This is a genomic window from Arthrobacter sp. CC3 (assembly GCF_039907775.1).
Taxonomy (GTDB): domain Bacteria; phylum Actinomycetota; class Actinomycetes; order Actinomycetales; family Micrococcaceae; genus Arthrobacter.
Map to the genome: position 1 here is coordinate 112,159 of NZ_JARCCY010000006.1, position 57,671 is coordinate 169,829.

Annotated in this window: 51 protein-coding genes (1 of these 51 running past the window's edge); 30 read left to right on the forward strand and 21 right to left on the reverse strand. The window is 65.7% G+C overall.

All coding sequences use genetic code 11. The annotated features are described in order from the left end of the window. Positions 1–87: 87 nt before the first annotated feature. From PV761_RS04985 to PV761_RS05025, 9 genes are all read right to left on the reverse strand, one after another. A complete protein-coding gene (locus PV761_RS04985; RefSeq protein ID WP_347894855.1) occupies positions 88–966 on the reverse strand; it encodes a type II secretion system F family protein in 879 nt (292 codons plus the stop codon). Between the two features lie 10 nt (positions 967–976). Beyond that, entirely contained in the window at positions 977–1,921 is a 945-nt protein-coding gene (locus PV761_RS04990) for a type II secretion system F family protein (protein WP_347894857.1), read from the reverse strand. A gap of 3 nt (positions 1,922–1,924) precedes the next feature. Continuing rightward, a complete protein-coding gene (locus tag PV761_RS04995; RefSeq protein WP_347894859.1) occupies positions 1,925–3,394 on the reverse strand; it encodes a CpaF family protein in 1,470 nt (489 codons plus the stop codon). After that, positions 3,391–4,590: an AAA family ATPase gene (locus PV761_RS05000; protein ID WP_347894861.1), complete on the reverse strand. Its 1,200-nt coding sequence runs from the start codon at positions 4,588–4,590 to the stop codon at positions 3,391–3,393. The genes PV761_RS04995 and PV761_RS05000 overlap by 4 nt, the downstream gene beginning before the upstream one ends. Continuing rightward, positions 4,590–5,363, reverse strand: a complete 774-nt coding sequence (locus PV761_RS05005) for an RcpC/CpaB family pilus assembly protein (RefSeq protein ID WP_347894863.1) — start codon at positions 5,361–5,363, stop codon at positions 4,590–4,592. The genes PV761_RS05000 and PV761_RS05005 overlap by 1 nt, the downstream gene beginning before the upstream one ends. A gap of 71 nt (positions 5,364–5,434) precedes the next feature. Further along, positions 5,435–6,499, reverse strand: a complete 1,065-nt coding sequence (locus tag PV761_RS05010) for a Tad domain-containing protein (protein ID WP_347894865.1) — start codon at positions 6,497–6,499, stop codon at positions 5,435–5,437. Further along, a complete protein-coding gene (locus PV761_RS05015) occupies positions 6,487–6,924 on the reverse strand; it encodes a TadE/TadG family type IV pilus assembly protein (RefSeq protein WP_347894867.1) in 438 nt (145 codons plus the stop codon). The genes PV761_RS05010 and PV761_RS05015 overlap by 13 nt, the downstream gene beginning before the upstream one ends. 80 nt (positions 6,925–7,004) lie before the next feature. After that, complete coding sequence (locus tag PV761_RS05020; protein ID WP_347894869.1) at positions 7,005–7,199, reverse strand: Flp family type IVb pilin; 195 nt, start codon at positions 7,197–7,199, stop codon at positions 7,005–7,007. Positions 7,200–7,422: 223 nt separating this feature from the next. Then, positions 7,423–8,106 carry an A24 family peptidase gene (locus PV761_RS05025; protein WP_347894988.1) on the reverse strand — a complete coding sequence of 228 codons (684 nt, stop codon included), beginning with the start codon at positions 8,104–8,106 and terminating at the stop codon, positions 7,423–7,425. A 334-nt stretch (positions 8,107–8,440) separates the two neighbouring features. On the opposite strand from PV761_RS05025, the gene rplM reads away from it, so the two are divergent. From rplM to glmM, 3 genes are all read left to right on the forward strand, one after another. Continuing rightward, the gene (gene rplM, locus PV761_RS05030; RefSeq protein WP_011692756.1) at positions 8,441–8,884 is read left to right on the forward strand and encodes a 50S ribosomal protein L13; all 444 of its coding nucleotides are present in this window, start codon (positions 8,441–8,443) and stop codon (positions 8,882–8,884) included. Positions 8,885–8,921: 37 nt separating this feature from the next. Continuing rightward, entirely contained in the window at positions 8,922–9,431 is a 510-nt protein-coding gene (gene rpsI / locus PV761_RS05035) for a 30S ribosomal protein S9 (RefSeq protein ID WP_051628702.1), read from the forward strand. Positions 9,432–9,594: 163 nt separating this feature from the next. Continuing rightward, the gene (glmM, locus tag PV761_RS05040; protein ID WP_347894871.1) at positions 9,595–10,953 is read left to right on the forward strand and encodes a phosphoglucosamine mutase; all 1,359 of its coding nucleotides are present in this window, start codon (positions 9,595–9,597) and stop codon (positions 10,951–10,953) included. A gap of 447 nt (positions 10,954–11,400) precedes the next feature. Here glmM and mscL read toward each other — a convergent pair whose 3' ends face one another. The 3 genes from mscL to coaA all read right to left on the reverse strand — a co-directional run bounded on the left by mscL (position 11,401) and on the right by coaA (position 13,790). Continuing rightward, the gene (mscL, locus tag PV761_RS05045) at positions 11,401–11,793 is read right to left on the reverse strand and encodes a large conductance mechanosensitive channel protein MscL (RefSeq protein WP_028269537.1); all 393 of its coding nucleotides are present in this window, start codon (positions 11,791–11,793) and stop codon (positions 11,401–11,403) included. A gap of 105 nt (positions 11,794–11,898) precedes the next feature. Continuing rightward, positions 11,899–12,777, reverse strand: coding sequence for a D-alanyl-D-alanine carboxypeptidase family protein (locus PV761_RS05050; RefSeq protein ID WP_347894873.1), 879 nt, complete (start codon positions 12,775–12,777; stop codon positions 11,899–11,901). A 47-nt stretch (positions 12,778–12,824) separates the two neighbouring features. After that, positions 12,825–13,790: a type I pantothenate kinase gene (gene coaA / locus PV761_RS05055; RefSeq protein WP_028269534.1), complete on the reverse strand. Its 966-nt coding sequence runs from the start codon at positions 13,788–13,790 to the stop codon at positions 12,825–12,827. Between the two features lie 134 nt (positions 13,791–13,924). Here coaA and glmS point away from each other — a divergent pair, with 134 nt between their 5' ends. The 8 genes from glmS to PV761_RS05095 all read left to right on the forward strand — a co-directional run bounded on the left by glmS (position 13,925) and on the right by PV761_RS05095 (position 26,671). Then, positions 13,925–15,817, forward strand: coding sequence for a glutamine--fructose-6-phosphate transaminase (isomerizing) (gene glmS, locus PV761_RS05060; protein WP_347894876.1), 1,893 nt, complete (start codon positions 13,925–13,927; stop codon positions 15,815–15,817). Positions 15,818–15,822: 5 nt separating this feature from the next. After that, positions 15,823–16,170 (forward strand): holo-ACP synthase, encoded by a 348-nt coding sequence (locus tag PV761_RS05065; protein WP_011692749.1) that lies wholly within the window; start codon positions 15,823–15,825, stop codon positions 16,168–16,170. Between the two features lie 54 nt (positions 16,171–16,224). Beyond that, the gene (locus tag PV761_RS05070) at positions 16,225–17,739 is read left to right on the forward strand and encodes an NAD(P)H-hydrate dehydratase (protein ID WP_347894878.1); all 1,515 of its coding nucleotides are present in this window, start codon (positions 16,225–16,227) and stop codon (positions 17,737–17,739) included. 90 nt (positions 17,740–17,829) lie between these two features. Next, positions 17,830–20,085: a glycogen debranching protein GlgX gene (glgX, locus tag PV761_RS05075; RefSeq protein WP_028269531.1), complete on the forward strand. Its 2,256-nt coding sequence runs from the start codon at positions 17,830–17,832 to the stop codon at positions 20,083–20,085. Further along, positions 20,082–22,454 (forward strand): malto-oligosyltrehalose synthase, encoded by a 2,373-nt coding sequence (treY, locus tag PV761_RS05080; RefSeq protein WP_347894881.1) that lies wholly within the window; start codon positions 20,082–20,084, stop codon positions 22,452–22,454. Before glgX ends, treY begins: the two co-directional genes overlap by 4 nt. Then, a complete protein-coding gene (treZ, locus tag PV761_RS05085; protein ID WP_347894883.1) occupies positions 22,454–24,208 on the forward strand; it encodes a malto-oligosyltrehalose trehalohydrolase in 1,755 nt (584 codons plus the stop codon). The genes treY and treZ overlap by 1 nt, the downstream gene beginning before the upstream one ends. A gap of 129 nt (positions 24,209–24,337) precedes the next feature. Then, complete coding sequence (mgrA, locus tag PV761_RS05090) at positions 24,338–25,381, forward strand: L-glyceraldehyde 3-phosphate reductase (protein ID WP_028269528.1); 1,044 nt, start codon at positions 24,338–24,340, stop codon at positions 25,379–25,381. Positions 25,382–25,585: 204 nt separating this feature from the next. Continuing rightward, positions 25,586–26,671, forward strand: a complete 1,086-nt coding sequence (locus PV761_RS05095; RefSeq protein ID WP_028269527.1) for an inositol-3-phosphate synthase — start codon at positions 25,586–25,588, stop codon at positions 26,669–26,671. Positions 26,672–26,764: 93 nt separating this feature from the next. On the opposite strand, the gene PV761_RS05100 is transcribed toward PV761_RS05095, so the two are convergent. Further along, positions 26,765–27,388: a MerR family transcriptional regulator gene (locus PV761_RS05100; RefSeq protein WP_347894886.1), complete on the reverse strand. Its 624-nt coding sequence runs from the start codon at positions 27,386–27,388 to the stop codon at positions 26,765–26,767. A 100-nt stretch (positions 27,389–27,488) separates the two neighbouring features. Here PV761_RS05100 and PV761_RS05105 point away from each other — a divergent pair, with 100 nt between their 5' ends. Beyond that, positions 27,489–27,998 carry a DUF2306 domain-containing protein gene (locus PV761_RS05105; RefSeq protein WP_347894888.1) on the forward strand — a complete coding sequence of 170 codons (510 nt, stop codon included), beginning with the start codon at positions 27,489–27,491 and terminating at the stop codon, positions 27,996–27,998. 47 nt (positions 27,999–28,045) lie between these two features. Here PV761_RS05105 and PV761_RS05110 read toward each other — a convergent pair whose 3' ends face one another. The 3 genes from PV761_RS05110 to mshA all read right to left on the reverse strand — a co-directional run bounded on the left by PV761_RS05110 (position 28,046) and on the right by mshA (position 31,837). Further along, positions 28,046–28,732 carry a hypothetical protein gene (locus PV761_RS05110; protein ID WP_347894890.1) on the reverse strand — a complete coding sequence of 229 codons (687 nt, stop codon included), beginning with the start codon at positions 28,730–28,732 and terminating at the stop codon, positions 28,046–28,048. Positions 28,733–28,811: 79 nt separating this feature from the next. Then, on the reverse strand, positions 28,812–30,509 hold the full coding sequence (locus PV761_RS05115; protein WP_347894892.1) for a formate--tetrahydrofolate ligase: 1,698 nt from the start codon (positions 30,507–30,509) through the stop codon (positions 28,812–28,814). Positions 30,510–30,571: 62 nt separating this feature from the next. Next, positions 30,572–31,837 carry a D-inositol-3-phosphate glycosyltransferase gene (mshA, locus tag PV761_RS05120; protein ID WP_347894894.1) on the reverse strand — a complete coding sequence of 422 codons (1,266 nt, stop codon included), beginning with the start codon at positions 31,835–31,837 and terminating at the stop codon, positions 30,572–30,574. Positions 31,838–31,969: 132 nt separating this feature from the next. Between mshA and PV761_RS05125 the strand changes: the two genes are divergently transcribed. Beyond that, the gene (locus tag PV761_RS05125) at positions 31,970–32,506 is read left to right on the forward strand and encodes a GNAT family N-acetyltransferase (RefSeq protein ID WP_347894896.1); all 537 of its coding nucleotides are present in this window, start codon (positions 31,970–31,972) and stop codon (positions 32,504–32,506) included. 12 nt (positions 32,507–32,518) lie between these two features. Here the strand turns inward: PV761_RS05125 and PV761_RS05130 are convergent, their stop codons facing one another. Then, positions 32,519–33,952 carry a 6-phospho-beta-glucosidase gene (locus PV761_RS05130; RefSeq protein ID WP_347894898.1) on the reverse strand — a complete coding sequence of 478 codons (1,434 nt, stop codon included), beginning with the start codon at positions 33,950–33,952 and terminating at the stop codon, positions 32,519–32,521. 107 nt (positions 33,953–34,059) lie between these two features. On the opposite strand from PV761_RS05130, the gene PV761_RS05135 reads away from it, so the two are divergent. Then, complete coding sequence (locus tag PV761_RS05135; protein ID WP_347894900.1) at positions 34,060–35,151, forward strand: PfkB family carbohydrate kinase; 1,092 nt, start codon at positions 34,060–34,062, stop codon at positions 35,149–35,151. A 130-nt stretch (positions 35,152–35,281) separates the two neighbouring features. On the opposite strand, the gene PV761_RS05140 is transcribed toward PV761_RS05135, so the two are convergent. Continuing rightward, positions 35,282–36,019 (reverse strand): VOC family protein, encoded by a 738-nt coding sequence (locus tag PV761_RS05140; protein WP_347894902.1) that lies wholly within the window; start codon positions 36,017–36,019, stop codon positions 35,282–35,284. Between the two features lie 94 nt (positions 36,020–36,113). On the opposite strand from PV761_RS05140, the gene alr reads away from it, so the two are divergent. From alr to tsaD, 5 genes are read left to right on the forward strand one after another with little or no spacing between them, the layout of a single operon-like run. Then, positions 36,114–37,352 (forward strand): alanine racemase, encoded by a 1,239-nt coding sequence (alr, locus tag PV761_RS05145; protein WP_043437553.1) that lies wholly within the window; start codon positions 36,114–36,116, stop codon positions 37,350–37,352. Next, a complete protein-coding gene (gene tsaE / locus PV761_RS05150; protein WP_028269518.1) occupies positions 37,349–37,912 on the forward strand; it encodes a tRNA (adenosine(37)-N6)-threonylcarbamoyltransferase complex ATPase subunit type 1 TsaE in 564 nt (187 codons plus the stop codon). The genes alr and tsaE overlap by 4 nt, the downstream gene beginning before the upstream one ends. After that, entirely contained in the window at positions 37,912–38,583 is a 672-nt protein-coding gene (gene tsaB / locus PV761_RS05155) for a tRNA (adenosine(37)-N6)-threonylcarbamoyltransferase complex dimerization subunit type 1 TsaB (protein ID WP_028269517.1), read from the forward strand. Before tsaE ends, tsaB begins: the two co-directional genes overlap by 1 nt. Before the next feature lie 53 nt (positions 38,584–38,636). Next, positions 38,637–39,152 carry a ribosomal protein S18-alanine N-acetyltransferase gene (gene rimI / locus PV761_RS05160; protein ID WP_347894905.1) on the forward strand — a complete coding sequence of 172 codons (516 nt, stop codon included), beginning with the start codon at positions 38,637–38,639 and terminating at the stop codon, positions 39,150–39,152. Continuing rightward, positions 39,149–40,240, forward strand: coding sequence for a tRNA (adenosine(37)-N6)-threonylcarbamoyltransferase complex transferase subunit TsaD (gene tsaD, locus PV761_RS05165; protein ID WP_347894907.1), 1,092 nt, complete (start codon positions 39,149–39,151; stop codon positions 40,238–40,240). The genes rimI and tsaD overlap by 4 nt, the downstream gene beginning before the upstream one ends. Positions 40,241–40,266: 26 nt before the next feature. On the opposite strand, the gene PV761_RS05170 is transcribed toward tsaD, so the two are convergent. After that, positions 40,267–41,418: a glutamate--cysteine ligase gene (locus tag PV761_RS05170; protein ID WP_347894909.1), complete on the reverse strand. Its 1,152-nt coding sequence runs from the start codon at positions 41,416–41,418 to the stop codon at positions 40,267–40,269. Positions 41,419–41,595: 177 nt separating this feature from the next. Here PV761_RS05170 and PV761_RS05175 point away from each other — a divergent pair, with 177 nt between their 5' ends. Next, on the forward strand, positions 41,596–43,260 hold the full coding sequence (locus PV761_RS05175; RefSeq protein WP_347894911.1) for a glycoside hydrolase family 3 N-terminal domain-containing protein: 1,665 nt from the start codon (positions 41,596–41,598) through the stop codon (positions 43,258–43,260). Positions 43,261–43,317: 57 nt separating this feature from the next. Continuing rightward, positions 43,318–44,148 carry a shikimate 5-dehydrogenase gene (locus tag PV761_RS05180; protein WP_347894913.1) on the forward strand — a complete coding sequence of 277 codons (831 nt, stop codon included), beginning with the start codon at positions 43,318–43,320 and terminating at the stop codon, positions 44,146–44,148. 26 nt (positions 44,149–44,174) lie between these two features. Here PV761_RS05180 and PV761_RS05185 read toward each other — a convergent pair whose 3' ends face one another. Continuing rightward, positions 44,175–45,410 (reverse strand): class I SAM-dependent methyltransferase, encoded by a 1,236-nt coding sequence (locus PV761_RS05185; protein WP_347894914.1) that lies wholly within the window; start codon positions 45,408–45,410, stop codon positions 44,175–44,177. A gap of 55 nt (positions 45,411–45,465) precedes the next feature. Between PV761_RS05185 and PV761_RS05190 the strand changes: the two genes are divergently transcribed. The 6 genes from PV761_RS05190 to PV761_RS05215 all read left to right on the forward strand — a co-directional run bounded on the left by PV761_RS05190 (position 45,466) and on the right by PV761_RS05215 (position 51,493). Further along, positions 45,466–45,864: a hypothetical protein gene (locus PV761_RS05190; protein WP_028269510.1), complete on the forward strand. Its 399-nt coding sequence runs from the start codon at positions 45,466–45,468 to the stop codon at positions 45,862–45,864. A 206-nt stretch (positions 45,865–46,070) separates the two neighbouring features. Next, complete coding sequence (gene groES / locus PV761_RS05195; RefSeq protein WP_003805290.1) at positions 46,071–46,364, forward strand: co-chaperone GroES; 294 nt, start codon at positions 46,071–46,073, stop codon at positions 46,362–46,364. Positions 46,365–46,448: 84 nt separating this feature from the next. Then, positions 46,449–48,059 carry a chaperonin GroEL gene (gene groL, locus PV761_RS05200; RefSeq protein WP_028269509.1) on the forward strand — a complete coding sequence of 537 codons (1,611 nt, stop codon included), beginning with the start codon at positions 46,449–46,451 and terminating at the stop codon, positions 48,057–48,059. Between the two features lie 221 nt (positions 48,060–48,280). Next, on the forward strand, positions 48,281–49,921 hold the full coding sequence (locus tag PV761_RS05205; protein WP_347894916.1) for a response regulator transcription factor: 1,641 nt from the start codon (positions 48,281–48,283) through the stop codon (positions 49,919–49,921). A gap of 94 nt (positions 49,922–50,015) precedes the next feature. Next, the gene (locus PV761_RS05210) at positions 50,016–50,381 is read left to right on the forward strand and encodes a hypothetical protein (protein ID WP_347894918.1); all 366 of its coding nucleotides are present in this window, start codon (positions 50,016–50,018) and stop codon (positions 50,379–50,381) included. Beyond that, on the forward strand, positions 50,378–51,493 hold the full coding sequence (locus PV761_RS05215) for an NAD(P)-binding domain-containing protein (protein ID WP_347894920.1): 1,116 nt from the start codon (positions 50,378–50,380) through the stop codon (positions 51,491–51,493). Before PV761_RS05210 ends, PV761_RS05215 begins: the two co-directional genes overlap by 4 nt. A gap of 37 nt (positions 51,494–51,530) precedes the next feature. Here PV761_RS05215 and PV761_RS05220 read toward each other — a convergent pair whose 3' ends face one another. Then, complete coding sequence (locus PV761_RS05220) at positions 51,531–52,499, reverse strand: DUF389 domain-containing protein (protein ID WP_347894922.1); 969 nt, start codon at positions 52,497–52,499, stop codon at positions 51,531–51,533. Between the two features lie 211 nt (positions 52,500–52,710). On the opposite strand from PV761_RS05220, the gene PV761_RS05225 reads away from it, so the two are divergent. The 3 genes from PV761_RS05225 to guaB form a co-directional block, all read left to right on the forward strand. Then, positions 52,711–54,765: an acyltransferase family protein gene (locus PV761_RS05225; protein WP_347894924.1), complete on the forward strand. Its 2,055-nt coding sequence runs from the start codon at positions 52,711–52,713 to the stop codon at positions 54,763–54,765. Further along, positions 54,762–56,846 carry an acyltransferase family protein gene (locus tag PV761_RS05230; RefSeq protein WP_347894926.1) on the forward strand — a complete coding sequence of 695 codons (2,085 nt, stop codon included), beginning with the start codon at positions 54,762–54,764 and terminating at the stop codon, positions 56,844–56,846. Before PV761_RS05225 ends, PV761_RS05230 begins: the two co-directional genes overlap by 4 nt. 210 nt (positions 56,847–57,056) lie before the next feature. After that, positions 57,057–57,671: the beginning of an IMP dehydrogenase gene (guaB, locus tag PV761_RS05235; protein WP_028269502.1), read on the forward strand. 897 nt of this gene lie beyond the right edge of the window; only the first 615 of its 1,512 coding nucleotides appear in the window; the start codon lies at positions 57,057–57,059; its stop codon lies off the right edge, out of view.

Below are 57,671 nucleotides of genomic sequence, written 5' to 3' on the forward strand. Positions count from 1 at the left end.
CTCCTCGCTGCCGGGTGGCAACGGACTCCTCGGTTCTGGGTGCCAAGGAGTCCGGGTCTTTGTCCGGACAATCCGGCAGGCGTTGGTCTAGGTCAAGGCTTCGACGATGCTGATGGCTGCTGGTCCGAGGAGGACGATAAAGAGCACGGGAAAGATGCACAGCAACAGCGGGAAGAGGACCTTTACGGGCAGCTTCATGGCCTTCTCTTCGGCCCGTTGCCGGCGCTTGACCCTGGCCTGTTTCGCCTGTGCACGTAGCACCTTAGCGATGCCGATGCCGTACTTATCGGCCTGGACCACTGCCCGAACGAAGCTCCGGAGATCCTGGACGGAAGAACGGGCTGCCAGGGCTGCGTAGGCTTCCTGACGGGGGCGTCCCACCTGGATGTCCTGAAGCGTCCGCATAAGCTCCTGGGCCAACGGCCCGCCGCCATATTCTCCCGCCCTGGCCATGGCGGATTCGAAGCCAAGTCCTGCTTCAACCGAAATCAACATCTGGTCGAGAGTGTTCGGAAGCTCGAGTTCAATGGCCTCTTGACGCTTGATGCCCTTGTTATAGACCAAGAGGTCAGGGACAAAGTAGAACAGCACCATGACGAACAGGGCCAAGCCGAAGATCGGCGGTGTCGGAGATTTGCTGATCAGAAGTAAACCGAAAAGCGCGCCACCAAGGGCAAGAATCGGTTTGGAGATGATGAGCTTCTCCAGCGGCATGGATTCCGGGCGTCCAGCTAAGGCAAGCCAACGGTCAAGTTTCGCTTCATAGCTGCCTGGTGTGAGGCGCTTGGAAATCCCCAGGAAGATCGGTGTCCTTTGGATCGCCGAATTGGAGCTTTGGGTAAAGCCGTGTCCAAGATTCGTTTGAACGGCAAGTGCGCCACGCCGGTCCAGCGTGACGAGAACCCAGGTGAAGTAGGCCAAGGGCAGCACGACTGCTGCAATGATTAGCCAAGCTATCGGAGTCATGGCATTCTCCCTAGAACTTAATCTTGACGGTGCGGCTCATCCAGAAGCCGCCAATGACGAACATCACGATGCTGACAATGAGCATGATGATGCCAACGGGATGGGTGAAAAACACGTTCATGTAACTGGGGTTCATGACGGTGATTAGCACTGCGACACCGACCGGCAAGCCCATCAGGATCAATGCAGACATTTTGCCTTCCGCACTAAGCGCGCGAACTTGGCCCTTGATCTCGCTGCGCTCACGTATCGTGCCGGCCACCTCCTCGAGGACCTCGGCAAGATCGCCGCCAACTTCCCGGTTGATCTGGATCGCTTGGCCAATCCAGCGAAAGTCCTCGCTGTCCATGCGCTCCGCCACTTCGTCCAAAGCCTGCCGGGAGTCTTTGCCGACCCGCGTTTCGGTGACCACTCGTGAGAGCTCTTCCGATGTCGGAGCGTCGGCCTCCTGGGCGGCTGCCTCGATCGACCTCATGACGCTGTGACCTACCCGAAGGCCGCCGATCAGCATCTGGATGGTGTCCGTTAGCTGGGCTTCGAACCGACCCCGGCGCTTGTCCCTCAGCACGGACAAAACAAGCCGTGCTAGGAATGGTGTAGCGATAGCGAACAGGATTCCAAGGAGTATGTTCGTTAGCAATGAGACGACGGTGCCGGCCAGGAAAGCAGCCACCAGGACCATCACAGTGAAATCCGCAGGCGCCATTTTCACACCGGCGTTGTACAGCACAGCCCGGTTGTAAGGCCCCCCCGATTCGCCGATAACGCCACCCATGGCGGTTACGGCGGTGTTCGAGACCCGGCTGATAGCTGACTGGCCCTCATAGGCGGCATCGGGACGCCTTCGGTTGGCCGGAATCGAACCGTAACGTGGCTTCAGAACAACCAGGAACAAGACGAGCAACGCCCCGAAGCAAAGAGCGAGGGCCGCGATGAAGAGTGCTGGCGAGTCCATGGCTTACCTCCTTCCCGCTGCTACCGGTGTTGCACCGAAGATGGCCGGCGACACGGAGATACCGAGGTCGGCAAAGCGGTCGAGGAATCGTGGCCGTATTCCTGTGGAGACGGGTCGTCCGAGGAAGCGGCCTTGTGCGTCCATGCCCGCGGTATAGTCGAAAAGGAACGCATCCTGGAGGGTCACAATGTCCCCCTCCATACCTTGGACTTCTGTCACGTGGGTGACTCGGCGGCTTCCATCGCGGAGCCTTGTGACTTGGACAATCAGGTCCACAGCGGATGAGACCTGTTCCCGGATGGCCCGGAGCGGAAGATCCATGCCGGCCATCAGGACGAGGGTCTCCAAACGGGCTACGGCGTCACGCGGCGAATTAGCGTGCACGGTAGACAGCGAGCCATCGTGGCCGGTGTTCATGGCCTGGAGCATGTCCAAGGACTCACCCCCGCGCACTTCGCCGACGATGATCCGGTCCGGACGCATGCGGAGGGAATTGCGAACCAGTTCGCGGATGCTCACTGCACCTTTGCCCTCGATGTTCGGTGGCCGGCTTTCCAGCCTGACCACATGGTCCTGCTGAAGCTGGAGTTCAACTGCGTCCTCGATCGTCACAATGCGGTCATCCTCCGGGATGAACGAAGAGAGAACATTGAGCAGGGTCGTTTTGCCCGTACCGGTTCCGCCGGAGACAATGATGTTTAGGCGTGCCCGGACGCAGGCGCTGAGCAGCTCCGCCATTTCGGGAGTCACCGAGCCCCACTCAATCAGGTTCTGGACCGTCAAAGGCACGTGACTGAATTTTCGGATGGTCAGCGAGGGCCCGTTCACCGCCAGCGGCGGAATGATTGCGTTCACGCGGGAGCCGTCTTCCAGGCGGGCGTCGACCAGAGGCGAAGATTCATCGATGCGCCTGCCCACCCGTGACACAATCCGTTCGATGACCTTCCGTAAGTGGTCATCGGAACTGAACTGATAGCCCGTCAGAGTCAGATGTCCGTGCCTTTCGATGTAGATCTGGTCAAAACGGTTGACCATTATTTCAGTGACAGACGGATCTTCCAGGAGCCGTTGGAGCGGGCCATATCCCATAACCTCGTCGGCAATCTCACGGATAAGCCGACGCCGCTCCTCCGGGGACAGCGGGACCTGCTCCTGATCGATCACTGCGGAGAGTTCCTCGACGGCTGCAGAACGAAGGTCTTCTTCAGTTGACGATGCGTCGGCGGAGCGATTGCCCATGCGTTCAAACAGGGCGAGCGCGGCCCGTTGCTTCAAACCCGCTAGCGCATCGACTGCTTGGACAACCGGGGCGCCGCCGAGATTCAAAGCCGAGGCAAGCGGCCGGCTGGCCGGAGCAGACGACTGCTGTTCGGCTGATGCTGGTGCTGCGCCGGTCGTGTCCCGCGCGACCGTGGTGGATTCGTTGGGGGTCACGTCAGCCTGTGACCTGGTCAGGCGATCTGAGAGTTTCATGACACTACCACCCTTCGGTGCAGTTTGTTGTGGGTGGAGGACACCCATTGAGGATCGAAGCGGTCAACCAGCTTCTTGAGGCCTTTCGATGCCGCGTCCCTTGTGGAGCTCTGCAGCACGGGAATTCCACGGTTAGTGGTGAATGGAAGGGTACGTGACCGTGGAATCACGGTGTCGATGGGGACTCCGATGGTCGCTTCGACATCCTGAACCGAGAGGCCGCTTTTACGGTCGGCGAAGTTGAGAACGGTGTGCCGTCCCTGCGGAAGTAGCTGCAGATCTTTCAGCACGCTGAAGCACTTGCGCAGGCCCCGGACGCTGGGAACGTCCATCCCGCAAACCCAGACACCGTCTGTTGCCAGCTCCAGCGTCGCCAGCACGTGCTCACCGAGCCCGGGCGCGGTGTCGACGACTACATACTTGAATTCGCTTGCCAACTGGTTGATCAGCCGGCTGACGTGGTCTGCAGTGATGTAGTCGGATTCCGCGGGTGTCCGGGGCGCACACAGGGCGTAGATACCGGCAGGATGCACTGTGAGAAACGCTTTGAGGACCATGGAGTCCTGGGACGCAGCACCGTGAACAGCTTCTGTGATGGAGTGTTCCGGTTCAAGTAGCAAACCTGACGCGACATCGCCAAACTGCAAATCGAGGTCGACGATCACTACATCCATGGGTGCTACTTTGCCTAGACCGATAGCCAGGTTGGTGGCTACCGTTGTCTTGCCCACGCCGCCTTTAGGTGACATGACTGCTATCACCCGTCCGCGCTGCTGGCCCGATTCCGCAGCCGGCGCCATACCTCTACGGCGGCTGGCAGAGGCGAGGCAAGCCCGTTCCAACAGCACCCGGAGATCGTTGACCACGATTTCCGGGGTGACGACGTCCCGGATGCCGGAATGCATGGCGCGAAGCACCAGGTCCGGAGTGGGTTCGGCGACCAAGAGCAGGCTGACCTCCGGGTATTGCAGATCAAAGACTGTCGCCAGCTTCAGTGCATCATCCGGTGCCACGCCGGGGCCGAGGATAAGAACCTCGGGCGGGGCACCGTTTAGCTGCTGGAACACGTCGTCAGGGCCGCCAGACAGAACATCGGGCGAAAGCGTTTGAAGTTCCCCGTGCAGGGCTCCTGCGATGGCCTGCCGGATGCGCCCTTCGAAGTCCCGGACCGCAGTGATGGCCACGAACCGGCTCATTAGTACAGCCCTCCGAATGTGGTCACCGGCGGATCGCTCTTGGTGGAGGTGTCGGTCTGTTTGGCGAGCCAGATGGTACCGAACTCAGCTCCGTAGACCAGCTTGGCAGCATCGGCATCGCTCCTGGCCACGGTGATAAAGGCAGACCCGTTGGGCATTTCAATGCCCTTATCCGACTCCGTAGCACCGGAGTTCTTTTCCGTCGCTGGCGCAGCCTTTTGGACAGCGGTCACCAGGACATCTTGGAAGAGCAATCCGGTGGACTGTTTCCACCCTTTGACCTCGGCCGGAACATTTGCGCCGGCCGGCATCTCTTCCTCCGACTTGAAGGAGGTGTAGACGGTCACCTTGTCGCCAGCTTCGAGCCGGCCGCCAAGGATCCGTTCGGGAGCGAGAAGGAAGGTAACTTCTTCGAGGCCGTCGGGGACGGGGACGGTGCCGGGAAGGAGATCACGGGGGTCCACGAGCCGGGCCGTGAGAAGCTGCTCGCCAGGCTCCAGGCCTACGGAGGTGATCTTTCCCTTGTAATCGCTCAGGCTTTCGATGGCGCCGTCCGGCACGGCGGCCTGCGGTATTGCTTCGAGCTGGACTTTGCTGTTGAGGTCTTCAGCTTTGGTACCGGCGGGAATTGATTCTTTGACAACCAGGACATTTACGGGCTCGAGACCTTGCGCTGCCCTGTTGTCGGCTCCCTGAACGTATACAACCAGTAGTACAGTTCCGGTGATTGCCAACAATAGTGCTGCGATGCCTCCCAGTAGGCGTGATTTCACTTGACTTGCTCCTTATCGATTTCTTAGTGCGAATATTTAGTGCGACGGTTTCGCATGTAGGTGCTGAGCGGCTATTTCGAAAGCCAGACTGACGAGGCTCCGTAGTTGGGGGTTCCACCGCCGCCCGACACGCCTTCGTCAAGAGAAACAAAGCGGGTGAAGTAGCCCTGGATACCGCGGCAGTTGCCGCCGTTACAGGCAGGCGCCAACGGGTCGAGATTCGTGAGGGTGGGTCCGCCGCCAAACTTGAAACCGGTGACCTGAAAAGCCAGGAACCCTACCAACGAATACTTAGTCTTTTGCCCGTTTTTTACAGCCGTGCTGAAGATGGGGATAAGCACAGGGTCTTTCATGATGGTTGACGGCAAATCGTGGCAGACGTTCGGCAAGTCATTTCCGGGATTGCTACCGACCTCGCTGTTGGCAATGTCGATGTCGGCCGTGCAGCCGCTGTCCGTGTCCAACCATCCGAACCCTCCCGGTGCATAACCGTTCTGCGCGGCGCAGCCAGGGAAGGTTGGTACGTTCTGGTCGTACCTTAGGAGGATCCTCGTGGGAATTGGATCGCCGGTAAAATTGCCGGTTGTGTTGAGTTCATGGAGTTGGCTAGCTGTGAGGAATTTTTCAAAGACGCACTTGCTGACAGTCCACGGCAGTGTGGTCGCTGCGCCGGGAGCTCCCCAAGTGGCTTCTGCCACGGCCCGGATATCCGTAGTTTCAAAGCCCATAATCCTTGCGAAGAAGAGCGAGAAGCTGTTCGCCCCGGAGCCGGCATCACGGGTGTTGGTTTCAACGCGAACCGTCGTGGCACTCGGGAAGGTGATGGAGGAGACGCCACTCGAGCTGTCATTGCTGTTGGCATTGGCCAGGAGGGCCCCCGTTGCGTTGACATCCCCGCACGAGCCGTTGGCGCAATCGCCCGCAATGGCAAGCGCAGACGAGTCTGCGCCGTTTTGGAGCTGCGCCTTCTCCGCATACATTGCCCCGACATCGACGGCAATAGCCGCGAAGCCCATGAGGACGACGAGCAACAGCGCCACAAAGACGGTTACTGCTCCACGCTCGTCAGGGCCACTTGTGCGAGTGCCGTCAATGTGCCGGCCCTTGCCACTGCGAAGTGCTGTCAGCCGCCGCATCTCATCACCCCTACTCCGGTCATATTCAGCGGGAAGATGACGGACCCTCCGAAGAAGCCAGCATCAAGAAAGCCGGACAATGAAGGCAGTGTCAGGCTCGTTGTGACTGTGACGTCGGACCCCGATGAGCAGCTGGCGGCATCGCTTGCGACCGTCATGCCCAGGCCTGCCAATGAGGGCGCGGCGGCGGCTGCAGTCCCGGCGACATCGAGTGTGCCGTCGTCGTAGTGGATGGCCGCATGGCGTGCGCCTTCGCGCGCTGCCTGGGTCAGGGAAACCTGGACGTTCAGGGCTCGCCCGAATTCCATAATCCCGATTACCAGCAACAACAGCAAGGGAAGGACGATTGCCATTTCCACTGCCACTGCGCCGCGTTCTTTCTTTTTTGATTTCACGACGGTCTCCCCAGACACTTCGTTTTTCATTGGAGGATTGCCCGAAAATGCAACTGTTCCGGTGGCGGCGACTGCCGCCACCGGAACAGAGGCAATACAGGGGCTGTGAATTACAGGTTGCCGGCGATGTTCCTGAAGAGACCGTCGATAGCCGGGCCGAGGACGAGGAGGGAGCCGATGACGACGACGGCGATGAGAGCGACCATCAGGCCATACTCAACCATCGTGGCGCCCTTCTCTTCCCGGGTGAGGCGGGTCTTGACGCCGGCGATGAAAGCAACCATGGAGACCAGTGCAGAGTTCATTTTCGTGTTCCTTTGTGAGTGCTGAAATTGGCTTCGAATTTCCCGCTCCCCCCAAAAGGTGTTGCTGGAACTTCGATACACAAAGGAATACAGGAGTTACAAATAGCCCCACAATGAGTGGCTGTACTTGTCTTTTAGACACCCGAATCAGCCGTCTACTTGGTGTTACATCGCTTTATCCCCGGTACCCAAGTACGCAACTACTTGGTGTACTCGGAAACGGCTATCGAGGGAACACGGCGGGCAGCAATACCCGCCCGATTTCTGTGCCCCACAGCACGGCCAGGAGGCAGCCGGCGAACATGGACGGACCGAACGGCACAGCGGTCTTTCGCCCCGCCAATCCGCCTGTAACAAGGAGCACACTGGTCACGGCGCCCACAATAAAACCAAGGGCTATACCCAGTAGCAGGTGGCCTATTGAGAGGTAGCCCAAGTACAAACCAAGTGGTGCTGAGAGCTTTACGTCGCCCATGCCCATTCCGCGCGGGGAAATGAGGGCCAAAATCAGGTAAATCACGAAACTTACTGCGCATCCGACGGCTGCTACCAGCAGATTTCCCCATCGCTGGTTCATGCCGGCGTCCAAAAGCAGCAGCGCAAGTCCTATTCCGAGCGTGGGAACAACGATCCTGTTGGGCAATAACTTGTGCTGAAGGTCGATCCGGGAGAGCACAAGGCCAGCTGTGCAGAGGAAGAGGAAGGACGGTAGCGCCCAGGACCAGCCGAATCGCCAGGCCATCGCTCCAAACAGCACCCCGGTACCAATTGCGCCGGCCACAGCGTGCCAGCGAACGTGTCCTAGCTCGATATCGGGCAGTAACCGGCGCGTGACGAGAAGGACAGCGGGTGCCACGGCGAGGCCCAGGAGGGCGCAGGCGATTACCAACAGGGCGGCCGGGGGCATTTCGGTCAACGGGGCACCTAAGCTCGTAGTTAATCGTGGTCCACGGCACCGGCCCCGAGCGTCAGGACCGGCGCAGGCTGGCTAGCTAGAGCCTATTTTGACCAGTGGCCTCTATACCCGCTATTCTTGATAGTCGTTGTGCGTGTCCTTTCTCGATGATGCGTGCCCGCTGAGAATCCGGTTGCAGGATAACTACTCCTCGGGCACATTCGAGACTTCTGGACCACTGGATTCTTGGAGCCCTCACCTCTGTTCCGGTAGCGCATAGATAGTAGGTGCACACGCTTACGTGACACCTAAACAAGAACGCCAGAACAAGAACGAGGCAAACACCGTGCGTACGTACACCCCGAAGCCCGGCGATATCAACCGCCAGTGGCACGTCATTGACGCCACCGACGTTGTCCTTGGTCGTCTCGCCAGCCAGACCGCAATCCTGCTGCGCGGCAAGCACAAGGCCACCTTTGCTCCCCACATGGACATGGGCGACTTCGTCATCATCATCAACGCCGAGAAGGTTGCCCTCACCGGCGCCAAGCTCGAGCAGAAGCGCGCCTACCGCCACTCCGGTTACCCGGGTGGTCTGACCTCCGTCAACTACGCGGAACTGCTTGAATCCAACCCGGTTCGCGCCGTGGAGAAGGCCATCAAGGGCATGCTCCCGAAGAACTCCCTCGCTGCACAGCAGCTGGGCAAGCTGAAGGTTTACCGTGGTGCAGAGCACCCGCACGCCGCCCAGCAGCCCAAGACTTTCGAAATTTCCCAGGTCGCCCAGTAGTCCTGGCCACCAACAACTTATCTATACAAGGAGAATCGTGGCTCAGAACGAAGAACTGACCACCGAGGCCGTTCCGGCTGAGGAAAACCTGACCAGCTACACCTCGGAAAGCGGTCCTGCAGAAGCAGAAGCGCCGAAGAAGGAACGCCCGGCACTGACCGTTGCCGGCGCAGCTGTTGGCCGCCGCAAGGAAGCCGTCGCCCGCGTCCGCATCGTCCCCGGCTCCGGCAAGTGGACCATCAACGGCCGCGAGCTGGCGAACTACTTCCCGAACAAGCTGCACCAGCAGGACGTCAACGAGCCCTTCAAGATCCTCGATCTTGACGGCGCCTACGACGTCATCGCCCGCATCCACGGTGGCGGCATCTCCGGCCAGGCCGGTGCACTGCGCCTCGGCATCGCCCGTTCACTGAACGAGATCGATGCCGAGAACAACCGCGCCACCCTGAAGAAGGCCGGTTACCTGCGTCGTGACGCCCGCGTCATCGAGCGCAAGAAGGCTGGTCTCAAGAAGGCCCGTAAGGCTCAGCAGTACTCCAAGCGCTAATCACGCTTCCCGGAAGCCCGTCCCGCCACTCGGCGGGGCGGGCTTCCGCTGTTTAACGCCGTTGCGGCTCGGTGCCGGGACGGTTTGTTCCACGGCGAGGCAGCCCTCGCCGTGGAACAAGTCAAAGACAGCCCCGCCCGGTCCATCGTCTAAACTTGACCCGATGTCTAGATTATTTGGAACAGATGGTGTCCGGGGCCTGGCTAACGGCCTGCTCACAGCAGAGCTGGCGATGCAGCTGGCGCAAGCGGCCGCCGTCGTACTCGGCCACGAACGCACCACTAACGGCACCCGTCCGCGCGCCGTGGTGGCGCGCGATCCGCGTGCCAGCGGCGAGTTCATCTCGGCAGCGGTCGCGGCGGGACTCTCCAGTTCCGGCATCGATGTCTACGACGCCGGCGTCCTCCCCACACCTGCCGCCGCCTACCTGGTGGCCGACCTCAACGCCGACTTCGGCGTCATGATCTCCGCCTCCCACAACCCGGCGCCGGACAACGGCATCAAATTCTTCGCGCGGGGCGGCCAGAAGCTGCCTGACGAGGTGGAAGATGCCATCGAGGCGCAGATGGGCAAAGACCCTGTCCGGCCCACAGGCAGCGACGTAGGCCGTATCCAGACGTTCTCCGACGCCGAGGACCGCTACATCGTCCACCTCCTCGGAACCCTGCCGCACCGCCTCGACGGGCTGAAAGTGGTACTCGACTGCGCCCACGGCGCAGCCAGCGGCTGTTCACCGCAGCTCTTCAACGACGCCGGCGCCGAGATCGTGGTCATTGGCGCCGAGCCCGACGGCCTGAACATCAACGACGGCGTGGGCTCAACCCACCTCGGCGCCCTCCAGCGCGCAGTGGTGGAACACGGTGCCGACCTCGGCATCGCCCACGACGGTGACGCCGACCGGTGCCTTGCCATCGACCATGAAGGCAACGAGGTGGACGGTGACCAGATCATGGCCATCCTCGCCCTAGCGCTGAAGGAATCCGGCAAGCTCAAGGACAACGTCCTGGTGGCCACCGTCATGAGCAACCTCGGCTTGAAGATCGCCCTCCGCAACGCGGGCATCACCATCCGCGAAACTGCGGTGGGGGACCGCTACGTTCTCGAGGAAATGCGCGACGGCGGCTACAACCTTGGCGGCGAGCAGTCCGGTCACGTGATCTTCGCCGATCACGCCACTACGGGCGACGGCCTCCTGACCGGCCTGCAGCTGGCCGCCCAGGTGGCTCTCACGGGCAAGCCCTTGAAGGAACTCGCCACGGTGATGACCAAACTTCCGCAGCTGATGATCAACGTCAAAAACGTGGACAAGGCCAGGGCCGGGACCGACGAAGGGGTCCTGGCTGCTGTGGCCGAAGCTTCCGCGGAACTCGGCGAGACCGGCCGTGTGCTCCTCCGGCCGTCCGGAACCGAGGCCCTGGTGCGAGTGATGGTGGAGGCAGCCGACATGCCCACCGCCGAACGCATCTGCAAGCACCTCGCCGCCGTGGTGGAGGAACGACTGGCTGTAGCGCCCGCAGCCTAAGCCGCCGGAACCTCGTGTGTCGCAGAATGGCGCACTCACGAGGTCCGTAGCTGCCATTTCTTGGCTTTGCCGGCGGCTCTTTTGGATGTCAGGTGCCATCCTTTGCACGCAGGGCAAGGATAAACGCTGGCGGGTAGCTTGCAGCCGGAAGCGGAGCGCTTGCTGAGGATTGTCTGGAGTGCCCGATTGGCCTGCCAAACGGTGGGATGAGTGATCTTGCTACAGGTTGCCATTCGCGAACCCCTAAAAGGAAGAGTGCTCGCGTGGCTCATATCCACACTTGGACGCCGGCCTAATACCGGACGCCCCAGGATCCACAAGAAGTGGTTGTACAGTGCACACGTTAGCGCAGCCGCTAACTGCTGCGCAATGGTCAAATTTCCGATCCAGCAAACAAAAAAGTGGTCCGCCTCTCCGGAGGCGGACCACTTTTGTATGGCCAGAATGCTAGGCCCGGGGCCTGGCCTGGAGTGAATCGCGGATTTCCGTGAGGAGTGCGATCTGGGGGTCTTCGGCGGCCTCTTCCTTAACTTCGGTATCAATACCGAGCCGGCGGTTGCGGCGTTCGATCATGTGGTTCATCGGCATGATGACCACGAAGTAGATGGCTGCGGCCACCAGCAGGAACGAAATGATGGAGGAGATGACGGATCCGTACATGAACCCCTCCCACTGCATTTCCTCAATGCCCTTGGCATTGAACAGACGGCCGATCAGTGGAGTCAGCAAGCCTTCAACGATTGAGGTCACGACGGCGCCGAAGGCGGCACCCATGACCACTGCGACGGCAAGGTCTACGACGTTGCCCTTCATAATAAAATTCTTGAATCCGGTCAACATGTTGCCCACGCTAGCGCACCAATGTGACCTACAACATGACGAGTCTGTAAACTCTCCACGGCGTGTTGGCAACTAAGCCCGCTTAGTTGTCGCGTATTTCCGGCCCTACAAGTACCCCGGCGCCGCTTCCAGTCCGAAGTATTCCTCCATTGTGGTTATGCCGTGATTAGCCATGTCCGTCGCAGCTTCCACGCCGATGTACCGCAGGTGCCAGGACTCGTAGTAGTAGCCCGTGATCTGGTGGAACATCCACGGGTACCGCACCACGAAGCCGAAGCGGTGGGCGTTGGCTTTGGCCCACACCGCGGCCGGTTGCTCGGCGAAACACGGCTGGAACCCGCACGCCCCGCCGCCGTCGCCAATGTCGAAGGCCCAACCGGTCTGGTGCTCCGAGAACCCGGGCCTGGCCGAAGCTGTGTCCGCCTCGGCCTGACCCCTGGACGCCACATAGCTGTTATACGTTGCCACCTGCGTGCCGTAGGACCGGTAGCCGCTGGCCAGGGTCATGGTGACGCCGTCTCCCGCCGCCGCGGCGAACATCTGCTCCGCGGCAGCCGCCGTGGTGCTGTTCAGCTGCGCCGACTCGCCCGAAACAGCCAGAGCGATGTTCGGCTGGACGAGGTCCGCCGGGACGTAGTCGGCGGGGGAGAGCGGCCGGTGCTTGTTGACCACCAGCCACGGGCTGGCGGGATCCGTCAACGAATGCTGCTGGGCCAGTCCGGCCGCGGGCGAAGTAGGCGTCGGCGCGGCAGTGGGTTCCGGCGCGGCCACCGTTCCGGGTTCGGTGGCGGCAGCGCTCGTCTCCGGGCCGGCGGACGACGGCAGTGCCGCCTGCGAAGCGGAGGCGGAAGTTACGGACGGGGAGGCCGACGACGGCGGCCGGGTTCCGCCGTCGGGCGTGCAGGCTGCCAATGCAGTCAGTCCCGCGCCGGCGGCCAGGAGCCTTGCGATGGCCCGCCGGGTCGGTGCTGTGGGAGCAGGCACGGATTCAGCAGCCCCAGGAACCGCAGAACAGTTGTGGCACACCTGTGCTAGACCTTCCGCAGGAGCATGCGGCGGATGGAGTGATCCGCTTCCTTGGTGAGCACCAGCTGCGCCCTGCCCCGCGTGGGGAGGACGTTTTCCTCGAGGTTGGGCTCGTTGATGCGTTTCCAGATGTCGCGGGCGGTGCTTTCTGCTTCCTCGTCGGACAGCGTCGCATAGCGGTGGAAGTAGGATTCCGGCTGGGCGAAGGCGGTGGTGCGCAGCTTGCGGAACCGGTCCACGTACCATTCCTCGATATAGGAGGTCTTCGCGTCCACGTAGATGGAGAAGTCGAAGAAGTCGCTCAGCGCCAGCCCCTGCTTGCCGTCGTGGCGGGGACGGGCGGGGGCCAGAACGTTAAGGCCCTCGACGATGAGCACGTCCGGGCGGCGGACCACCACTTCCTTGCCGGGCACGATGTCGTACGTGACGTGGGAGTACCAGGGAGCCCGGACCTCTTCCGCGCCGCCCTTGATCTCGCTTACAAAGCGGAGGAGTGCGCGGCGGTCGTACGACTCCGGAAAACCCTTCCGCTCCAGGAGGTGCCGGCGCTTGAGCTCGGCCAGGGGATACAGGAAACCGTCGGTGGTAATGAGCTCCACGTTTGGCGTCCCGGGCCAGCGGCGGAGCATCTCGCGGAGCACGCGGGCGATGGTGGACTTGCCCACGGCCACGGAACCGGCCACGCCGATCACAAAGGGCGTGCGCTGTGTCTGTTCGCCAAGGAAGGTGGTGGTGGCGGCGTGCAGCTGGCCCGCGGCCTCCACGTAGAGATGAAGCAGCCGGGACAGCGGCAAATAGACTTCGCGGACTTCCTTCATGTCCAGCGGATCACCGAGCCCTCTGAGACGGACCACGTCCTCTTCGTTCAGAGGCTGTTCCATCTGGGCTGCGAGCCGGGACCAGGTCTGCCTGTCCAGCTCCACGAACGGGGAGACGCCCTCTCCATTCGCTTCATTGCGTTGCAAAGTCACCTTAGAGATTCTGCCCTCCGCGACGCTGAGAGCGAAATGGAGCGCGTCGCATCCGCTGTAACGGGGCACGGGAGCCGCGTTGCGGGGGCCAAGCCAGACGTCACCGGACCTCTTCGCCATATAAGCTTGGCTCTATGTGTGGAATCGTAGGATACGTAGGCCATTCGTCAGGCCGGGTAAATGTTGGCCACGGCGCGTTGGACGTTGTCCTTGAGGGACTCCGCCGTCTGGAGTACCGCGGGTATGACTCGGCGGGCGTTGCTGTGGTGGCGGACGGAACCATTTCGTCCCGCAAGAAGTCCGGAAAGCTGAGCAACCTGCTCGCTGAACTGGAAGAGAAGCCGCTGCCGGATTCCGTCACCGGAATCGGGCACACCCGCTGGGCCACGCACGGCGGGCCCACGGACCAGAATGCGCACCCGCACCTGTCAGACGGCGGCAAGCTGGCCCTGATCCACAACGGCATCATCGAAAACTTCGCCGAGCTCAAGCTGGAACTGCTTGAAAAGGGCACCGTGTTCGAGTCCGAGACGGACACCGAGGTGGCCGCCGCGCTGCTGGGCGACATCTTCCGGAACCAGCTGAACGGCGACGCCTCCAACGGCGGCCTGACCAAGGCCATGCAGCTTGCCTGCCAGCGCCTGGAAGGCGCCTTCACGCTGCTGGCAGTGCACGCGGACCAGCCCGACGTCGTCGTGGCCGCCCGCCGCAACTCACCGCTCGTGGTGGGCCTGGGCGAGGGGGAGAACTTCCTCGGTTCGGACGTCTCCGGCTTCATCGACTACACCCGCCGGGCCGTGGAGCTGGGCCAGGACCAAATCGTGACCATCACCGCGGACACCGTGGAGATCACCGACTTTTTCGGCGCCCCGGCCCAGGGCAAGGAATACCACGTTGACTGGGATCCGGCCTCGGCCGAGAAGGGCGGCTACCCGTCCTTCATGGAGAAGGAAATCCACGACCAGCCCGACGCCGTGGCGAACACCCTGCTGGGCCGTTCGGACCTTGACGGCAAGCTGACCCTCGATGAAATGCGCATCGACCCGGAGCACCTGAAGAAGATCAACAAGATCATCGTGCTCGCCTGCGGCACCTCCGCGTACTCCGGCCAGGTGGCCAAGTACGCGATCGAGCACTGGTGCCGCATCGCCACCGAGGTGGAACTCTCCCACGAGTTCCGCTACCGCGACCCGATCGTGGACGAGAACACCCTGATCGTATCCATCTCGCAGTCCGGCGAGACCATGGACACCCTGATGGCCGTCCGCTACGCCAAGGAACAGGGCGCCAAGACCCTCTCCATCTGCAACACCAACGGCTCCACCATCCCGCGCGAATCCGACGCCGTGCTTTACACGCACGCCGGGCCGGAGATCGCCGTGGCGTCCACCAAGGCCTTCCTGGCGCAGATCACCGCCGCCTACCTGCTGGGCCTGTATTTGGCACAGCTGCGCGGCAACAAGTTCCAGGGCGAGATCAAGGACATCCTGGCCGACCTCGGCAAGGTCCCGGCGAAGATCCAGCAGGTCCTGGACCACGCGGACGAGATCAAGGAACTGGCCCGGTCCATGGCGAACGCCAAGTCCGTGCTGTTCCTGGGCCGCCACGTCGGGTTCCCGGTGGCCATGGAGGGCGCGCTCAAGCTCAAGGAACTGGCCTACATCCACGCCGAGGGCTTTGCCGCCGGCGAGCTGAAGCACGGCCCGATCGCGCTGATCGAGGAAGGCCAGCCGGTCTTCGTGGTGGTTCCCTCCCCGCGCGGCCGCAACTCGCTGCACGCCAAGGTGGTCTCCAACATCCAGGAGGTCCGGGCCCGCGGCGCGAAGACCATCGTGATCGCCGAGGAAGGCGACGAAGCGGTCAAGGCTTACGCCGAGCACGTCTTCTACATCCCGGAGACACCCACCCTCCTGGCGCCGCTGCTGGCCGCCGTTCCGCTGCAGATCTTCGCCCTCGAACTTGCCACGGCCAAGGGATACGACGTGGACCAGCCACGCAACCTGGCCAAGAGCGTGACCGTAGAATAAGCCGCATGATTGTTGGCATTGGCGTAGACGTCGTAGACATTGAACGGTTCGGCCGGCAGCTGGAACGGACCCCCGGGCTCCGGGACAGGCTGTTCGTTCCGGCTGAGCGAGAGCTGAACACCCGCTCCCTGGCCGCGCGCTTTGCGGCCAAGGAAGCTGTGGCCAAGGTATTGGGCGCACCGGCGGGCATGAACTGGCAGGACTGCTGGATCGGCCTTGACCAGAACGGGCCCACCATCCAGGTCAAGGGCACGGTGCTGGCCGTCGCCGAGTCCAAGGGCGTCAAGCGCTGGCATCTCTCGATGAGCCACGACGGCGGTATCGCCACGGCGACCGTCCTCGCGGAAGGCTGACGCGGACTTTCCCCTGACAGCCCTGCCGCGGACCCAGCACCGATTGGACTGAATATGATCAGCGCCTACACCGGAACCCAAATACGGGAGGCCGAAAAGCCTTTCCTGGACTCCGGTGCGGGCGCTGTTCTTATGCAGCGGGCCGCTTACGGGCTGGCCAACGCGGTGGTTCGTGAGCTCGTTTCGCGCGGGATCCGCCCCTACGGTGCGAGCGTTGCCGTCCTTGTCGGCAAGGGCAACAACGGGGGAGACGGGCTCTTCGCCGCCGCTTTCCTGGCTGCCCGGGGAATGCGTACGACGGCGGTGCTCACCGCCGGTGACGCCCACCCTGACGGCCTGGCCGCCTTTGAACGGGCCGGCGGCCGTACCCGGACCCTCACCGACCACAACGCGGGCGAGCTGGCAGCGGCAGCCGCCCGTGCCGACGTCGTCATTGATGCCGTGCTGGGGACCGGCGCACAGGGAGGCCTCCGCGGCGCCACGGCGTCCCTGATCGAAAATCTGAACGGCGGGGCACACGGGTTTGTGGTGGCCTGCGACATTCCCAGCGGAGTGAACGCGGACACCGGCGAGTCCTATGACCCGGTCCTTCCTGCCGATATCACCGTGACTTTCGGCGGCGCGAAGGCCGGCCTGCTCGCGGATCCCGGCGCCGACCACGCCGGGCGCGTGCTGGTCCTTCCCATCGGCATCGAAACCGAACTGCCCCTGCCGGTGCTGCGGCGCCTGGAATCCGCCGACCTTGCCCGCCTGCTGCCCCCGCCGGCCCGCCGCTCCCACAAGTACACCCGCGGTGTCCTGGGGGTCGTTGCCGGCTCACAGCAGTACCCGGGTGCCGCCGTGCTCGCCTGCCGGGGAGCCCTCTCGGCGGGTGCCGGCATGGTCCGGTACCTCGGCCCGCCCGAGGCAACCCGGCTGGTCCGGCAGGCCTGCCCGGAGGTAGTGTGCGGGCCGGATGCGGTGGCCGACGCCCACGTCCAGGCCTGGCTGGTTGGCCCGGGCATCGCCGACGGTGACGACGACCAGCTCCGCCGCGCGCGCGACGCCGTGGAGACCGGACTGCCCGTGGCTGCCGACGCCGGCGCGCTGCTGGCCCTCCCGGACGTCCTGCCGCCGCATGTGGTGCTCACGCCCCACGGCGGTGAGCTGGCCCGCCTCCTGCAGCGCTACGGGATCGACCTGGGGCGGCAGGGTGTTGACGGCGCCACGCTCGATGCCGTTCGCCAGGCGTCCGAACGCACCGGAGCCACTGTTCTGCTGAAGGGCGCCACCACACTGGTGGCGCCGCCGTCGGGCCCGGTCTTCAGCCAGTCGGAAGCCACCCCGTGGATGGCCACCGCCGGAAGCGGAGATGTGCTGGCCGGGATCCTCGGCTCCCTGCTGGCCCAGCATTCGGACGACGAGGACAAGTTTGACGCGTGCGGGATTTCCGCGGAGCAGCGCTGGGCGGCCATCGGCGCAATGGCGGCGAGCCTGCACGGCCGAGCCGGAACCCTTGCCTCCGCCGGCGGACCCGTCACCGCCGGTGCCATCGCCAGCCACCTGCCCGAGGTGATGCGGACTTTGTAATCATTTGGCGCAAGACGCAGGAAACATAATAGTAATCCTACTTACTAGTAGTCTGTCTAGAGATTTATTCGTCACGCACGAGGAGTACACATGGAAGTCTGGCCCGGATCGGCATACCCACTGGGAGCCACTTTTAACGGCACTGGCACGAACTTTGCGCTGTTCAGCGAAAGGGCCGACAAGGTGGAACTGTGCCTCTTCGACGACAAGGGCGCGGAGACCCGGATCGAGCTCCTCGAAGTGGACGGCTATGTCTGGCACTGCTACCTGCCGCACATCCAGCCCGGGCAGAAGTACGGATACCGCGTCCACGGCGCCTACGATCCCGACTCCGGCAACCGGTTCAACCCGAACAAGCTGTTGCTGGACCCCTACGCAAAGGCCGTGCACGGCCAGATCGACTGGGACCCCGCGCTGTTCTCCTACAACATGGGCGATCCCGATTCGCGCAATGACGCCGATTCCGCCGCCCACATGATGATGGGCGTGGTGATCAACCCGTTCTTCGACTGGGACGGCGACCACTTGCCCCGCGTCCCCTACCACAAGTCCGTGATCTACGAGGCCCACGTCAAGGGCCTGACCCAGCTGCACCCGGAGGTGCCGGAGGACCAGCGCGGCACCTACGCCGGCGTCGCCCACCCCTCGGTCATCTCCCACCTGCAGAAGCTGGGCGTCACGGCGATCGAGCTGATGCCGGTGCACCAGTTCGTCAACGACGGCATCCTGGAGGACAAGGGCCTCAACAACTACTGGGGCTACAACACCATCGGTTTCTTCGCCCCGCACAACAGCTACAGCTCCACCGGTGACACCGGCCAGCAGGTGCAGGACTTCAAAGCCATGGTCCGCTCGCTGCACCAGGCGGGCATCGAAGTGATCCTCGACGTCGTGTACAACCACACCGCCGAAGGCAACCACCTAGGCCCCACCCTGTCCTTCAAGGGCATCGACAACGCCGCCTACTACCGGCTCATGGACGGCGACGAGAAGCACTACATGGACTACACGGGCACCGGCAACTCGCTCAACGTCCGCCACCCCCACTCGCTGCAGCTCTTGATGGATTCCCTGCGTTACTGGGTCACGGAAATGCACGTGGACGGTTTCCGGTTCGACCTCGCCTCCACCCTGGCGCGCGAATTCTATGACGTGGACAAGCTGTCCACCTTCTTCGAACTCATCCAGCAGGATCCGGTAGTGTCCCAGGTCAAGCTGATCGCCGAGCCGTGGGACGTTGGCCCCGGCGGCTACCAGGTGGGCAACTTCCCGCCGCAGTGGACGGAATGGAACGGCAAGTACCGCGACACCGTCCGCGACTTCTGGCGCGGAGAGCCGGCGACGCTCGGCGAATTCGCCTCCAGGATCACCGGCTCCGCCGACCTCTACGAGCACTCCGGCCGCCGTCCGGTCGCTTCGATCAACTTCGTCACCGCCCACGACGGCTTCACCCTGCAGGACCTGGTGTCCTACAACGAGAAGCACAATGAAGCCAACGGGGAAGATAACAACGACGGCGAATCGCACAACCGCTCGTGGAACTGCGGCGCCGAAGGCCCCACTGACGATCCCAAGGTCCTGGGCCTCCGCGCCCGGCAGCAGCGTAACTTCATCGCCTCGCTGCTGCTTTCGCAGGGTGTGCCGATGATCCTGCACGGCGACGAACTGGGCCGCACCCAGCAGGGCAACAACAACGGCTACTGCCAGGACTCCGAACTGACCTGGATCAACTGGGACAACGTGGACCAGCCGCTGGTGGAATTCACCGCCGCCGTGAACGCCCTCCGGCACAAGCACCCCACCTTCCGGCGCAGCCGCTTCTTCGACGGCAGGCCGGTCCTCCGCGGCGAGGGCGAACGGCTTCCGGACATCGAATGGCTGGACGTTGACGGCTCCACCATGAAGCCCGAGGACTGGGACAGCGGCTTCGGCCGCTCGGTGGGCATGTTCCTCAACGGCGACGGCATCCGCGGCCGGGACGAACGCGGCCGCCGCATCACCGACGTCAACTTTGTGCTCTACTTCAACGCGCACGACGACGAAGTGAAGTTCACGCTGCCGTCCGACGAATACGCTCCCGCCTGGGACATCATCATCGACACTGCAGGGCACAACGCCGATACCGAACCGGTGGAAGCCGGAGACGCACTGCCGGTGGCCGCCAAGTCCCTCGTGGTACTCCGCGCGCACAGCGTCCCGGAAACGGAACCGGACCACTCGGTGGCGGCATCGCTCGCGGCCCTGTCCCAGACAACCACCAGCGACACCGCGGCACTCACCACGCCGGCCATCCCGGAACCCGCGCAGACCAGGAAGATAAAGGCGAAGGGCAAGGCGGATTCATGAGGACGCCTGTCTCCACCTACCGGCTCCAGATCCGCCCTTCCTTTACGCTCCAGGACGCTGCGGCCCAGGTTTCCTACCTGAAGTCGCTGGGCGCGGACTGGATCTACCTGTCCCCGATCCTGACGGCTGAAAAGGGGTCGGACCACGGGTACGACGTCACGGACCCGTCCGCGGTGGACCCCGACCGCGGCGGCCCCGAGGGCCTCGAAGCGGTGTCCCGGGCGGCCCGGGACGCCGGCATGGGCGTGCTCGTGGACATCGTGCCCAACCACGTGGGAGTGGCGTCGCCGTACCAGAACCCCTGGTGGTGGTCCCTCCTCAAGGAAGGGCGGAAGTCCCGTTACGCGGAAGCGTTCGACGTCGACTGGGACGTCGCCGGCGGACGCGTCCGCCTGCCTGTGCTGGGCAGCGATGACGAGCTGGACAAGCTCGAAGTCCGCGACGGCGAGCTCCGCTACTACGACCACCGGTTCCCGCTGGCCGAAGGCAGCTACACCGAAGGGGACGACCCCCGCGACGTCCACGACCGCCAGAACTACGAACTCGTGGGCTGGCGCCGCGCGGACAACGAGCTCAACTACCGCCGCTTTTTCGCCGTCAATACGCTCGCCGGCATCCGGGTGGAAGTCCCCCGGGTATTCGACGAAGCGCATGCCGAAGTGGTCCGCTGGTTCCGCGAGGGGCTGGCGGACGGACTCCGGATCGACCACCCGGACGGGCTGGCCGACCCGGAGGGCTACCTGCGGCGGCTCCGCGAAGCGACCGGCGGCAGGTACCTGCTGATCGAGAAGATCCTGGAGCCGGGGGAGGAGCTGCCGGCTTCGTTCGAGTGCGAAGGCACCACCGGCTACGACGCCCTGGCGGACGTGGACCGGCTTTTCGTGGACCCTTCGGCGGAGGCGGCCCTTGACCAGCTCGACGGCAGGCTCCGCGGCGGAGAACCGGCAGACTACGAGGAGATGATCCGCGGAACCAAGCGCCGGATCACCGACGGTATCCTGCACTCGGAGATCCTCCGGCTGGAGCGGCTTATTCCGTCCGGAACCGACCCCGCCGGGACGGTGCTGGATGGCGGGCGGGCTGCTGATGCCATCTCCGAGATCATTGCCGCCTTCCCCGTGTACCGGACCTACCTCCCGTACGGCGAGGAAGTCCTGAAGGAAGCCTGCAGCCTGGCTGCGCGGAACCGGCCCGACCTGGCACCCGCGGTGGACCTCCTGCAGCCGCTGCTGCTGGATGCCGGTTCGGCGCTGGCACAGCGCTTCCAGCAAACCTCCGGCATGGTGATGGCCAAGGGCGTGGAGGACACCGCGTTCTTCCGCTACACCCGGCTGGGCACCCTGACCGAAGTGGGTGCCGACCCCACCGAGTTCGCCCTTGACCCGGCGGAATTCCACCACCGGATGGCGCGGCGTGAAGCCGAACTGCCGTTGTCCATGACCACGCTCAGCACCCACGACACCAAGCGCAGCGAGGACACCCGGGCCCGGATTTCCGTGATCTCCGAGTTCGTGACCGAATGGGAGCAGGTCCTGGCCAAACTGCAGGAACTTGCCCCGCTGCCTGACGGGCCGTTGGCCAGCCTGCTGTGGCAGGCCATCGCGGGGGCGTGGCCCGCCTCCCGGGAACGCCTGCAGCAATACGCCACCAAGGCTGCCCGCGAGGCCGGCAATTCCACCGACTGGCTGGACCCGAACGAGGCGTTTGAGCAAAAGCTGGCCGCCGCCGTCGATGCCGCGTTCGACAACCCGGATGTGCGTGCCGAACTGGAGGCCTTCGTGGCACTCCTGGAACCGTACGGCGCCGCCAACGCGCTGTCCGCGAAACTGGTGCAGCTGACCATGCCGGGCGTCCCCGACGTGTACCAGGGCACCGAGTTCTGGGACCGCTCGCTCACCGATCCGGACAACCGCCGCACCGTCGACTTCGCCGCGCGGCAGCGGGCGCTGGACGCGCTCGACGCCGGCGAGCCTCCGGCATCGTACCGGGACGACGCAGCCAAGCTGCTGGTGACCTCACGGGCGCTCCGGCTCCGGCGCGACCGGCCTGAGCTCTTCACTGGCTACACGGCAGTCACAGCTTCCGGTCCGGCCGCCGGGCACGTGGTGGCGTTCAGCCGCGGAACCGGCGAGTCTGCCGGCGCCCTGACCTTGGCCACCAGGCTGCCGCGCGGGCTGGAACAGTCCGGCGGCTGGCAGGACACCTCGGTGGAGCTGCCGGCAGCCATGACGGACGAACTCACAGGCAACGGCTTCGGACCTGGCACGGTCCGCGTTGCGGACATCCTGGCCGGGTACCCTGTAGCGTTGCTCGTTCCTGACGCTGCCCCTGCCGCCACTGCTGTGGCCCACGGATCGGAGAACCGCTGATGACGCGGCCCCTGAGCGGAAGCGGACGCTTCGACATCTGGGCCCCCGACGTCACCGCCATCACCCTGCTGGCTGAGGGCACGGAGTACCCCATGAGCCGGCGCGACGGCGGCTGGTGGACCGCCCCGGACGCCCCGGCCGACGCGGAAGTGTTCTACGGCTACCTGCCGGGGACGGACACCACTCCGTTGCCGGACCCCCGGTCCCGCCGCCAGCCCGAGGGCGTCCACTCACTGTCCCGTACCTTTGACCCGTCCGCCCATGAGTGGGCGGACGGGGACTGGTCCGGCCGGGAGCTTCAGGGTGCCGTCATCTACGAACTGCACATCGGGACCTTCACGCCCGAAGGAACCCTGGAGGCAGCCGCCGGAAAGCTGGGCTACCTCAAGGACCTCGGCGTCGACTTCGTTGAGCTCCTGCCGGTCAACGGCTTCAACGGCACCCACAACTGGGGCTACGACGGCGTCCTCTGGTACACCGTCCATGAGGGCTACGGCGGCCCGGCGGCGTACCAGAGCTTCGTGGACGCCGCCCACGGCGCAGGCCTGGGCGTCATCCAGGACGTGGTCTACAACCACCTTGGCCCCAGCGGGAACTATCTGCCGAAGTTCGGGCCCTACCTCAAGTCCGGGGAGGGGAACACCTGGGGCGACTCGGTGAACCTGGACGGGAACGGCTCCGACGAGGTCCGCCGCTACATCCTGGACAACGCGGCCATGTGGGTCCGGGATTACCACGTCGACGGTCTGCGGATCGACGCCGTGCATGCCTTCAAGGACGAGCGCGCGGTCCACCTCCTCGAGGAATTCGGTGCCCTGGGGGACGCAGTGGCCGCGGAAACCGGCCGGCCGATCACCATGATCGCGGAGTCGGACCTCAACAACCCCCGCCTGCTGTACCCGCGCGATGTCAACGGCTACGGGCTGGAGGGGCAGTGGAGCGACGACTTCCACCACGCCGTCCACGTGAACGTCAGCGGTGAGACCGCAGGGTATTACAGCGACTTCGACTCACTGGGTGCCCTGGCCAAGGTCCTGCGGGACGGCTTCTTCCACGACGGCAGCTACTCCAGCTTCCGCGGCCGGCACCACGGGCGGCCCATCAACACGTCGCTCGTACACCCTGCCGCCTTGGTGGTGTGCAGCCAGAACCACGACCAGATCGGCAACCGCGCCACGGGCGACCGGCTTTCCCAGTCGCTGTCCTACGGCCAGTTGGCCCTGGCCGCTGTCCTCACGCTGACGTCGCCCTTCACTCCCATGCTCTTCATGGGCGAGGAATACGGTGCCACCACGCCCTGGCAGTTCTTCACCTCCCACCCGGAGCCGGAGCTGGGCAACGCGACGGCGGAAGGCCGCATCAAGGAGTTCGAGCGCATGGGGTGGGATCCCGCCGTCGTGCCTGATCCCCAGGATCCGGAGACCTTCAACCGGTCGAAACTGAACTGGGCCGAGGCCGCCGGGGGCGACCACGCCCGCCTCCTGGACCTCTACCGTGCGCTGACCGCGCTGCGCCGCACCACTCCGGAACTGGCCGGCCTGGAGTTCGCGGACACCGTGGTGGACTTCAGCGAGGACGAGCGCTGGCTGCGGTTCCGACGCGGAGACGTCCATGTGGCACTGAACTTCTCGGAGCAGGCGGTCAAGCTCGGGGACACTGCGGGCTCAGTGCTGCTCGCCACCGACGAGGCTACGGCCTTGGACGGCGGGGCGCTGGTGCTGGCTCCGTGGAGTGCGGCCATCCTGAAGGGCTGACTTCAGGGTTATGCTGCCGGGTTTGTTTGTTGCCGCGCTGCGGGCTGTTCAGGGCTTTTCCTGTCAGCCCGCGGCGTAACAACGGACTTGTTGGCTGTAGGCTGCGTCACAGCTGGCAGGATTGCAGGTATGACTTATTCTGCAGCGGACAACCGCTATGAATCCATGCCCTACCGCCGCGTGGGACGCAGCGGCCTCAAACTTCCTGCCATTTCCCTTGGCCTCTGGCACAACTTCGGCGACGACAAGCGCTTCGACGAGCAGCGCGCCATCCTCCGCCGCGCCTTCGACCTCGGCGTCAACCACTTTGACCTCGCCAACAACTACGGCCCGCCGGACGGCTCGGCGGAAACCAACTTCGGCCGCCACCTGCAGGACGACTTCAAGCCGTACCGCGACGAACTGGTCATCTCCACCAAGGCGGGTTACTACATGTGGCCCGGTCCCTACGGCGAGTGGGGCTCCCGCAAATACCTGATCTCCAGCCTGGACCAGTCGCTGCAGCGCATGGGCCTGGACTACGTGGACATCTTCTACAGCCACCGCCCCGATCCGGAAACGCCCATGGAGGAAACCATGGGCGCGCTGGACTACGCCGTGCGCTCGGGCAAGGCCCTGTACGCGGGCATCTCCTCCTACACCCCGGAACAGACCCTCGAGGCCGCCCGGATCCTGAAGGAGCTCGGCACCCCGCTGCTCATCCACCAGCCCAGCTACTCCATGCTGAACCGCTGGACCGAGAACGGCGCCCCCAACCTGTACGAGGCGCTGGACCAGGTGGGTGCAGGTTCCATTGCGTTCTCCCCGCTCGCCCAGGGCATGCTGACGGACCGCTACCTGAACGGCGTCCCGGCCGATTCGCGCGCGGCCAAGGACCGCTTCCTGTCCGAGTCCGCCTTGACCGAGGACAAACTGGACCGGGTCCGCGGGCTTAATAAGATCGCCGCCGGCCGCGGGCAGTCGCTGGCTCAGATGGCCATCGCCTGGATCCTCCGCGACCAGCCCAAGGGGTCTCCCGTGACGTCCGCGCTGGTAGGCGCATCCAGCGTCAAGCAGCTGGAGGACACCCTGTCCGCCATCAACAACCTGGCGTTCTCGCTGGAGGAGCTGAAAGCGATCGACGAGTTCGCCGTCGAATCCGACATCAACCTCTGGGCCCAGAGCCGCTCCTAACGCAGCCGCTCCCAACGCGGCCGCGCGTAACAAAGCGTGCGTAACAGAACTGTCCGTGACAGTACGCCGGGGCCGGGAACAACTCCGGTCCCGGCGGCGTTGGCTACAATGCAAGGGCGCCCAATGGCGCCGTGCCCATCAGCCGCCGTCGCACATCAGAGTGCAGCCGCGCCGGGCACTGAAGTTTGTTCTCAAAGGAGTTCCGTGTCTTCAAATCCGATTCGTGTTGCCATTGTTGGCGTGGGTAACTGCGCTGCGTCCCTGGTCCAGGGTGTCCATTACTACCGGGATGCCGACCCCCAGGCCACGATTCCCGGTCTGATGCACGTGGAGTTCGGCAAGTACCACGTCAACGATGTTCAGTTCGTTGCGGCCTTCGATGTGGACGGCAAGAAGGTCGGCGTCGACCTCGCCGACGCCATCCTGGCCAGCGAAAACAACACCATCAAGATCGCCGACGTTCCCCCCACCGGTGTCACGGTCCAGCGCGGCCACACCCTGGACGGCCTCGGCAGGTACTACCTCGAGACCATCGAGCAGTCCCCGGCCGAACCGGTCGATGTTGTCCAGGCCCTCAAGGACGCCAAGGCTGACGTCATGGTCTGCTACCTGCCCGTTGGTTCGCAGGAAGCCGCCGAGTTCTACGCGCAGGCCGCAATCGATGCGGGCGTGGCGTTCGTCAACGCCCTGCCGGTGTTCCTCGCCGGCACCAAGGAGTGGGCCGACAAGTTCACCGCCGCAGGTGTGCCGATCGTGGGCGATGACATCAAGAGCCAGATCGGTGCCACCATCACGCACCGCGTCATGGCCAAGCTGTTCGAGGACCGCGGCGTCACGCTGGACCGCACGTACCAGCTCAACGTCGGCGGCAACATGGACTTCAAAAACATGCTCGAGCGCGACCGCCTCGAGTCCAAGAAGATCTCCAAGACCCAGGCCGTGACCTCCAACGTCGAGGCCGAACTGGCTGCCAAGGACGTGCACATCGGCCCGTCGGACTACGTCCAGTGGCTCGATGACCGCAAGTGGGCCTTCGTCCGCCTCGAGGGCCGCAACTTCGGCGACGCCCCCGTGTCGCTCGAGTACAAGCTGGAGGTCTGGGACTCACCCAACTCCGCCGGCGTGATCATCGACGCCATCCGTGCGGCCAAGATCGGCCTGGACCGCGGCATCGGCGGCCCGCTGCTCTCCGCGTCCAGCTACTTCATGAAGTCCCCGCCGGAGCAGTTCAACGACGACCTCGCCCGTGAAAAGGTCGAGGCCTTCATCCGCGGAGACCTGGAGCGCTAAACCCGTTCCTCCTTCCGCACAACGCTCTCTCACTTTTGGTGGGTTTCGGCGCGACGCTCTCTCACTTTTGAACTGGTGGGGGAGCGTCGTGCCTTAAGCGTCCTGTTCATAGCGCCGGATCGCGTGGCTGGCCTGGGCCAGGGCGAGGAGCCGCAGCAGCAGCTGGCTGTGCATGTGCATGCCGACGGCGGCCGTCAGAATGAGCTCATCGACGCTGTCCGGGGCCGTCGTGGCCGCAATATCGACCCCCGCAACGTCGTCCATGGCCTTGCTGTAAGTGTCCAGGAGTTCGCCGGGCACCTGGATGTTGAGGCTCTCCATCAACTCCAGATGGGCATTCAACGCGTTCCGGGCATCACTGGGGAAATCAGGCCAGCCCCTAAGACGCACGACGGCGTCAGCCGGCCGGGCGCCGACCTCGCCACTGGCATTGGTGTAGGAGTCCAACTCCAGCACCACCCGCTGAACCGCCGCCAAGAGCTCAAGGCGCGTGGCGCCGTCGTCGGCCATTGTGAGGATGCCGCGAATCTGTTCGATGGTCAGACCGACTATCCGGCGGAGCGACTGGATCAGTTCTAGGCGTTCGACGTGCCGCGCTGAATATTGTGCGCGCGTGGCATGGACGGCCGCTCCCGGTGGCAGGAGGCCTTCGCGCAGGTAGTACTTGATGCTCGCGGCCGAGACTCCCGACCGCTCGCTCAGTTCCTTCAGCTGCATACCGGACATCCTTCCTGCGGGTCCCGAAGCCATCGGATAGCAGACCCGGCGCCAGCTATCCTGATGTACACGCATTGGATAGTGGCTCTATCCTAAAGCCATGGAGCACTGGAATGTACTGCTTGTCAGCCACGTCATTGCCGCGCTGTTCGTCCTGGTCATTGGACCCTTTCAAATCCTGCGCAGGCGCCGTGACCGCATCCACCGCACGATGGGCTACCTGTGGGTGGCCGCCATGTACTACGTCTGCGTCAGCAGTTTCTGGATTGTGACCGCCGGACATTTCACCTGGCTGCACGGGCTGTCGGCGTTCACCATCATGACCGTGACCCTTGGACTCGTCAGCGCCATCCGCCGCAACATCCCCTCGCACCGGGGGAACATGATCGGGAGCTACATCGGCATTGCCGTGGCGTTCGTTTTTGCCGTTGCGGTGCCGGGACGGGCCATTCCGCAGCTCCTCGCCGAGGACCCGGGTACCGCGGCATATGTTGCAGCTCTGGTGGTGCTGAGTGTGTTGGTCACGTTCGTATCGCTGATTCGCGGCGACCGTGCGGGTAAGGCGGCCCCGTCGAAGGACGGAACGCTCTCTCACTCCCTGCGCGTTTAGTACCGACCCTCTCTCTCACTTGTGGTGGGTCCCCGGCGGACCCTCCCTCACCCGACGTCGGCGAAACCGGACGCCTGGGGGTGATCCAGCCATGCGGTGCGCAGTATCCGCTTGATCTTCCTGATGGCCGGTTGGCAACCGTCAGCAAGGTCATCCTTGGCGAGGACCAGGACCAGGACCGTCCAGCCAGCCGACTCGAACGCCTTGTCCCGCCGCCGGTCGCTGAGGATCCGGGCGTCAAGAAGGTGATGCTCGCCGTCGTACTGGATGGCGAGGCGCCGATGGCGGTACCCGAGGTCGGCGGTCGGCGACACGGCGTCGCCGGGGCGCACTGCAAGTTGGAGATCCGGCTCGGGGAGGCCCGCGTCGGCCATCGCCAGGCGGAGAAGCGTTTCCGGGGCGGAGTCGGAACCGACCCGCATGAGATCCAACGCTTCGCGGGCACGCATCACACCCTGCAGGTTTGGGTGGCGACCCACCAGAGCACGGAGTCCGACCAGGGTGTCATGGGGCTGTGTCCGATCCTCGAAGGCCTCACGCGGGATGCGGATCAGCTGGTCGCCCATGCACACCAGGTCGCTGAGCGACACCCGTCGCGCCAGGTCCAGCCAGGTCCGCGACCGGGTGCTGATACGCATGCCGTCGATGGACTCGATCTCGTCATCCAGGGCCAGCACGGTGTGGCCGAAGATCCCGTTACGGCGAACCGAGGGCAATGACCGCGGCTTGCTCAAATGCAGCTCCGTTGAGTCCGCCAGCCAAGGCGGCAATAGCTGGCAGTGAAGCCGTGGGCGCCGGGAAGTGAGAGAAGGTTTAGAAGAGGCCGAGGGGCTTGCCCGTGTCGTCCACGTCCATCCGCAGGGCTGCCGGGACCTTGGGCAGGCCCGGCATGGTCATCACGGCCCCCGTTAGCGCCACGATGAACCCTGCACCGGTCTTGGGTATCAGGTCCCGGACATGAACCGTGAACCCTTTCGGCGCACCCAGCTTCGTGGCGTCGTCGCTGAAGGAGTACTGCGTCTTGGCCATGCACACGGGCATGCCGGCCCAGCCGTTCTTCTCGATTTCGGCCAGGCGCTTGAGCGCGGGAACGGAGAAGTCCACGCCGTCGGCCCCGTACATTTCCTGCACGATGGTGCGTATCTTGTCCTCCACAGACAGTTCCAGCGGATACAGGTGCCGGAAACTGTGCGGTGCCTCCAGCGCCGCGAGCACCTTGGCGGCCAGGTCGTCGCCGCCGTCCCCGCCCCCGCCACGGCCCCAGACGTCGGCCACAGCCGCCTGCACGCCTTCGCCGGCGCACCATTCCAGCAGCCAGTCGAGCTCCTCCTGGGTGTCCGTCGTGAACTTGTTGACGGCAACCACGGGGGTGATTCCGAACTTCTCCACGTTGCGGATGTGCCGCCGAAGGTTGGCCGTGCCGGAGGCCAGCGCCTCCGCGTTGGGCTCCTTCAGCCGTTCCTTGGCCACCCCGCCGTGCATCTTGAGTGCGCGGACAGTTGCCACGAGCACGACGGCGGATGGCGCCACGTCCGCCACCCTCGCCTTGATGTCCATGAATTTTTCGGCCCCCAGATCGGCGCCGAAGCCGGCTTCGGTTACCACGATGTCCGCGAGCCGCCGGGCGGTCTGGGTGGCTATCAGCGAGTTGCAGCCGTGTGCGATGTTGGCGAACGGGCCGCCGTGCACCAGGGCGGGAGTGCCGGCGATGGTCTGCACGAGGTTGGGCTTGATGGCATCCCGAAGCAGCAAGGTCAGGGCACCCTGGACGCCGAGGTCCGCCACCGTGACGGGTTCACGGTCATAGGTGTAGCCGAAGGTGATGCGGCCCAGCCTGGCGCGGAGATCCGCAATGTCCGTGGCCAGGCAGAAGACCGCCATGATCTCCGAGGCCACCGTGATGTCGAAGCCGTCCTGCCGCGGAATCCCCTGGGCCGGTCCGCCCAGGCCGATCACCACTTCGCGGAGCGAACGGTCATTCATGTCCAGGACCCGCTTGAAGGTCATCCGGCGGGGATCGATGTTGAGTTCGTTGCCCTGGAAGATGTGGTTGTCCACCAGGGCCATGAGCGCATTGTTCGCCGAAGTGATGGCGTGGAAGTCCCCGGTGAAGTGCAGGTTGATTTCCTCCATCGGGAGCACCTGCGAGTAGCCGCCGCCGGTGGCACCGCCCTTCATGCCCAGGACGGGCCCCAGGGACGGCTCACGCAGCGCGATCATCACCTTCTGCCCGGCCCGCGCCAGGGAATCCGCCAGGCCCACGGTGGTGGTGGACTTTCCCTCGCCCGCCGGTGTGGGGGACATCGCCGAAACCAGCACCACCTTGCCCGGCAGGCGGCCGGGCGCGCCTTCCTGTACCAACAGCTTCGCCGGATCGATCTTTGCCTTGTACCGGCCGTGGAGTTCCAGGGCATCGGCGCTGATGCCTGCCGCGGCGGCGATTTCCTCGATGGGCCGCATGGTGGCGCGCTGGGCGATTTCCAGGTCACTCATGACGTTGTTGTCAGACATCGTTGTCCTTCAGTTCGTGGCTTCAGGCAAAGCCGTTCGGGGGTCCCTCCCGGCACTCCCGGCTAAGGCGTGTGGCCCGCCGGAATTCTGTGAGTATCAATGTACTGGTCGACGGCGGCATGGTAGCTTTCCAGCGTGATCGCGGCGGTTCGCTGCCAGCCGAAGCCCTGGGCCTGCACGGCTGCCGCGCGGCCCATGTCCTCCCGCGTGGCGGGGTCGTCATAGAGCGCCTCCAGCGCTTCGGCCCAGTCCGCGGCTTTGTGGCCGTCCACCAGCAGCCCGGTCCTGCCCTCGAAGATGGCCCGGGACAGTCCGCCCACGCGGGTAGCCACCACGGGTGTCCCGCAGGCCTGGGCTTCGAGCGCCACCAGGCCGAAGGATTCGCTGTATGAGGGCATCACCACCACGTCGGCCGAGCGGAACCAGTTGGCAAGCGCCGGTGCGTTCACCGGCGGATGGTGGGTGACGACGTCGTCCATTCCGGCGTCGCTGATCAGCGACTTCAGGTCGAAGTCCTTGGCCCCGCTGAGGGCGCCCAAAATGGTGACCTGCAGGTCGATGTCCGGTCGGCGGGCGCGGAGCAGGGCTGCTGCCTTGACGAGGACCTGCGGGCCCTTGAGCCGCTGGATCCGCCCGGCGAAGAGCAGGTGGAACTTGCCGGCGGGCACGCCGAGCCGGGCGCGGGAACGGGTCCGGAAGGCCGGTGTGAACACCGTCAGGTCCACGCCCGGGGGAGCGACGTCGATGTGGTCGAAGTCGGCGTTGTAATGGGAAACCAGCTCGGCGGCTTCGGCCGGGGTATTCGCGATCAGCCGTGTGGCGCCGTCGACAATGCGGTGTTCGCCGTCCTCGCGCCGCCGCGGTTCGGGTTTTTCGCCGGAGTGCAGGAGCATGTTCTTGACCTTGGCCATCGTGTGCATGGTGTGCACCAGCGGCACGCCCCACAGCCGCGAAAGCTCCAGCCCGGCCACGCCGGAAACCCAGTAGTGCGAATGGATGAGGTCGTACCGGCCGTGCGGCGGGCGCTGCCGGATCCGCTCGACTTCCTCCACCATGCTGTGCAGCAGCTCCGGAAGTTCCTCCTTGGGCAGCTTCCGCGGCGGCCCGGAGATCACGTTGTGCACGCACACCCCGGGGTCCGGGTGTTCGACGGCGGGCTGTCCCGACGACGTGGACCGTGTGAAGATTTCCACTTCCACACCGCTGGCCGCCAGCGCCGACGCGAGCGCACGCACATACACGTTCATGCCGCCGGCGTCACCGGAACCGGGCTGTTCCATGGGCGAGGTGTGCAGGGAGAGGAACGCGACACGTCGGATCAGAGTCACGGCTCTCCCTTCGGCTGGCGGAACTGCATCCGATAAAACACTACTCCTGAAGTGCCCCGGCCTTCACAGCGGACCGGATGCTGTGCGGCCCTCCCGCGCGGCATTCGCGGCCATCCTGCTAACGTGGCGGCTGTGAGCCCCACCGCAGACGCAACCACAGACTCAGCCGGCTCCACTGCCGGCATCGAAATCCGCCCGGCCACCGCTGCCGACTGGCCCGGCATGTGGACGATCCTCGAACCGGTGATCCGGGCCGGCGACACCTTCACCTGGGACCGCGGCACCACGGAGGACGAAGCCCGGGCCCGCTGGTTCAAGGACGCCCCGGGCCAGGCCTTCGTGGCCGTCCAGGACGGTGTGGTGCTCGGCACCGGCGAGCTGCACGCCAACCAGGGCGGGGGAGGCGGCCATGTGGCCAACGCCGGCTACATGGTCCACCCGGACCACGCCGGCAAGGGACTGGCGAAGGCGCTCTGCGCCTACTCCCTGGACGCGGCCCGCGCGGCCGGTTTCCGCGCCATGCAGTTCAACGCCGTGGTGGAGAGCAACGTCCGCGCGGTGGCGGCCTGGCAGGGCATGGGGTTCGACGTCCTGGCCACCATCCCGGAGGCTTTCAACCACCCGACGCTGGGCTACGTGGGCCTGAAGGTGATGTACCGCAAGCTGTAGGACCCGCCGGCTTCAGGGCTTCCCGGTTTGAGGTCCGCCGCGCCACAGCAGCCGGAGCGCCGGGAGGGCCGCTTCATACCCGGCGAGAAGCTCGACGGCGAGTTCCCCGGAATCGATGAGCGGGTGTAGCGCGAACGCCCGGACGGCGTCGTCACGGCGGCCGTGCACCGCCGCGGACACCGTCAGCCGCTCCACCTCCTTGACCCGCTGCATCAGGGCCAGCTGGGCGTCCGCCGGACGGTCCTGCGGCACCGGCACCGCGCCGTCGGAGGTCACCACGCAGGGAACCTCGACGACGGCGTCCGCCGGCAGCCCGGGAACCGCACCGGCGTTCGGGGTGTTCAGGATGAGCTCGGCGCCCCTGCCGGACGCACCTCCGGAGGCACCTGCGGGAGCCGCGCCGGACGCCCCTCCTGACAGGGCACGCATTACCCCGAGGGCGACGCGCTCGTAGCCGCCGCCGGCGAGGTCGTCCTCGTCGCGCTGTTCGCCGCTGGCCCGAGCCTCGGCCAGGTAGCCTTCCTCGCGCGAACGGCGGGCCGCGTCCCACAGTTCGTAGGCCCGGGACCCGGCTGCGGCCAGCGCCGGGTACAGCCCGGACTGCTGCTCGTGGATCGATTCGCCGCGGGTCTGCCGCATCGTCCGGATGGCCCCGACGGCCCGCACGGTGTCGTAGTAGTAATACAGATACTCGTTCGGCAGGCAGCCCAGGGACTGAAGGAAAGGCTGCGGGAAAAGCCTGCCCTCCTCGAAGCCGGCCAGCGCCTGCGCATCCGCCAGCAGTCCGGGCAGCAGATCCTTGCCGCCGGACTCCAGCCGGTACAGCCAGCCCAGATGGTTGAGCCCGTAGTAGCCCACGCCGTCGAGCTTTCCCTCGGGCAACGGGGCGCCGGCAGCGCGGGCCGCCCGGTGAACCAGGGCGCCGGCCGAATCGCAGATGCCGATCACCCTCCTGCCCAGAACCGGGACCAGCGCCTCGGTGACCATTCCGGCGGGGTTGGTGAAGTTGACCAGCCAGGCCTCCGGACAGCGCCGCTTCATTTCGCGGGCGAGTTCCAGCATCCCGGGGATGGATCGCAGCGCATAGGAGATTCCGCCGGCGCCCGTGGTTTCCTGGCCCAGGAGGCCGAGGCCGAGGGCAACGCGTTCGTCGGCTATCCGGCCGGCTGTTCCACCCGGGCGGATGGCAGCGAACACCATGTCGGTGCCGTCAAGGCCTTCGGCCAGTGAGGTGGTGGTGCTGACCGCAGGGGCGGAGTGTCCGGATGAAGCCGCACCGCCGGATGGAGCCATCGATGACAGGACGGCGCTGATCGCGGCCAGCCGCAGGGGATCGACGTCGAAAAGCACAAGCTCGCGCACCAGCCCTGCGAAGGGGCCGGCGGTGAGCGCCCGGTACACCAGCGGGACACGGAACCCGCCGCCACCGGCAATCATGAGCCGCATACCACGCAGTCTATTCGGCCGCCCGGCCCACCCAGCCGGCCCACGCCTTGCGGTGTACCGCGGCCGGGCACTTTGCAGTGGTGGCGGGAGGGCGTAGTCTGCCGAACATGGACGCGATACCAGAGCGCCGGTTCGACCCGCTCTCCGCCGTCCGCACTCCCGCGGACGGGAGCTTCGATCTGCTCCTTACCGGGACCGTTTTCCAGGACATCATCTTCACCGGCCTGCCCCATGCGCCGGAACCGGGGACCGAAATCTGGAGCGAAGGCATGGGCAGCTGCCCCGGCGGTGTGGCCAACCAGGCCATCGCCGCGGCGCGCCTTGGCCTGCGCACCGGGCTGGCGGCCGCCTTCGGTGACGACGGCTACGGGGACTACAACTGGAAGATCCTGGCCGCCCAGGAACACGTGGACCTGTCCCTCTCCAAGCGCATCCCCGGCTGGCACTCACCCGTGACCGTCTCACTCAGCGTTCAGCACGACCGCTCCATGGTGACGCACGGCCACCCCGCACCGGTCACCTCATCGGAACTGATCGGCACACCGCCCGCCGCGCTCGCCGCCGTCGCCGACCTGGACGAGGAACTGGCCCCGTGGGCCGTTGCCGCCAACAGCGCGGGGGTCAAACTGTTCGGCGACGTCGGCTGGGACGCCACCGGCAAATGGTCCTCCGCCCGGCTGGACAACCTGCAGTATTTCCACGCCTTTATGCCCAACCAGCGCGAGGCCATGGCCTTTACCGGCCGGGACACACCGTGGGCGGCACTGTATGCGCTCGCTGACCGGGTTCCGGTGGCCGTGGTGACCCTGGGGCCGCAGGGTGCCATGGCCGTGGACTCCGAAACGGGCGAAGAGGAATGGGTGCCGTCCCTGCCGGTCTCCGCCTATGACCCCACCGGTGCGGGAGACTGCTTCGGTGCGGCCTTCATTGTGGGCAGCCTGGCGCGCTGGCCGCTTGCTGACCGGCTCCGGTTCGCCAACCTGTGCGCGTCCCTGGCGGTCCAGGAAGTGGGCGGTTCGCTGGCAGCGCCCGGCTGGGGCGACATTGCCGACTGGTGGAAGCGGGCCAACGCCAGGCCGGAACGGCAGAGCAGCCAGTGGCTGCGGCGCTTCAGCTTCCTGGAGGAAATCGTGCGCGACGTTCCGCCGCAGGCCCTGCGCCGGGCCACTGCCACGATCGCACACCTCTCCGACGCGTAGGGCGTGCCTCCCGCACGGCGTACCTCCCACACGGGGCGACTGCTGCACGGCGTGCCTCCCGCACGGGGTGACTGCTGTACTTGGTGTCTCCCGTTCGGGGTGTCCCCCGTTCGGGACGGCGGGCCGAGGTTCAGCCCGGGGTGAGGACGCAGAATTCGTTGCCCTCCGGGTCGGCGAGGCACACCCATGGCACATCGCCCTGGCCGACGTCGGCGTCAGTGGCCCCGAGGGCCCGCAGCCGGGCCACCTCCGCCGACTGATCGTCACCCGGATACGGCATCAGGTCGAGATGGACACGGTTCCACACGGTCTCCACGCCGGACGTGCGAAGTAGTTCGAGATACGGCCCGACACCTTGGGCCGAACGCAGCCTCGCATGATCATCGGTCACCTCGTGGAGGGTCCAGTCCGTGGCTTCGCTCCAGAACCGGGCCATGGACCGGGGATCCGCGCAATTGACCACCACCGTGGCGATGGGCCCGGTGTCCCGGTAGATCGGCCGCGGCTCCAGCACGCAGAACGCATTGCCCTCCGGGTCGGCAAGAACCGTCCACGGCACATCACCCTGGCCCACATCGGCCGGCGTCGCACCGAGCTCCAACAGGCGCGCTACCAACTCCTCCTTATGGACCTCAGAGGTGGTGGCTAGATCGAGGTGTGCGCGGTACTTCACTGTCTCGGGGTCCGGGACGGTGACCACGTCGACGCAGACGGCGGAGGGGTCCGGCCAGGTGAAGTTCAGGGGCTCAACGTTGGTCACGCCGGGTCCCTCGCTGGAAACACCCCAGCCGAGCGCCTCGGCCCAAAACCGGCCGAGGGCTGAGTCATCCCGGGCCTTGAAATTCACTTGAACAAGTCGCAGTGCCATACCGCACGACCCTATACCCCGGTAATAGAGCCCACAGTGGTGGCACGCCTGGCAGAGTTAAGCCACCCGCCGCGGCGCTACTAGAATCACTAGGGTGACCTACCCAGCAGCAACCGGCGACTTCCGGTCCGTCCCGGACGCAACCCCTGGCCCCGCAAGCGAACCTTCCGCCAGCGAACGTTCAGCAGTGATCGACCTGGACGCCATCCGGCACAACGTCCGCCACCTGGCGGCCGTTGCCTCACCGGCGCAGGTCATGGCCGTCGTGAAGGCGGATGCCTACGGGCACGGTGCCGTTCCGGTGGCCCGGGCAGCGCTCGACGCCGGAGCCCGGTGGCTCGGTGTTGCGCACATCTCCGAAGCGCTCGCCCTGCGCGCCGCCGGCATCGAGGCGCCGCTGCTCGCGTGGCTGCACACACCGGACAGCAACTTCGGTGCCGCCGTCGCCGCCGGCATCGACATCGGCTGCTCCGGCTGGGAGCTGGAGCGGATTGTCCTGGCGGCCCGTGAACAGGAACGGCCGGCACGGGTCCACCTGAAGGTGGACACCGGCCTGGGCCGCAACGGCGCCACGCTGGAAGCCTGGGACAGCCTGGTGGGCGAGGCGATGGAATACCAGGACGAAGGCCTGCTACGTGTGGTGGGAATCTTCTCCCACCTCGCCGTCGCCGACGAACCGGACCGCCCGGAAACGGACCAGCAGCTGCAGGCCTTCCGCGAAGTCCTAGCCATCGCCGAGGACGCCGGAGTGGACCCAGAAGTCCGCCACCTGGCCAACACTCCGGCCACGCTGTCCCGCCCGGACACACACTTCGACCTGGTCCGGGTAGGACTGGGCATCTACGGGCTCTCGCCCTTCGACGGCCAGTCGCCGGCCGAACTGGGGCTTCGCCCGGCCATGACCGTCCGCACCAAGGTGTCGCACTGCAAGGACGTCCCGGCCGGCCAGGGTGTTTCCTACGGACTCAACTACCGCACCTCCGGCACCAGCACCCTGGGACTGATCCCGCTTGGATACGCCGACGGCGTGCCGCGCGTTGCCACCGGCGGCCCCGTCCGGGTGGAGGGCCGGAACTACCCGGTGGTGGGCAGGATCGCCATGGACCAGATGGTGATCGACCTCGGACCCCTTGGCGTTTCGTCCGGCGGCGCGAGCCTGCTGGGAGCCGAAGCGGTCCTCTTCGGCGACGGCTCGGACGGCGGCCCGACGGCGGACGACTGGGCCCGCGCCGCCGGCACAATCAACTACGAGATCGTCACCCGGATCAGCCCGCGCGTCCCGAGGCGGTACGTCAACGAAAAACCGGCAGACGGGCCGGGTGAATCACTGTGAGCGATCCGCAGTGGGAGCTGTCCTTCACGGTACAGACCGCCGAGGAAACCCATGCCCTCGCGGCCGCGCTCGGCGCCGCTCTTGGGGCCGGGGACCTGGTCATCCTGACGGGCGAACTCGGCGCCGGCAAGACCACCTTCACGCAGGGCCTCGGTGAGGGCCTGGGGGTGCGGGCCGGCATCATTTCGCCGACGTTCGTCCTGGTCCGCATCCATCCCAACCTTCCGGACGGGCCGCGTCCCGGCGGACCGGACCTGGTGCACGTGGACGCGTACCGGCTGGAAAGCGCGGCGGAAATCGATGACATCGACCTCGAAAACACGCTGGACAGCACCGTCACGGTGGTGGAGTGGGGCCGCGGACGCGTGGAACACCTCAGCGACAGCCTGCTCGACGTCGAACTGCACCGGCCGTTGGTAAGCTCACCCGACTCGGAGGACGGCGTGCTGGACTTCGATACGGACGACGACGACGAACCCCGCACCATCGTGATCCGCGGCTTCGGCCCGCGCTGGGCTGAGCAGCCCCTGCTGCCTGCCGCTTTGAAAGGGAATGACTGATGCTGATCCTTGCCATCGACACGTCAGCCGTGGCCAGTGCCGCCCTGGTTTCAGACGATGCGCCCGAAGGGGTGCTGGCGAGTTTCTCCACCGAGGACACCCGCAGCCATGCCGAAGTGCTGGCTCCGGGCATCGATGACATGCTCGCCGACGCAGGCGTGACAGGTGCGGACATCGACGCGATTGTGACCGGTGTCGGCCCGGGACCGTTCACGGGACTGCGGTCCGGAATTGCCACCGCGCGCACCCTGTCCTTCGTGTGGGGCAAACCCCTGTACGGCCTGATGAGCCTGGACGCCATGGCGCTGGAAGTGGCCGAATCGACGTCCGCCGTGCCGGAATTCCTGGTGGCAACGGATGCCCGGCGCAAAGAGGTGTACTGGGCCCGCTACTCACTCGCCGACGGTCAGCTGCCCCGGCTGGTTGACGGCCCGCACGTGGGGTTCGCGGCCGGGCTGCCCGACCTCCCTGCCTACGGAGCCGGCGCAGGGATCTATGAGGACGTCCTCCGCGCCGATCCGGACTTCAGCGCCGAGCAGCCCGACGCCCTCTACCTGGGCCAGTTCGCCCTTGCGCGGCTGGCCGCGGGGGAGCAGCTGCCGGACTCCACCCCGTTGTACCTCCGCGAGTCCGATGCCCAGGTCCCGGGTCCCCGGAAGCGTGCGCTGTGAGCGGGGTGGCAGGAGTGGCCGGGGTGGTCCCTAGCGGCGTGACATTGCGGGCCATGAGCGGTGCGGACATTCCTGCCGTGCACCTGCTTGAATGCAGGCTGTTCCCGGTGGACGCCTGGCCGCTCCACATGTTCCATGACGAACTGGCCCAGACCGAAACCCGCCACTACCTGGTGGCCGAGGCTGCCGGCGAAATCGTGGGCTATGCCGGACTGATGTGCATCGAACCGATCGCGGACGTGCAAACCATCGCCGTGGTGCCGGAGTGTGAAGGGCAGGGGATCGGCTCCGCCCTGCTGACTGAGCTCATCGCCGAAAGCCGGCGGCGCCGCGCGGCGGACGTACTGCTGGAAGTCAGGGCGGACAACCCCCGGGCCCAGCAGCTTTACCGCCGCTTTGGCTTCGAACAGATCCACGTCCGCCCGCGGTATTACCGGGACGGGGTGGACGCCCTGATCATGCGCCTCCAGCTCCCGGACTCCGGCCTTGTGGCAAGACCCGCGGCCACGGATACGACCCCCGACCACTTGACGGCCGCGGAGCCGGCCACGGAGGCAGACACACCATGAACCGAACGCAGCCACTCGTCCTCGGCATCGAATCATCCTGCGATGAGACAGGTGTGGGCATCGTGCGCGGAACGGCACTGCTCAGCAACACCGTGTCCTCTTCCATGGAGGAGCACGTCCGCTTCGGCGGCGTCATCCCCGAGATCGCGTCGCGCGCACACCTGGACGCCTTTGTGCCCACGCTCCAGGCATCCCTCGCGGAAGCCGGTGTCACGCTCGACGACGTCGACGCTATAGCCGTCACCTCCGGTCCGGGCCTGGCCGGGGCGCTGATGGTGGGGGTCTGCGCTGCGAAGGCGCTCGCCGTGGCCACCGGCAAGCCGCTGTATGCCATCAACCACCTGGTGGCCCACGTCGGCGTCGGCCTGCTGCAGGAGGGAAACAGCCTGCCGGAGAACGCCTTGCCTGAAAATTTGGGCGCCCTGCTGGTGTCCGGCGGCCACACCGAAATCCTCCGGATCAGGAGCATCACCGACGACGTCGAGCTGCTGGGCTCCACTATCGACGACGCCGCCGGGGAAGCCTACGACAAGGTGGCCCGGCTTCTGGGCCTCGGCTACCCGGGCGGACCGGCCATCGACAAACTTGCCCGGACCGGCAACGCCAAGGCCATCCGGTTCCCGCGCGGGCTGACGCAGCCCAAATACATGGGCACCGCGGACGAACCCGGCCCGCACCGCTACGACTGGTCGTTCAGCGGACTGAAGACCGCCGTCGCCCGCTGCGTGGAACAGTTCGAAGCACGCGGCGAGGAGGTGCCGGTCGCGGACATCGCGGCGGCGTTCCAGGAGGCTGTGGTGGACGTCATCACGTCCAAGGCGGTCCTCGCCTGCCGGGAATACGGCATCACCGAACTGCTGCTGGGCGGCGGAGTTGCCGCGAACTCACGGCTGCGCCAGCTCACCGAACAGCGGTGCAGTGCGGCCGGGATCCGGCTGACCGTCCCGCCGCTGGATCTGTGCACGGATAACGGTGCCATGGTGGCCGCCCTCGGGGCCCAGCTGGTCATGGCCGGCATCGAGCCCAGCGGCATCAGCTTCGCCCCGGATTCCTCCATGCCGGTCACAGCGGTATCCCTTCCCGCCTGACCCCGCCTGGTTCAACCCGGAGAGGCTCAGGCGGTGGGGCCGTTCCGCATCTGCTTGACGAGGTCCAGCACCACGGCCTGGAGGTTGCCGCCGTTTTCCGCCGCGACACGGCGCTGCCGCTGGTACCCGGCACCGCGGCTGATGATCTTTTCGACGTCGGCGAGCTCGTCCGAGCAGCCGAGTTTCGCGGCCACGGGCGCGAGCCGGTTCAGAGTTTCGAGCAGGTGCTCGGTGACCAGCTGCTCCTTGCCCTGGGCGTCCAGGATGATGATCGCATCGAGGCCGTACCGGGCCGCACGCCACTTGTTTTCCTGGAGGTGCCAGGGCGGCATGGTGGGAATGGTGCCGCCGTTGTCCAGGATGGTGGAGAATTCGTCCACCAGGCACTGGGTCAGGGCCGCAATCGCGCCGACTTCCTCCAAAGTGGCCAGGCCGTCGCAGATGCGCATCTCGATGGTGCCCAGGTTGGGTACCGGGCGGATGTCCCAGCGGATCTCTGAGATGGTGTCGATCACTCCGGTGGTGAACATGTCCTGGACATAGGATTCGTAGTCCGCCCAGGTGGAGAACTGGAACGGCAGGCCCGCGGTGGGCAGCTGCTGGAACATAAGCGCGCGGTGGGACGCGTAGCCGGTGTCCTCGCCGCCCCAGAAGGGACTCGAGGCGGACAGCGCCTGGAAATGCGGGAAGTAGTTCAGCAGGCCGTCCAGCACCGGCAGGACCTTGTCGCGGCTGTCCAGGCCCACGTGGACGTGCACGCCGTAGATCACCATCTGGCGCCCCCACCACTGGGTGCGGTCGATGAGCTTGGAATACCGTGCCTTGTCCGTGACCGGCTGCAGCTGCGGCGGGCTGAACGGATGGCTGCCGGCGCAGAAAAGCTCAACGCCCATCGGGTCGGTGACTTCCCGGACGGCGGCCAGCGAACTGCTGAGGTCCGCCTTGGCCTGCGCCACTGTCTCGCAGATGCCGGTGACGAGCTCCACCGTGTTCAGCAGGAGTTCCTGCTTGATGTGCGGGTGTTCGTCGTCCTCGTTGAGCTCGGGGTGGTTGGCGGCCACGCCGCGCAGCACCTCATTGGCTACCGAAGCCAGTTCGCCGGTCTGCGCATTGACCAGGGCGAGCTCCCATTCCACACCAAGAGTTGATTGCCTGGATGAAGCGAAATCAATCTTCATGTGGTCCCTTCACTGTTCCGCCGTCCGTTGCAGAAGCAGCCAGAGGGCGGGCAACGGGTGGTTCAAGTCTAGTGCAGGGGTAGCATCGAGATGATGGCTTGGTTTCAAGGACGCAGTGACAGTTTTCACACAAGGACTTTCCGTAAAACAGCGACGACGCTGGCGGTGACGGCGGCAATGCTTGCCACCGCCGCCTGTACCGGCGTTCCTTCCCCGGCACCCTCCTCCGGAACGCAGTCCGGAACTCCATCGTCAACGGCGCCCGCGTCCGGCAGCGCCTTGCGTTCCGCGCCCGCCGCGTCGGGAAGCCCGGCAACGCCCACGCCGTCAATCCCCGACCCCGGGGAACGCCAGCTGGGCTGGGGACCGCAGCAGAAGGACGAAGAGGCTGCCCGCGCCGCCGTCGCAAAAATGAGCGTTGAACAGAAGGCCGGCCAGGTGCTGATGCCCTTCTTCACCGGAACCGACTTTGCCGCCCACGCCGCCACCATGGAACGGCTGCACCTGGGCGGATCAATCGTCATGGGTGACAACGTGCCGCGGTCCGCCGACGGAACCGTTGACACCGCCGCGATGGCCTCGGGGATAGGCCTCCTGCAGAAGGCGGCCAGGGCGGACGGACGCACCTGGCCTGCCGTCATCGGAGTGGACCAGGAAGGCGGTGTTGTGGCCCGGCTGCGGGCACCCTTGACCGAGTGGCCGGCCCCGATGAGCTACGGGGCCGCCGGCAACGCCGGCCTCGCTGCCGACGCCGGCAGGGCGCTCGCCGCGGAACTTGCCGGGCTCGGCTTCACCGCGGACTTCGCGCCGGCCACGGATGTCACGGCCGGCCCGCTGGACCCGACCATCGGAGCCAGGGCCATGTCCGGCAACCCTGATGCTGCGGCGACCCTCGGCGTCGGTTTTGCCCAGGGAATGCTGGCCGCCGGGCTCCTGCCCGCCGCCAAGCATTTCCCCGGGCATGGCTCGGTGGCCGTCGATTCGCACGAGAACCTGCCGGTGCAGAAGGCAACCGTGGCGGAACTCCGGGCGAAGGACTGGAAACCGTTCCAGGCTGCCATCGATGCCGGCCTGCCCATGGTCATGACCGGCCACATCTCCGTGCCCGCCCTGGAGCCGGGCGTGCCGGCGTCATTGTCCAAACCGAGCTACGCTGCCCTCCGGGGCATGGGATTCAAGGGTGTTGCCGTGACGGATGCACTCAACATGGGCGCGGTGCAGAAGCGGTTCCCCGGGGAGTCCGCCGCACCGCTGGCACTTGCTGCCGGGGCGGACCTGCTGCTGATGCCCGGGGACGTGGCGGCAGCGCATGCCGCGGTGGTCAGCGCCGTCAGCACCGGGGCCCTCCCGCCACAGCGCCTCGACGAGGCTGCGCAGCGGGTGGTGACCATGATGATGTGGCGGGCCCGCACCCCTGCACCCCCGGCCGCCGCGCCCGGAAGTGGCTCCGCCCTTTCCCAGCGGGTCTCAGCAGCGGCAGTCACCGTCCTGGCCGGACCGTGCCATGGACCGATGGTGCCCGGCAGTGTCCGGGTGGCCGGCGGCAATGACCAGGACCGCGCACGTTTTGCGCAGGCCGCCCGCGCGGCCGGCATGACGCTCGGCGCCGGACCGCTTGTGACGCTGATCGGCTACGAGGGGCCCCCGGCCCAAGGCGACGTGGTCGTGGCGCTTGATGCGCCGTGGCCGCTGGCAGGCTCGGCTGCCCCCGCCAAGGTGGCCCTCTACGGCCGCAGCCAGGAAGCGTTCAACGCCCTGGTGGCCGTGCTCGCGGGCAAGGCGCCCGCACCCGGAAAGCTGCCGGCCGCCGTCGGACCTTATGCGCCCGGAACTGGTTGCTGACGCGTCGCTCCGTGGCGTAACAGTGCTGTCCGGGCTTCCGGGGCGTTTAATGGACCCGTGCCAATTCTGAATAAAGACATGACCCTGTGCATCTCGCTCTCGGCCAGGCCGAGCAACAACGGGACCCGCTTCCACAACCACCTCTACGACCAGCTGGGCCTGAACTGGATCTACAAGGCTTTCGCGCCCACGGACCTTGGCCAGGCGATTGCCGGCGTCCGGGGGCTGGGTATCCGGGGCTGCGCGGTGTCCATGCCGTACAAGGAGGACGTCATTGCGCTGGTGGACGTGATGGACCCTTCGGCCAAGGCCATCGATTCGGTCAACACCATCGTGAACGACGGCGGCAAGCTCACCGCCTACAACACGGATTACACGGCGATCGAGCAGCTGTTGCAGCGCAACGCCGTTCCCGCGGACTACTCGGTGCTGCTCAAGGGTTCCGGCGGTATGGCGAAAGCGACGGCCGCGGCGCTCCGTGACGCAGGCTTCCGCGACGTCACCATCGTTGCCCGCAACGAGGCGTCAGGTAAGCCGCTCGCGGACCTCTACGGATTCAAGTGGAGCGCCGAACTGCCCGCGGCGGACGCCGGCGGCACGGCGGACATGATCATCAACGTGACGCCCGTTGGTATGGCCGGCGGTCCCGACGCCGACGCACTGTCCTTCCCCCCGGAGGCGGTGGACGCCGCGAAGGTGGTGTTCGACGTCGTGGCGCTGCCGGCCGAGACGCCCCTGATCAAGGCTGCCCGGGCTGCCGGGAAGACGGTCATCACCGGTGCCGAAGTGGCCACCATCCAGGCACTGGAGCAGTTTGTGCTGTACACCGGCGTCCGGCCCACGGACGAGCAGGTCCGCGCGGCCGAAGACTTCATGCGGGCCCAGTAACACGGAATGCCCGGTAACGGGACAGGCTAAACCTTGGGCTGAACCGGCTCCACGGAAATGGCAACCCGGTCCTCGCCGATCCTGGTGAGGACCAGGGTGGCTGTCTTTTTGCCCTTGGACCCCTTCCCGCCCCCCGCGAGGAGCTGCTTGCGGAGCTCCTCCGGAGTGACCGACGTGCCGCGCTTCTTGATGTCCAGGACGCCGATGTTGTGCTGCTTCACCCAGGCTTTGAGGGCCTTGACGTTGAACGGCATGACCTCCAGGACCTTGTAGGCCCTGGCAAACGGGGTGTCCACCAGCTCCGGCGCGCAGATGTAGGCAATGTGTTCGTCCACGAGGTGGCCGCCCAGCCGCGCCGCGACATCCGCCACAAGCCCGGCGCGGATGACAGCCCCGTCAGGCTCGTACAGGTACCCTTCCACCGGGCCCACGGGGGCCACCGGTCCGCCGTCGAACCCTTCCGCGCTGGTGATTTCGGCAGCGCCCTGCGGGCCGAGCAGCAGGGCGGCGCGCCGGACGCCGGGGCGGCTGACGGCGTTGAACCAGAGCGCGACTTCGGTGACGTCGCCGCCCACCGAGACCCACTGCGCCTCGCAGCCGGCAGGGACTGATTCGTGCGGCATGCCGGGCCCCATCTTCACGCCCACCGCGCGGCCGGACTCGGCGAGGGATTCCACGAAGGACAGCGGCGGCGAGAATTCCTCCGGATCCCAGATCCGGCGCGTGCCCGAGGTGGAGGTGGTGCGGCGGGCGGGGTCCAGCCAGACGCCGCCCACGCCGTCCAGCGGGACGGTGGTGGCATCGGAGTGGACCACGCTGGCGTGCGGGAAGGGAATCAGGTTCATGGTGGCGCAGGCGGCGGTGGTCTCGTCCATTTCCACTGCCGTGACCCGGATGTCCATGGAGGCCAGCGCCATGGCATCGGCGCCCAGCCCGCAGCCGAGATCCGCCACGTGCTCGATCCCCGCGGAGGCAAACCGTTCGGCGTGCCGGGCGGCGACATTAAGGCGCGTGGCCTGTTCGAGGCCCGCCTGGGTGAAGATCATCTGCCGGGCGAATTCGCCGAATTTGGCCTCAGCCTTGGTCCGCAGCCTGGACTGGGTGAGGACTGCCGAGACGAGCGCGGGGGAGTGGCCTGCTTTCCGGAGCGACTCATTGAGCCGGAACGCATCGTCCTCCCGGTACGGGCCAAGCGACGCCAGCAGCTCCCAGCCTTCGCTGGTCAGGAGCGGAGCGATCAGGTCCTGCGGTGCGTCAGCCATGTCATCAAGCCTAATCGAGGCGGCGGACACCCGCGGTGCCGCTAGGGTTGGAGGCATGGAAGACAGCGCAGGGCCGCAGCCACCCGTAGAAGACCAACGCAATGACCACCACCAGCCCACGGGCCTTGCCAGGTACGCCCGCCCCGCGCTGATCGCCGGTGCCGCCATCGCCGTCGTCTGCCTGGCGCTCCTGGTGATCATCTTCTTCCTGGACTCCTTCAACGCAACCGTTTACTCGGTGGGCGGCAAGAACATCCAGGACGACACCGACGAGGCGCGGCAAATCCGCGAGTCGTACGCCGCTGTCCGCGCAGGCGGCCTCGTGTTCCTGATCGCCTCGGTTGCGACGGCGCTCGCTGCCGCCGTCGTGCTGTACCGGAACCGCAACGTTACGAACGACGACGACACGGACGATGGCGACGACGTCGACTTTGATGACCTGGCGGGTCGCTAGGCGTTCACCGGTGACGAAATTCTGGCACTCGCCTTGACCGAGTGCTAACGACTACATAGAGTCTTCATTAGCACTCTCCCTAGGAGGGTGCTAACACATGGAGAACTGCCAGCCACGCTGCTGCCGGCACCGCGACGACGGTTTGCACGCACAGGCGCAACGGTTTTCCAGTCCATGAATTTGCTGACGTAGAAGGAGAGGTCCGAGTGTCGGTCTCTATTAAGCCTCTTGAGGATCGTATTGTTGTCCGCCCGCTCGAAGCAGAGCAGACCACGGCTTCCGGCCTGGTAATCCCGGACTCCGCACAGGAGAAGCCGCAGGAAGGCGAAGTTGTCGCAGTAGGCCCCGGCCGCTTTGAAGACGGCAACCGCGTTCCCGTCGACGTTGCCGTTGGCGACGTTGTTATCTACTCCAAGTACGGCGGAACCGAAGTCAAGACCGGCGGCACCGAGTACCTCGTGCTGTCCGCCCGCGACGTCCTGGCGATCGTCGTAAAGTAACTCTTTGACCCCGCGCCGCCGATCCGTCTGATTCATTTCTGACTGGTCAGCGGCGCGGGGTTTCTGTCTCGAAAGGACACAACCATGGCAAAGCAGCTTGCGTTTAACGACGCTGCCCGCCGGTCGCTTGAAGCCGGCATCGATAAGCTCGCCAACACTGTCAAGGTGACGCTTGGCCCGCGCGGCCGCAACGTCGTGCTGGACAAGAAGTGGGGCGCTCCCACCATTACGAACGACGGCGTGACCATCGCCCGCGAAGTCGAACTGGATGACCCGTTCGAGAACCTTGGCGCGCAGCTGGCCAAGGAAGTCGCCACCAAGACCAACGACGTCGCCGGCGACGGCACCACCACCGCCACCGTCCTGGCGCAGGCACTGGTCAAGGAAGGCCTGCGCAACGTTGCAGCCGGCGCAGCTCCGGGGCAGATCAAGCGCGGCATCGAGGTCTCGGTTGAGGCCGTCGCAGCACGCCTGCTCGAGAATGCCCGTCCCGTCGAGGGCACCCAGGTTGCGAACGTTGCAGCCATCTCCGCCCAGAGCGATGAGATCGGCGAGCTCCTGGCCGAGGCTTTCGGCAAGGTCGGCAAGGATGGTGTGATCACCATCGAGGAGTCCTCCACCACGCAGACCGAACTGGTCCTCACCGAGGGCATGCAGTTCGACAAGGGCTACCTGTCCCCGTACTTCGTCACTGACGCGGAACGCCAGGAAGCAGTCCTCGAAGACGCCCTCATTCTGATCAACCAGGGCAAGATCTCCTCGGTGCAGGACTTCCTGCCGCTGCTGGAAAAGGCGCTGCAGAGCTCCAAGCCGCTGTTCATCATTGCCGAGGACGTTGAAGGCGAAGCCCTCTCCACCCTGATCGTCAACCGCATCCGCGGCACCCTGAACGTCGTTGCCGTCAAGGCACCCGGCTTCGGCGACCGCCGCAAGGCCATGCTGCAGGACATCGCGACGCTCACCGGCGCACAGGTTGTTTCCCCGGAACTCGGCCTGAGCCTGGATTCCGTTGGCCTCGAGGTGCTCGGTACGGCCCGCCGCATCACGGTCACCAAGGACAACACCACCATCGTTGACGGCGCCGGATCGGCCGAGGACGTTGCGGCACGCGTTGCCCAGCTGCGGGCTGAACTGACCCGCACCGACTCGGACTGGGACAAGGAAAAGCTCCAGGAGCGCCTGGCCAAGCTGGCCGGCGGCATCGGCGTGATCAAGGTTGGCGCAGCCACCGAGGTTGAGCTGAAGGAAAAGAAGCACCGCATTGAGGACGCCGTGTCTTCCACCCGCGCTGCCCTCGAAGAAGGCATCGTTGCCGGTGGCGGTTCCGCCCTCATCCACGCCCTGAAGGCGCTGGACGAGGACCCGTCGGTCACCGCACTCGAAGGTGACGCAGCAGCAGCTGTGGGCATCGTGCGCCGCGCCCTGGTCCAGCCTGTGCGCTGGATCGCCCAGAACGCCGGCTTTGACGGCTATGTCGTCGCTGCAAAGGTGGCGGAATCCGCCATCCACCATGGCTTCAACGCCAAGACCGGCGAGTACGAAGACCTCATCGCAGCCGGTGTCATTGACCCCGTCAAGGTGACCCGCGCAGCCCTCCGCAACGCCGCCTCCATCGCAGCGCTGGTTCTCACCACCGAGACCCTCGTTGTCGAAAAGCCGGCCGACGAGGACGAGCACGCAGGCCACAAGCACTAGCGTGCAGTCAGCGCTGTACTAGCGCAGCAAAAATAGGCCGGTCCGGCCAGGCGGTTCCCAGGAACCGCCCACGCCGGGCCGGCCTTTTCGCGCCCATTTTGAACCCCTGCACATCCCGCTCTTACACCCCGGTTCGGCGCTTTCTGCCCGAGCTTGTGCACCCGGCACCCCCGGCGTACCGTGGCGCTTAGATGGAGCTTGGAACGGTGCGGGGAGGCATCATGGCAACGTCTGAAGGCGGCCTGGACAGAGGCCGTTCCGCCTTCGAGGAGCATCGCTGGACCGACGCCTTCGAGCACTTCCTCGATGCCGACCAGCACGGCGGGCTTCCCGCGGCAGACCTCGAGCGCCTTGCCACGGTGGAAATCCTGACCGGCAAATCCGACGCCGGAATCGAGACCCTCACCCGCGCGCACGAGGAGTACCTCGTCGTCGGCGACGTGGTGGGCGCGGCCCGCTGCGCCGGGCGGATCGGCATCCATCTGATGAACTCGGGCCAGCCGGCCCGGAGCGCGGGATGGTTCGCCCGAGCCGGACGGCTGGTGGCAGAGCTGAACGAACCCTGCGCAGTGGAGGGCCTGCTGCTGATTCCCACGGCACTGGGCATGCTGTTCGGGGGCAACCCCGAAGGTGCCCGCCGGGGGTTCACGGACGCCCTGGCCATCGGGGAGAAGTTCCAGGACCGGGACCTCATCTCGCTTTCGCTGCTGGGAACGGGCCAGGCCTGCGTGGCGCTCGGTGACATCAGCACCGGCGTCGGGCTCTTTGATGAGGTGATGGTCGCGGTAACCGCCGGAGAGCTCTCGCCGGTCCCCTCGGGGATCATCTACTGCGCCGTAATCGGCACCTGCCACCTGGCCTTCGATCTACGCCGCGCCCTGGAATGGACGGCCGCACTGGACCGGTGGTGCGGCGGACGGCCGGACATGGTCCTGTTCAGCGGCCAGTGCCAGGGCCACCGCGCCGACCTGTACCGGCTGCACGGGGCCTGGGATGACGCCGTCAGCGCCGCGAAGGACGCGCAGCGGCTGTCCGCGGCGGGAGATTACCAGGCACTTTACGGCGGTTACTACCAGCAGGGCGAAGTGGAACGGCTGCGGGGTGAGTTCGCGGCGGCCGAGGAATGCTACCGGCAGGCGGCGCGCAGCGGCTATGAGCCCCAGCCGGGACTCGCGCTGCTGAGGCTGGCCCGTGGGGACGTCCCGGCCGCCCAGACCCTCATCCGCAGGTCAGCCGATGCCGCCGACCTGGCCAACCGCCGCCACCTGCTGCCGGCGCTCGTGGAGATAGAACTGGCTGCGGGTGACACAGCCGCTGCGCGCCGGGCCGCCGACGAACTGGCATCCGTGGCGCAGGACTGCGGGATGCCGATGCTGCAGGCTGCCTCCTGCCAGGCCACCGGGGCCGTCCTCCTCGCCGAAGGAGAACCCGCCCTGGCGCGGCCGGTCCTGCGACAGGGGTGGACGCTCTGGCGGGAACTGGGCGTTCCTTTCGAAGCCGCGCGCTGCCGCACCCTTGTGGGCCAGGCCTGCCGCGCATCCGGCGACGACGACTCGGCGGAGATGGACTTCGAGGCGGCACACGCTGAATTCCTTGCCCTCGGTGCTGCCCCCGCCGCTGCCTGGGCAGCCTCGCTCCAGTACACACCGGCGCACGACGCGCGGCCCGGACCCCTGACGCCGCGCGAACTTGAAGTACTCCGGCTCGTGGCCTCCGGGATGGCCAACCGGGCCATCGCCGGGGAGCTCTACCTGAGTGAAAAGACCGTGGCCCGGCATGTCAGCAACATCTTGCTCAAGTTGGGGCTGCAGTCCAGGGTGGCCGCCACCAAGTATGCCTACGACCACGGGCTCACACAGTAAGCCGCGGGCTGCATAGAACTGCCCAGCCCCGCCCGGGGCAAGATACATACTTCTGCCGACGCGGAGCGCAAGGACGCGGACCTAGTGTCGAACTATGAACCTTCCCGTCCTGGCCGGCACATTCTCGACCGTGCTGTTCGCCCTTGGCCTGCTGCCGATGCTTCTCAAGGCAGCACGGACCAGGGACCTGGCGTCCTATAGCCTCAGCAGCCTGGTCCTGAGCAACGTGGCCAACGCTGTCCATTCCGTGTACGTCTTCCACCTCCCGGCGGGCCCGATCTGGCTGCTTCACGCACTCTACGTGCTGGCCTCCGCGCTGATGCTGGTGTGGTGGCTGCGCTACCGGACGGAACGGCGCGGTCCGGAGGCCCTTCGCGGTCCGGAGGCCCTGCGGCCGGGAAGCGACCGGGAGGGTTCATCGAATGAATCCATAGCGGTTGAACAGGAGGCACTGCAATGAGCAACAGCAACGACGACGCGGCGGCAGTCGAAGTGCTTGACACCCTGGTCATCGGAGGGGGCCAGTCCGGCCTTGCCATCGGCCACTACCTCAAGCGCCAGGACCGGAAATTCCTCATCCTGGATGCGAATCCGAGAATCGGTGACGCCTGGCGGCAGCGCTGGGACACCCTGAGGCTGTTTACACCGGCGAAGTACGACGGCCTTCCCGGCGTGCCGTTTCCGGGAGACAGGTTGTCCTTTCCCCGCAAGGACGACCTCGCCGACTACCTTGAAAACTACGCTGCCACCTTTGACCTTCCGGTGCGTACCGGGATCCGGGTGGAGAGGCTATGGCGGGAACAGGGGCGGTTCGTCGCGGTGTCCGGCGGCCGCCGGTGGGAGGCCGGCAACGTCGTTGTGGCGACCGGCTGCACGCAGGCGCCCAGGTTGCCGGACTTTGCGTCCGGGCTGGATCCGTCCATCGTCCAGCTGCACTCCAGCGAATACCGGAATCCGGGCCAACTCCGGCACGGCCGCGTCCTCGTCGTGGGACTGGGCAACTCGGGAGCGGAAATTGCCCTGGAAGTGAGCAGGACGCACCCCACGGTGGTGGCAGGGAAGCCGAGCGGAGAGCTGCCCGTGCGCCACGGCCGGAACGCCGCACGCTTCGCCCTGCCCGTGGTGCGGTTTCTGGGGATCCACGTGCTCACCGTCGACAACCCGCTGGGGCGTAAGGCCGCACAGCACAAACTGGCGCATGCCGACCCCCTGATCAGGACCAAACGCAAGGACCTTACTGCTGCCGGTGTCGACATTGTGCCCAGGGTGACCGGAGTGCAGGACGGGCGGCCTGTTGTCGCGGGCAGCCCCCTCGACGGTGTGTCCAACGTGATCTGGTGCACGGGCTACCGTGAGTCCTTTGACTGGATCGAACCGCAGGTATTCGACGACGGCGGGCGGCCCCGGCAGCGCCGTGGCGTGGCCACCGACCTGCCCGGCCTGTTCTTCCTCGGCGGGGAATTCATGTACGCCGCCACATCGGCGACCCTCATCGGTGCGTGCCGGGACGCCCGGTACCTGGCGGGAAAGATCCCGGCGGCAGCTTCGTTGGCCGCGCGGTCGTTGGCCTAGTGCCCTGCCTTGGCCCGTGAATGCCTTGGGCCGGAGGCTAGCTCCGGGCGCGCAGCGCCTGGCGTCTCAGCCTCCGGGCCATTCCGTCCGGCAGCCGTTTGGTGATGATGCGGTAGAAAATGAGCACGGCAAGCGCCGATGCCACGATGCCCACAAGGTTGAGCAGCAGCTGCAGGGCGGACCCCGCAGCTTTCTGGTACTCGCCAAGGACGAGCGCCACGGCCACGAACCCTGCGGCGGGAACGGTGGTCACGGAAATGAAGACCCCGATCAGGGCGGCCGAGCGCCGGCTGATGACGGAGAGCATCCCGGCGGCACCGGCCAGCACGGCAACGATCAGCGAATAGGGTCCGGGGTGGTAGATGAACTCGACGGCGGACCCGGTGTCGAGGGTGTTTGCGGGGAAGAGCCCCAGCGGCACGGACAGCCAGGCCGTCAGTGCAGCCAGGAGCATGGCCACAGGAAAGCCGACCCCCAACGCCACGGCGGCACTGCGTCCCAGTTTCCATTTGCGCTGGGCGATGGCGACCGCAAGGGCTGCGAGCGGTCCGAATTCCGGTCCAACGGCCATGGCCCCGACGATGGCGATGGTGGAATCCGTGACAATACCGATCGCGGCCAGCTGCGTTGCCAGTACCAGGAATGCCAAATAGCTCCACGTGAGCCGTGAATCCTCCCCCGTCTGGCGCGTCACCTCGTCCCAGATCATGGCGTCGGCGCCGTCTCCCGGCGCTGCGGCTTCAGCCCGGTCGGCGCGCCGGGAGAGCATGAGCTCCGGCATGGAAATGGCAATGGAGCCAAGCTCCTGGACCTTCAGGACATGCAGCTTTTCCAGCAGCTCCTCGACTGCTTCCCGGGCCACGTGGACCACCACCACGTCGCCCGGCGGCTGGATGGACGCGCCCCTGTGCACGGCTACTTCCGCCGCACCGGTCTGCTGGGTGCAGCTTTCAACCACCAGGTCGGAGAGCTCAGCGGGAATGCACATACGCACCTGAACGATCACTTGGCCACTCCTCGCGTTTCCGGGTTCCAGCACCCGCTTCGTCACCAGCCTAGTTTCCCGGCCGCCGTCCGAAGGCGCCCTCCTCTGGAAACTCCCAGCTAGGAGTGCCTTAATGGAAGCCGGGGGTTCTTTTCGCCTGCTTCGGCGATTGGCGATGAAAGTTACGATTCGGTAACATGGATGCTTTGGTTATCCGCTTGAGGGGTTTTCTATGTCTGTGGCGAGAGCCCTAGCCTCGCCGCGCCGCAGTGGCGCCGGAGCTGAACCGAGCCGAAAATCAAAGTTCCGGCCTGAAATTCAAGGCCTGCGATCCTTGGCTGTGCTGATGGTTGTCAGCTATCACGTCTGGTTCGGGCGGGTGTCCGGCGGGGTGGACGTGTTCCTGCTGATCTCGGCTTTCCTGATGACCCTGCAGTTTGTGGGCAGGTACGAGCAGGGGAGGCCGATGGCGCTGTTCAGGCATTGGCTGCACCTGTTCCGGCGCCTCTTGCCGGCGGCGGTCACGGTCATGGTCGCTGTCCTCGCGGCGAGCTTCCTCCTCCTGCCCCGCACGCGCTGGCTGGATATCATCGCCCAGGGCTGGGCCTCCCTTTTCTATGTGGAGAACTGGCTCCTGCAGTCGCAGGCCACTGACTACTACGCAACCGACCACAGCCTGGCCAGCCCGTTCCAGCACTTCTGGTCCCTCTCCATCCAGGGGCAGGTCTTCATCCTCTGGCCGCTGATCTTTGCCGGCGCAGCGCTCGTGGCCAAACGGTACCGGCTGCACTACCGCATCCTGTTGTGCTACATCTTTGCCGCAGTATTCCTGGTGTCGCTGGTCTACTCGATCATCTTCACTGTGACCAACCAGGCCCAGGCCTATTTCGACACCGGGGCGCGGCTGTGGGAATTCGCCCTGGGCACCCTGGTGGCATTGATCCTGCCCGGCCTCCGGATCCCACGGGCCGGACGCATTGCCCTCGGCTGGTTCGGCATCGCGGCCATGCTGAGCTGCGGCATACTGCTCAACGTCCAGGCGGCGTTTCCGGGAGTGGCCGCCCTGTGGCCCACGCTGGCTGCCGCGTGCGTCATTGCTGCCGGGCAAACCGGCAGCAGGTTCGGCGTTGACAGGATCCTGAGCACAGGGCCGCTGGTCCGGCTCGGGGACAACTCCTACGCCCTGTACCTGTGGCACTGGCCCATCCTTGTCATCGCCCTGGCCGCTACCGGCCGGGACCACGCCGGGCCGCTGTCCGGGACTGTCATCATCGTCGTGTCGATGGGCCTTGCCTACCTCACCACCCGGTTCATCGAGAAACCATGGCGCGAGTGGAAATGGCCGGAGGTCAAGCGTCGCCGGGCAGTCATCGCAGTCGCCGCCGCTGTAGCCACCGCTGCCGTTCCGCTCGCCGGCTGGCAGTTCCAAATCACCAGCGCCACGGCCGCGGCCGCCAGCCAGGCCTGGGCCAACAACCCGGGTGCACGGGTGCTGGATCCCGAGTACGTGGATGCCGCCGACAAGTCCGCTCCGCTGCTTCCCAGCCTCACCACCGTGGCCGAGGAATGGCCGAAATTCCAAGGCGGCTGCACCACCAACGACGCCGAGCTCATCAACGTGTGCACCAACGGAAAAGACGATGCAGACAAGACCATCATGGTCATCGGCAGCTCCCACGCCCACGTCTGGTCCACGCCGCTGCTTAACCTTGCAGACAAATACGGCTGGAAAGTGGAAGCCATCACCAAGGGCTACTGCCCGGTGACGGAGACCGACGCGCCTGAGCTCTCGGACGGCTGCGTCGACTTCAACAAGGAGACCATGAAGAAGGTCCTGGAGATGAAACCGGACCTTGTGGTCACCACCAGCACCCGGACGGACCCGAACCCGAACAAGACGGAATTCATGGACCCCGCGTGGCTCCCGGAGATCAAGGAAATCAACGACGCCGGGATTCCCGTCGTCGCCCTCCGCGACACCCCCCGCATGCCAGAGGCGGTGCCGGACTGCCTGGAACAGCACCAGGACGACTACGCGGCGTGTGCCGCGAAGACGGCCGAAAGCTATCAGCCGGCGTCCCCCGCCGCGGAAATAGCGGGCCAGGTGCCCGGCACGAAGTTCCTCGACTTCACGCCGTTCTTCTGCCCGGACGACACCTGCCCGGCGGTCATCGGCAACGTCATGGTCTACAAAGACGACAACCACGTCACCAGGACGTACATGGACAGCATCACCCCCTACTTCGAGAAGGAGTTTCTGGCAGCAACCGGCTGGAACAACGGATGACGACGACCCCCACAGAGCACCCGACGACCCCCGCAAAGCAACCGACGAACACTACGAAAAGCACGGACAAGGCAGCCGGGAAGGCGTACCGCCCCGAGGTCCAGGGGCTCCGGGCACTCGCCGTCCTGATGGTGGTCACGTACCACGTCTGGCTGGGCCGGGTGTCCGGCGGCGTGGACATCTTCCTGCTGATCTCCGCGTTCCTGCTGACCCTCTCGTTCGTGCGCAAGGTGGAAAGCGGCAGTCCGCTCAAACTGGTCAGCCACTGGCTGCACCTGTTCAAACGGCTGCTGCCGGCCGCCGTCGTCGTTATCCTCGGTGTCCTGGCGGGCACCTGGGCGATCCTTCCCCAAAGCCGCTGGCCGGACGTCCTGGAGCAGGCGTGGGCCTCCCTGCTGTACCGGCAGAACTGGCTGCTCGCGGATTCGGCGGTCGACTACTACGCCCAGGACCACTCGGGGGCGAGTCCGCTGCAGCATTTCTGGTCGCTGTCCATCCAGGGGCAGGTCTTTATCCTGTGGCCACTGGTGTTTGCCGGAGCAGCCGCGCTGCACCGGATCCTGCGGCGCCCGGCCGTCAGCTACCGCCTGCTGCTGGCCGTTGCCTTCGGCGTGATCTTCGCGGCGTCGCTGGCCTACTCCGTTGAACAGACCGCCACGAACCAGGCCTACGCCTATTTCGACACCCGCACCCGGCTCTGGGAGTTCGCGCTGGGATCCCTGCTCGCACTGGCTTTGCCTTACCTGAGGCCGGGAATGCTGCTTCGCGTCATCCTGGGGTGGGCCGGCGTGGCCGCCATGGTGTCCTGCGGCCTGCTGCTGACAGTGGACCGGTCCTTCCCCGGCTTTGTGGCGCTGTGGCCCACGCTGGCGGCTGCGGCGATCATCGTGGCCGGCCAGAGCGGCAGCCGCTTTGGTGCGGACCGGCTCCTGAGCTGGAAACCCCTCGTGAAGCTGGGCGACAACTCCTACGCGCTGTACCTCTGGCACTGGCCGCTGCTGGTCCTCGCACTCGCCGGCACCGGTGTTGTCTCGCCCAACCTCGTCCAAGGGCTGGCCATCGTGGCGGCCTCCGTGGTGATGGCCGTCCTCACAACCCGGTTCGTGGAAAAGCCCCTGCGTGACTGGCACTGGCCCCAGCGGCGGGTCTGGCGGAACGCCGTCGTTATCGTGGCGTGCGGAGCGCTGCTGGCCGGGCCGGTGTCCCTGTGGCAGACCAAACTGACTGCAGAGGAAGCGGCAGCCGCCGCGCAGCCCAGGGAACTGACTCCCGGCGCGGCCGCCCTGACCCCCGAAAACGTCGGAAAACCGACGCCGGAAGCGAAGATCATTCCGGCGCCGGCTGCCATGAAGAATGAGTGGGCGGATATTGACGGCCTCTGCACTGACGGGAATGTGCCGGACGATCCGCTGCTCTCCGGCTGCCTGCAGAACAGCAAGCCGGAGGTTGTCACCAAGCGGATCGTGGTGCTTGGCGATTCGCACGCGCAGCAGTACATGGCGGCGCTGGGCCCGATCGCCAAGGAACACGGCTGGGAGGTGGTCACGCTGCTCAAGGGCAACTGCCGCTTCGGTGCTGAGTCCACAGAGCGTGACGCCGAGTGCAACGCCTTCAACAAAGCCAGCGCAGAGTATGTGCTGCAGCATCAGCCCGATGCGGTGTTCACGGTCGCGTCGCTGACCCTCAAGGATGCGCCGTTTGAGACGGAAGTTCCCGGCTACCTTGAAGGCATCAAACCGTTCACCGACGCCGGAATGGACGTGGTGGGAGTCCGCGACAACCCGCGGTTCGGGTTCAACATGCCGGAATGCGTACAAAAGAAGGGCGCAGACGCAGCTGACTGCAACCCGCCCCTGGGTGAATCGCTCGCGGATTCGTCGCCCCTGGACGCTTACCGCGGCAAGGTGGACGGGCTCCATTTGATGGACCTGAGCGACTTCATCTGCGCGGACGGAATCTGCCCGGCCGTCGTGGGCAATGTATACGTCTACAAGGATGACAACCACCTGACCAAGACCTACGTGCAGAGCATGATTCCCATGTTCGAGCAGCGGTTGCTGGCCGCCACCGGCTGGACCTGAGGCCAGATGCCGGGCCCGGCCCGGAGGAGGGCGTGCGGTTCCTCACATTGCCGCAGCGGAATATGGGGATCGCCGCCGAGGTTCTAGAATTTATTCAACACTTCCGCACCAAGGCATCACCATCTGCACAGGCCAGTCCCGTAATGACGGGCTGGTCATCAGCTGCAACCCCTACCCGTGAACCCCGGAATTAAGGTAAGAGGCGCACTTATGACCCAGCCCGAACACAACCCGTTCGGCTTTATCGGCCTGACCTACGATGACGTCCTGCTCCTGCCCGGGCACACCGACGTCATCCCGTCGGAGGCAGATACGTCCTCGCGCATTTCCAAGCGCATCTCCGTCCACACCCCGCTGTTGTCCGCTGCCATGGACACCGTCACCGAGTCGCGGATGGCCATCGCCATGGCCCGCCAGGGCGGGCTCGGCGTGATCCACCGCAACCTGTCCATCCAGGACCAGGCCGACCAGGTTGACCGTGTGAAGCGCAGCGAATCCGGGATGATCACCAACCCGCTGACCATCGGGCCGGAAGCGACGCTGGCCGAACTGGACGAGATCTGCTCGCAGTACCGCGTCTCCGGCCTGCCGGTGGTGGACGAGGGCATGCGGCTGCTGGGCATTGTCACCAACCGCGACACCCGCTTCGTTCCGGAAGCGGATTTCCCCATCCGCCTGGTCAGCGACGTCATGACCAAGATGCCCCTGGTCACGGGCCACGTCGGCATCAGCCGCGAGGAAGCCTCGCACAAGCTGGCCACCAACAAGATCGAAAAGCTTCCGCTGGTTGATGACCAGGGCCGGCTCAAGGGCCTCATCACCACC

Excerpts from the sequence above, each read along its gene's own strand:
- PV761_RS05130 (WP_347894898.1), bottom strand. The coding sequence starts at position 33,952 with ATGCGGCTCATGATTGCCGGTGGCGGCGGGTTCCGTGTCCCGCTGGTG.
- PV761_RS05015 (WP_347894867.1), bottom strand. The coding sequence starts at position 6,924 with ATGAAAAACGAAGTGTCTGGGGAGACCGTCGTGAAATCAAAAAAGAAA.
- PV761_RS05065 (WP_011692749.1), top strand. The coding sequence starts at position 15,823 with ATGATTGTTGGCATTGGCGTAGACGTCGTAGACATTGAACGGTTCGGC.
- PV761_RS04995 (WP_347894859.1), bottom strand. The coding sequence starts at position 3,394 with ATGAAACTCTCAGATCGCCTGACCAGGTCACAGGCTGACGTGACCCCC.
- treY (WP_347894881.1), top strand. The coding sequence starts at position 20,082 with ATGAGGACGCCTGTCTCCACCTACCGGCTCCAGATCCGCCCTTCCTTT.
- tsaD (WP_347894907.1), top strand. The coding sequence starts at position 39,149 with ATGAACCGAACGCAGCCACTCGTCCTCGGCATCGAATCATCCTGCGAT.
- glgX (WP_028269531.1), top strand. The coding sequence starts at position 17,830 with ATGGAAGTCTGGCCCGGATCGGCATACCCACTGGGAGCCACTTTTAAC.
- PV761_RS05205 (WP_347894916.1), top strand. The coding sequence starts at position 48,281 with ATGGCAACGTCTGAAGGCGGCCTGGACAGAGGCCGTTCCGCCTTCGAG.
- mscL (WP_028269537.1), bottom strand. The coding sequence starts at position 11,793 with ATGTTGACCGGATTCAAGAATTTTATTATGAAGGGCAACGTCGTAGAC.
- PV761_RS05215 (WP_347894920.1), top strand. The coding sequence starts at position 50,378 with ATGAGCAACAGCAACGACGACGCGGCGGCAGTCGAAGTGCTTGACACC.
- PV761_RS05020 (WP_347894869.1), bottom strand. The coding sequence starts at position 7,199 with ATGAACTCTGCACTGGTCTCCATGGTTGCTTTCATCGCCGGCGTCAAG.
- PV761_RS05115 (WP_347894892.1), bottom strand. The coding sequence starts at position 30,509 with ATGTCTGACAACAACGTCATGAGTGACCTGGAAATCGCCCAGCGCGCC.
- PV761_RS05070 (WP_347894878.1), top strand. The coding sequence starts at position 16,225 with ATGATCAGCGCCTACACCGGAACCCAAATACGGGAGGCCGAAAAGCCT.
- PV761_RS05170 (WP_347894909.1), bottom strand. The coding sequence starts at position 41,418 with ATGAAGATTGATTTCGCTTCATCCAGGCAATCAACTCTTGGTGTGGAA.
- glmS (WP_347894876.1), top strand. The coding sequence starts at position 13,925 with ATGTGTGGAATCGTAGGATACGTAGGCCATTCGTCAGGCCGGGTAAAT.
- mgrA (WP_028269528.1), top strand. The coding sequence starts at position 24,338 with ATGACTTATTCTGCAGCGGACAACCGCTATGAATCCATGCCCTACCGC.
- PV761_RS05010 (WP_347894865.1), bottom strand. The coding sequence starts at position 6,499 with ATGCGGCGGCTGACAGCACTTCGCAGTGGCAAGGGCCGGCACATTGAC.
- tsaB (WP_028269517.1), top strand. The coding sequence starts at position 37,912 with ATGCTGATCCTTGCCATCGACACGTCAGCCGTGGCCAGTGCCGCCCTG.
- glmM (WP_347894871.1), top strand. The coding sequence starts at position 9,595 with ATGTCTAGATTATTTGGAACAGATGGTGTCCGGGGCCTGGCTAACGGC.
- PV761_RS05135 (WP_347894900.1), top strand. The coding sequence starts at position 34,060 with ATGGACGCGATACCAGAGCGCCGGTTCGACCCGCTCTCCGCCGTCCGC.
- PV761_RS04990 (WP_347894857.1), bottom strand. The coding sequence starts at position 1,921 with ATGGACTCGCCAGCACTCTTCATCGCGGCCCTCGCTCTTTGCTTCGGG.
- PV761_RS05210 (WP_347894918.1), top strand. The coding sequence starts at position 50,016 with ATGAACCTTCCCGTCCTGGCCGGCACATTCTCGACCGTGCTGTTCGCC.
- treZ (WP_347894883.1), top strand. The coding sequence starts at position 22,454 with ATGACGCGGCCCCTGAGCGGAAGCGGACGCTTCGACATCTGGGCCCCC.
- PV761_RS05190 (WP_028269510.1), top strand. The coding sequence starts at position 45,466 with ATGGAAGACAGCGCAGGGCCGCAGCCACCCGTAGAAGACCAACGCAAT.
- PV761_RS05230 (WP_347894926.1), top strand. The coding sequence starts at position 54,762 with ATGACGACGACCCCCACAGAGCACCCGACGACCCCCGCAAAGCAACCG.
- PV761_RS04985 (WP_347894855.1), bottom strand. The coding sequence starts at position 966 with ATGACTCCGATAGCTTGGCTAATCATTGCAGCAGTCGTGCTGCCCTTG.
- rimI (WP_347894905.1), top strand. The coding sequence starts at position 38,637 with ATGAGCGGTGCGGACATTCCTGCCGTGCACCTGCTTGAATGCAGGCTG.
- PV761_RS05140 (WP_347894902.1), bottom strand. The coding sequence starts at position 36,019 with ATGGCACTGCGACTTGTTCAAGTGAATTTCAAGGCCCGGGATGACTCA.
- groL (WP_028269509.1), top strand. The coding sequence starts at position 46,449 with ATGGCAAAGCAGCTTGCGTTTAACGACGCTGCCCGCCGGTCGCTTGAA.
- PV761_RS05100 (WP_347894886.1), bottom strand. The coding sequence starts at position 27,388 with ATGCAGCTGAAGGAACTGAGCGAGCGGTCGGGAGTCTCGGCCGCGAGC.
- PV761_RS05185 (WP_347894914.1), bottom strand. The coding sequence starts at position 45,410 with ATGGCTGACGCACCGCAGGACCTGATCGCTCCGCTCCTGACCAGCGAA.
- PV761_RS05105 (WP_347894888.1), top strand. The coding sequence starts at position 27,489 with ATGGAGCACTGGAATGTACTGCTTGTCAGCCACGTCATTGCCGCGCTG.
- PV761_RS05025 (WP_347894988.1), bottom strand. The coding sequence starts at position 8,106 with ATGCCCCCGGCCGCCCTGTTGGTAATCGCCTGCGCCCTCCTGGGCCTC.
- PV761_RS05225 (WP_347894924.1), top strand. The coding sequence starts at position 52,711 with ATGTCTGTGGCGAGAGCCCTAGCCTCGCCGCGCCGCAGTGGCGCCGGA.
- PV761_RS05175 (WP_347894911.1), top strand. The coding sequence starts at position 41,596 with ATGCTTGCCACCGCCGCCTGTACCGGCGTTCCTTCCCCGGCACCCTCC.
- PV761_RS05000 (WP_347894861.1), bottom strand. The coding sequence starts at position 4,590 with ATGAGCCGGTTCGTGGCCATCACTGCGGTCCGGGACTTCGAAGGGCGC.